At 66.0% G+C, this 57,671-nt stretch carries 51 protein-coding genes and 1 riboswitch (1 of these 52 only partly in view); of the genes, 7 read left to right on the top strand and 44 right to left on the bottom strand.

Translation table 11 applies throughout. The annotated features are described in order from the left end of the window. The 22 genes from FYJ68_RS08150 to FYJ68_RS08045 all read right to left on the bottom strand — a co-directional run. On the bottom strand, positions 1-500 hold the 5' portion of the coding sequence (locus FYJ68_RS08150; protein WP_154435720.1) for a TlyA family RNA methyltransferase. 298 nt of this gene lie to the left of the window's left edge; only the first 500 of its 798 coding nucleotides appear in the window; it begins with the start codon at positions 498-500; its stop codon lies beyond the left edge, outside the window. 1 nt (position 501) lies between these two features. After that, entirely contained in the window at positions 502-765 is a 264-nt protein-coding gene (locus tag FYJ68_RS08145) for an exodeoxyribonuclease VII small subunit (protein ID WP_326832283.1), read from the bottom strand. 3 nt (positions 766-768) lie between these two features. Beyond that, the gene (gene nusB, locus FYJ68_RS08140; protein ID WP_229772136.1) at positions 769-1,392 is read right to left on the bottom strand and encodes a transcription antitermination factor NusB; all 624 of its coding nucleotides are present in this window, start codon (positions 1,390-1,392) and stop codon (positions 769-771) included. Between the two features lie 5 nt (positions 1,393-1,397). Further along, positions 1,398-1,760: an Asp23/Gls24 family envelope stress response protein gene (locus FYJ68_RS08135; RefSeq protein ID WP_154435718.1), complete on the bottom strand. Its 363-nt coding sequence runs from the start codon at positions 1,758-1,760 to the stop codon at positions 1,398-1,400. A 155-nt stretch (positions 1,761-1,915) separates the two neighbouring features. Further along, on the bottom strand, positions 1,916-2,479 hold the full coding sequence (efp, locus tag FYJ68_RS08130) for an elongation factor P (protein WP_326832282.1): 564 nt from the start codon (positions 2,477-2,479) through the stop codon (positions 1,916-1,918). Positions 2,480-2,616: 137 nt separating this feature from the next. Next, the gene (locus FYJ68_RS08125) at positions 2,617-3,018 is read right to left on the bottom strand and encodes a DUF956 family protein (RefSeq protein ID WP_154435716.1); all 402 of its coding nucleotides are present in this window, start codon (positions 3,016-3,018) and stop codon (positions 2,617-2,619) included. A 126-nt stretch (positions 3,019-3,144) separates the two neighbouring features. Beyond that, on the bottom strand, positions 3,145-4,089 hold the full coding sequence (locus tag FYJ68_RS08120) for a PTS system mannose/fructose/sorbose family transporter subunit IID (RefSeq protein WP_154435715.1): 945 nt from the start codon (positions 4,087-4,089) through the stop codon (positions 3,145-3,147). Between the two features lie 18 nt (positions 4,090-4,107). Continuing rightward, positions 4,108-4,923: a PTS mannose/fructose/sorbose transporter subunit IIC gene (locus FYJ68_RS08115; protein WP_154435714.1), complete on the bottom strand. Its 816-nt coding sequence runs from the start codon at positions 4,921-4,923 to the stop codon at positions 4,108-4,110. Between the two features lie 29 nt (positions 4,924-4,952). After that, entirely contained in the window at positions 4,953-5,939 is a 987-nt protein-coding gene (locus tag FYJ68_RS08110; protein WP_154435713.1) for a PTS sugar transporter subunit IIB, read from the bottom strand. A 388-nt stretch (positions 5,940-6,327) separates the two neighbouring features. Continuing rightward, a complete protein-coding gene (locus tag FYJ68_RS08105) occupies positions 6,328-7,452 on the bottom strand; it encodes a M24 family metallopeptidase (protein WP_154435712.1) in 1,125 nt (374 codons plus the stop codon). 46 nt (positions 7,453-7,498) lie between these two features. After that, positions 7,499-8,632: a 3-dehydroquinate synthase gene (locus FYJ68_RS08100; protein WP_154435711.1), complete on the bottom strand. Its 1,134-nt coding sequence runs from the start codon at positions 8,630-8,632 to the stop codon at positions 7,499-7,501. After that, the gene (locus tag FYJ68_RS08095) at positions 8,629-9,186 is read right to left on the bottom strand and encodes a shikimate kinase (protein WP_154435710.1); all 558 of its coding nucleotides are present in this window, start codon (positions 9,184-9,186) and stop codon (positions 8,629-8,631) included. Before FYJ68_RS08095 ends, FYJ68_RS08100 begins: the two co-directional genes overlap by 4 nt. A 111-nt stretch (positions 9,187-9,297) precedes the next feature. Then, the gene (locus tag FYJ68_RS08090; RefSeq protein ID WP_154435709.1) at positions 9,298-9,843 is read right to left on the bottom strand and encodes a YqeG family HAD IIIA-type phosphatase; all 546 of its coding nucleotides are present in this window, start codon (positions 9,841-9,843) and stop codon (positions 9,298-9,300) included. Then, positions 9,830-11,110: an endolytic transglycosylase MltG gene (gene mltG / locus FYJ68_RS08085; protein WP_154435708.1), complete on the bottom strand. Its 1,281-nt coding sequence runs from the start codon at positions 11,108-11,110 to the stop codon at positions 9,830-9,832. Before mltG ends, FYJ68_RS08090 begins: the two co-directional genes overlap by 14 nt. 11 nt (positions 11,111-11,121) lie before the next feature. After that, positions 11,122-11,538 carry a Holliday junction resolvase RuvX gene (gene ruvX, locus FYJ68_RS08080; protein ID WP_154435707.1) on the bottom strand — a complete coding sequence of 139 codons (417 nt, stop codon included), beginning with the start codon at positions 11,536-11,538 and terminating at the stop codon, positions 11,122-11,124. Between the two features lie 4 nt (positions 11,539-11,542). Beyond that, the gene (alaS, locus tag FYJ68_RS08075) at positions 11,543-14,194 is read right to left on the bottom strand and encodes an alanine--tRNA ligase (protein ID WP_154435706.1); all 2,652 of its coding nucleotides are present in this window, start codon (positions 14,192-14,194) and stop codon (positions 11,543-11,545) included. Between the two features lie 120 nt (positions 14,195-14,314). After that, a complete protein-coding gene (locus FYJ68_RS08070) occupies positions 14,315-15,574 on the bottom strand; it encodes an AI-2E family transporter (protein ID WP_195837770.1) in 1,260 nt (419 codons plus the stop codon). A gap of 73 nt (positions 15,575-15,647) precedes the next feature. After that, positions 15,648-16,481: an RNA polymerase sigma factor SigF gene (locus FYJ68_RS08065; protein ID WP_154435704.1), complete on the bottom strand. Its 834-nt coding sequence runs from the start codon at positions 16,479-16,481 to the stop codon at positions 15,648-15,650. Further along, complete coding sequence (locus tag FYJ68_RS08060; RefSeq protein WP_154435703.1) at positions 16,474-16,845, bottom strand: ATP-binding protein; 372 nt, start codon at positions 16,843-16,845, stop codon at positions 16,474-16,476. Before FYJ68_RS08060 ends, FYJ68_RS08065 begins: the two co-directional genes overlap by 8 nt. 46 nt (positions 16,846-16,891) lie before the next feature. Next, positions 16,892-17,428 carry a DUF948 domain-containing protein gene (locus tag FYJ68_RS08055; protein ID WP_195837769.1) on the bottom strand — a complete coding sequence of 179 codons (537 nt, stop codon included), beginning with the start codon at positions 17,426-17,428 and terminating at the stop codon, positions 16,892-16,894. Between the two features lie 185 nt (positions 17,429-17,613). After that, positions 17,614-18,342, bottom strand: a complete 729-nt coding sequence (locus tag FYJ68_RS08050; RefSeq protein WP_154435701.1) for a prepilin peptidase — start codon at positions 18,340-18,342, stop codon at positions 17,614-17,616. Positions 18,343-18,395: 53 nt separating this feature from the next. Beyond that, positions 18,396-19,808, bottom strand: coding sequence for a replication-associated recombination protein A (locus tag FYJ68_RS08045; protein WP_154435700.1), 1,413 nt, complete (start codon positions 19,806-19,808; stop codon positions 18,396-18,398). Positions 19,809-20,125: 317 nt separating this feature from the next. Here FYJ68_RS08045 and FYJ68_RS08040 point away from each other — a divergent pair, with 317 nt between their 5' ends. The 3 genes from FYJ68_RS08040 (at position 20,126) to FYJ68_RS10505 (ending at position 25,417) form a co-directional block, all read left to right on the top strand. Beyond that, positions 20,126-20,653, top strand: coding sequence for a DUF2798 domain-containing protein (locus FYJ68_RS08040; protein WP_154435699.1), 528 nt, complete (start codon positions 20,126-20,128; stop codon positions 20,651-20,653). A gap of 357 nt (positions 20,654-21,010) precedes the next feature. Continuing rightward, positions 21,011-23,836 carry a bifunctional diguanylate cyclase/phosphodiesterase gene (locus FYJ68_RS08035; RefSeq protein WP_195837768.1) on the top strand — a complete coding sequence of 942 codons (2,826 nt, stop codon included), beginning with the start codon at positions 21,011-21,013 and terminating at the stop codon, positions 23,834-23,836. A 417-nt stretch (positions 23,837-24,253) separates the two neighbouring features. Further along, a complete protein-coding gene (locus FYJ68_RS10505) occupies positions 24,254-25,417 on the top strand; it encodes a GGDEF domain-containing protein (RefSeq protein WP_326832281.1) in 1,164 nt (387 codons plus the stop codon). Positions 25,418-25,457: 40 nt separating this feature from the next. On the opposite strand, the gene FYJ68_RS08025 is transcribed toward FYJ68_RS10505, so the two are convergent. The 8 genes from FYJ68_RS08025 to FYJ68_RS07990 form a co-directional block, all read right to left on the bottom strand. Further along, positions 25,458-26,705, bottom strand: a complete 1,248-nt coding sequence (locus FYJ68_RS08025) for a deoxyguanosinetriphosphate triphosphohydrolase family protein (RefSeq protein ID WP_154435696.1) — start codon at positions 26,703-26,705, stop codon at positions 25,458-25,460. Then, positions 26,698-28,170: a hypothetical protein gene (locus FYJ68_RS08020; protein WP_154435695.1), complete on the bottom strand. Its 1,473-nt coding sequence runs from the start codon at positions 28,168-28,170 to the stop codon at positions 26,698-26,700. Before FYJ68_RS08020 ends, FYJ68_RS08025 begins: the two co-directional genes overlap by 8 nt. 150 nt (positions 28,171-28,320) lie before the next feature. Continuing rightward, positions 28,321-30,438, bottom strand: a complete 2,118-nt coding sequence (locus FYJ68_RS08015) for a GNAT family N-acetyltransferase (RefSeq protein WP_154435694.1) — start codon at positions 30,436-30,438, stop codon at positions 28,321-28,323. Positions 30,439-30,560: 122 nt separating this feature from the next. Further along, positions 30,561-31,376, bottom strand: a complete 816-nt coding sequence (locus FYJ68_RS08010) for a Cof-type HAD-IIB family hydrolase (protein WP_326832280.1) — start codon at positions 31,374-31,376, stop codon at positions 30,561-30,563. A 19-nt stretch (positions 31,377-31,395) separates the two neighbouring features. Then, on the bottom strand, positions 31,396-31,926 hold the full coding sequence (locus FYJ68_RS08005; RefSeq protein WP_326832279.1) for a DNA-deoxyinosine glycosylase: 531 nt from the start codon (positions 31,924-31,926) through the stop codon (positions 31,396-31,398). 1 nt (position 31,927) lies between these two features. Beyond that, positions 31,928-32,728, bottom strand: coding sequence for a metallophosphoesterase family protein (locus tag FYJ68_RS08000; protein WP_154435691.1), 801 nt, complete (start codon positions 32,726-32,728; stop codon positions 31,928-31,930). Between the two features lie 97 nt (positions 32,729-32,825). Then, positions 32,826-33,332, bottom strand: a complete 507-nt coding sequence (locus FYJ68_RS07995; protein ID WP_154435690.1) for a very short patch repair endonuclease — start codon at positions 33,330-33,332, stop codon at positions 32,826-32,828. A 4-nt stretch (positions 33,333-33,336) separates the two neighbouring features. After that, entirely contained in the window at positions 33,337-34,329 is a 993-nt protein-coding gene (locus FYJ68_RS07990) for a hypothetical protein (protein ID WP_154435689.1), read from the bottom strand. 277 nt (positions 34,330-34,606) lie between these two features. On the opposite strand from FYJ68_RS07990, the gene FYJ68_RS07985 reads away from it, so the two are divergent. Further along, positions 34,607-35,797, top strand: coding sequence for an MFS transporter (locus FYJ68_RS07985; protein ID WP_154435761.1), 1,191 nt, complete (start codon positions 34,607-34,609; stop codon positions 35,795-35,797). Positions 35,798-36,039: 242 nt separating this feature from the next. Here FYJ68_RS07985 and FYJ68_RS07980 read toward each other — a convergent pair whose 3' ends face one another. Next, a complete protein-coding gene (locus FYJ68_RS07980; RefSeq protein WP_195837767.1) occupies positions 36,040-36,906 on the bottom strand; it encodes an HAD family hydrolase in 867 nt (288 codons plus the stop codon). 167 nt (positions 36,907-37,073) lie between these two features. Between FYJ68_RS07980 and FYJ68_RS07975 the strand changes: the two genes are divergently transcribed. From FYJ68_RS07975 to FYJ68_RS07965, 3 genes are read left to right on the top strand one after another with little or no spacing between them, the layout of a single operon-like run. Next, on the top strand, positions 37,074-39,860 hold the full coding sequence (locus FYJ68_RS07975; RefSeq protein ID WP_154435687.1) for a VWA-like domain-containing protein: 2,787 nt from the start codon (positions 37,074-37,076) through the stop codon (positions 39,858-39,860). 45 nt (positions 39,861-39,905) lie between these two features. After that, a complete protein-coding gene (locus tag FYJ68_RS07970) occupies positions 39,906-41,423 on the top strand; it encodes an ATP-binding protein (RefSeq protein ID WP_154435686.1) in 1,518 nt (505 codons plus the stop codon). Between the two features lie 52 nt (positions 41,424-41,475). Next, positions 41,476-42,819: a nickel-dependent lactate racemase family protein gene (locus tag FYJ68_RS07965; protein ID WP_229772135.1), complete on the top strand. Its 1,344-nt coding sequence runs from the start codon at positions 41,476-41,478 to the stop codon at positions 42,817-42,819. 47 nt (positions 42,820-42,866) lie between these two features. Here the strand turns inward: FYJ68_RS07965 and FYJ68_RS07960 are convergent, their stop codons facing one another. The 13 genes from FYJ68_RS07960 to FYJ68_RS07900 form a co-directional block, all read right to left on the bottom strand. Further along, positions 42,867-43,157, bottom strand: coding sequence for a hypothetical protein (locus tag FYJ68_RS07960; protein WP_154435685.1), 291 nt, complete (start codon positions 43,155-43,157; stop codon positions 42,867-42,869). Between the two features lie 167 nt (positions 43,158-43,324). Continuing rightward, positions 43,325-44,488: a lactaldehyde reductase gene (gene fucO, locus FYJ68_RS07955; protein ID WP_154435684.1), complete on the bottom strand. Its 1,164-nt coding sequence runs from the start codon at positions 44,486-44,488 to the stop codon at positions 43,325-43,327. Positions 44,489-44,814: 326 nt separating this feature from the next. After that, positions 44,815-45,519, bottom strand: coding sequence for a 2,3,4,5-tetrahydropyridine-2,6-dicarboxylate N-acetyltransferase (dapD, locus tag FYJ68_RS07950; RefSeq protein ID WP_154435683.1), 705 nt, complete (start codon positions 45,517-45,519; stop codon positions 44,815-44,817). Between the two features lie 12 nt (positions 45,520-45,531). Further along, complete coding sequence (dapB, locus tag FYJ68_RS07945) at positions 45,532-46,254, bottom strand: 4-hydroxy-tetrahydrodipicolinate reductase (protein WP_154435682.1); 723 nt, start codon at positions 46,252-46,254, stop codon at positions 45,532-45,534. Next, positions 46,247-47,137 (bottom strand): 4-hydroxy-tetrahydrodipicolinate synthase, encoded by an 891-nt coding sequence (dapA, locus tag FYJ68_RS07940; protein ID WP_154435681.1) that lies wholly within the window; start codon positions 47,135-47,137, stop codon positions 46,247-46,249. The genes dapB and dapA overlap by 8 nt, the downstream gene beginning before the upstream one ends. A gap of 90 nt (positions 47,138-47,227) precedes the next feature. Continuing rightward, positions 47,228-48,529 carry a diaminopimelate decarboxylase family protein gene (locus FYJ68_RS07935; RefSeq protein WP_326832277.1) on the bottom strand — a complete coding sequence of 434 codons (1,302 nt, stop codon included), beginning with the start codon at positions 48,527-48,529 and terminating at the stop codon, positions 47,228-47,230. A gap of 66 nt (positions 48,530-48,595) precedes the next feature. Then, a riboswitch (Lysine riboswitch) is annotated at positions 48,596-48,764 on the bottom strand. Between the two features lie 109 nt (positions 48,765-48,873). Further along, positions 48,874-49,998: an amidohydrolase gene (locus FYJ68_RS07930; RefSeq protein ID WP_154435680.1), complete on the bottom strand. Its 1,125-nt coding sequence runs from the start codon at positions 49,996-49,998 to the stop codon at positions 48,874-48,876. After that, a complete protein-coding gene (locus FYJ68_RS07925; protein ID WP_154435679.1) occupies positions 49,985-51,160 on the bottom strand; it encodes a pyridoxal phosphate-dependent aminotransferase in 1,176 nt (391 codons plus the stop codon). The genes FYJ68_RS07930 and FYJ68_RS07925 overlap by 14 nt, the downstream gene beginning before the upstream one ends. Before the next feature lie 93 nt (positions 51,161-51,253). Beyond that, positions 51,254-52,813, bottom strand: a complete 1,560-nt coding sequence (gatB, locus tag FYJ68_RS07920) for an Asp-tRNA(Asn)/Glu-tRNA(Gln) amidotransferase subunit GatB (protein ID WP_154435678.1) — start codon at positions 52,811-52,813, stop codon at positions 51,254-51,256. Beyond that, entirely contained in the window at positions 52,810-54,306 is a 1,497-nt protein-coding gene (gene gatA, locus FYJ68_RS07915; RefSeq protein WP_154435677.1) for an Asp-tRNA(Asn)/Glu-tRNA(Gln) amidotransferase subunit GatA, read from the bottom strand. The genes gatB and gatA overlap by 4 nt, the downstream gene beginning before the upstream one ends. Continuing rightward, on the bottom strand, positions 54,306-54,623 hold the full coding sequence (locus FYJ68_RS07910) for an Asp-tRNA(Asn)/Glu-tRNA(Gln) amidotransferase subunit GatC (RefSeq protein ID WP_154435676.1): 318 nt from the start codon (positions 54,621-54,623) through the stop codon (positions 54,306-54,308). The genes gatA and FYJ68_RS07910 overlap by 1 nt, the downstream gene beginning before the upstream one ends. Before the next feature lie 497 nt (positions 54,624-55,120). Next, complete coding sequence (locus tag FYJ68_RS07905; protein WP_154435675.1) at positions 55,121-56,374, bottom strand: MFS transporter; 1,254 nt, start codon at positions 56,372-56,374, stop codon at positions 55,121-55,123. 236 nt (positions 56,375-56,610) lie between these two features. After that, the gene (locus FYJ68_RS07900) at positions 56,611-57,627 is read right to left on the bottom strand and encodes a bile acid:sodium symporter family protein (protein ID WP_154435674.1); all 1,017 of its coding nucleotides are present in this window, start codon (positions 57,625-57,627) and stop codon (positions 56,611-56,613) included. Positions 57,628-57,671: the final 44 nt, after the last annotated feature.

Below are 57,671 nucleotides of genomic sequence, written 5' to 3'. Positions count from 1 at the left end.
AGGCTCAGCACCGCAGGCAGCACCGTCTCGACCGACGTGAACGAGACGTCGCAGACGGCAAGCTGGATGGTGCCGTCGCGCCCCGTCCCAGGCAGGTCGACGACGTTGGTTCGCTCGAGCAGGGTCACCCGTGGGTCCTGCCTGAGAGACCAGTCGAACTGCGCGTACCCCACGTCCACCGAGAGGACACTTGCCGCCCCACGCTTGAGGAGGCAGTCCGTGAACCCGCCCGACGAGCATCCCACGTCGAGGCAGGCAAGGCCTGCCGGGTCAACGCCAAATGCGTCGAGCCCCCTCTCCAGCTTGAGGCCTCCGCGGCTGACGTAGGGGATGTGTCCCCTCACGTGAAGGGGTATGCCTGGCTTGACCTGCTCGCCGGGGGAAGTGAGCCTGCGATCCGAGGTCGAGACCTCGCCGGCGAGGACAGCACGGAGCGCATCCTCCCGACTGGAGAACAATCCCTGCGCCACGAGCTCCGCGTCGAGGCGCCTGCGCGCCATGCTAGGCCCCCTCGCCCGCCTGGGCAGAGTCCCCCTTGCCAGAGGACTTGCCCGAGACCTCGCGAAGCTTGTCCCTCTCCTCCGCGGAGAAGTCGGTGGAGTCGACGAGGTCGACTGCCTTGGAACCCAACGCTATGGCCTCGTCGAAGAGATCGAGCGAGCGCTCGAGCGACGTGTCCTTGTCGCGCACCTGGTCCACGATCTGGTCCAGGCGCCCCGTGATCTGGTCAAAGGTCTTGTAGGCAGAGGTGTCTGGCTTTGCCACGGACTACTCCAGACCCGCCTGGGCGTCGTCGGCCCCTGCGTCGCCTTCGGGAGCCACGTCCTCATCCGGAGAGGGCTCGTCCCTCTGGGGGACGTCGTCCCACGAGCCTGCCTGGTACTCCTCGAACCCGTCATCGGTCTGATCCACCTGGTTCGCGGGATGACGGCGTTCCTCCTCCGCGACGGCATCGGCGACGACGTCGTTGCCGGCCTCGATGTTGCTCGCGACCCTGCCAAGCAGGCCATTGACGAAGCGGGAGGACTCGTCGGTGCCATACGCCTTCGCAAGCTCCACCGACTCGTCGATGGTCACGGCAACGGCGACCTCGTCGACCTCGAGCATCTCGTAGAGCGCGACCCTAAGCAGATTGCGGTCGACCGCAGGCATGCGACGGAGGCTCCAGTTGGTCGACGTGGTGTCGATGATCGCGTCGAGCTCGTCCCTCATGCCGTCCGCACCGCGTGCGAGCCTCTCGCCAAACGGGTCGAGCGGACCGTCGCTGAGGCTGTACTCCCCGCCCTCAAGGACCTGGTCGACGGTGCGGTCGGTTGCCTCGGCCTGAAAGAGGAGTTGCAGCGCCTGGCTGCGGGCGTTGGTGCGAGGGCCAAAGTGAGTGTGCTGAGACAAGAGGACTACTCCTTGGGGAAGACGAGGCTGTCGATGCATACGTCCACGGCTGCGACGTCGACGCCCACCTGCTCGTTGATGGCAGAGGCAACGGCCTCGCGAACCGAGGCGGCAAGCTGAGTGAAGGGGTAGCCGTAGAAGACCGCCAGGTGGACGGTCACCTTGAGCTGCCCGTCCTCCACGCGGGACTCCACGGCGGCGTCAGACGAGACGGAGCGGCGGGTGAAGACCGAGACGAGGTTGGATGCGATGTCGTTGCCGCCCACGTGGGCAACGCCCTCGACCTTCTCCGCCGCGGCGGAGACGATGGCCGAGACGACGCTCTTGGATATTCCGATGCCAGAGATGAAGAGTTCGGGTTCTGCCATTGCGGTTTCCTTTCGAGACGGACGAGACGCGCTTCGCTGCTCGGCATTTTCTACTCAAGTATAGACGTAACCGGCGTCTCGGTCCGCCTCCCGAAAAACGACGGAAGCCCGGCGGCGTCTGCCGCTCGGGCTCCCCTGACATGCTGTGGATGCGCCTAGACGCGGGAGACGAACTTTCCGTCGCGGGTGTCGACCTTGATGACCTCGCCCTGGTTGAGATACATGGGAACCTGGATGGTGGCGCCGGTCTCGATCTCGGCGGGCTTGGTGCCTCCCTGGACGGTGTCGCCCTTGAAGCCGGGGTCGGTCTTGGTGATCTCGACCTCGATGAACATGGGCGGGTTCACGCCCAGCAGCTCGTCGTCGGCATACAGGAGGTTGCAGTTGTCGTTCTCCTTGAGCCACTTGGCGTTGTCGCCAATGAAGTCGGGAGAGACGGGAATCTGCTCGTAGGTATCGTTGTCCATGAAGTAGTACGCGGCGCCATCGTTGTAGAGGTACTGCATCTCGCGCGTAATGAGCTGCACGTTCTCGAACTTGGTGCCGGCGTTGCAGGTCTGGTCGATGGTGCGGCCGCTCTTGAGGTCCTTGATCTTGAAGCGCACGAAGGCACCGCCCTTGCCGGGCTTGACGTGCTGGAACTCCACGATGGTGTAGTACTTGCCGTTGATCTTGAGGCCCATGCCGTTCTTGAAATCGGCGGTGCTGATCGTTGCCACTTCGAACTCTCCTCTCACGCGCCACGCGGCGCGTGCCGCGGACATAAAGACGTAGAACCTTGCGTATTATAGGCGCGCGAGCAGCTCATTGCGAGGGGCCGCCATACCACTTCACGAAGGCAACAGCCAGGGGGCGGCTACTCTCCCCCGCCGTGAGCGCGATGGCCCGAGACCGCCTTGGGAATGGAGAGAATCCCCCTCTTCATCACTTCTATCGCGTTGGGGGAGCGCAGCATCTTCTCCTCGGGGAAGTGCTCCCTCACGGCACGGAGGGTCTTGATGTTGTCACGCGTCGAGAACTTGTAGGTGCCGTTCCTCTTGGTGAAGACAGCGAAGCGGGCGATCCTTCGGTTGAAGAGGACCTCGGCCGCGATGTGGTCGATCTCGCCCCACGGGATCTGGATGAAGTCGTTGGGGTTGCTCTCGTTGTAGTACTCGAGGGCGCAGTCGCCGACCATCATATTGCCCACGGAGGTGAGCCCCATTAATGACGTCGCCTTGATGGTGAGGTCCACGACGTGGTTCATGGATTGGACCATGGCATTTCTCCCTTTGCGGTCATGCGGAGGGGGCCGCACCCCACGCCGCCAGGCCTTGCGACCAGATTAGCGTAACGGGTGCGACCCCCTGGGTCCAGCCCTGCAAGAGGGGCTGCGATACCGTCTTTACATGAAGTTGAGGAGACGGCCGATGATGCCGATGGCGAAGAGGCCAAGGATGATGGCAATCGGCGAGACCTTCTTCTTGAGCAGGTGGCAGATGAGCAGGGTCAGGCCAACAGCCGCGAGACCCGGGATGAGGGAGTCGAGGTTTTGCTGAAGGGTGGTGACCTTGGTGTTGCTCAGAGCGAGCCCCTGATTGAAGTACTGGTCAAACGCGGACTGGACGCCCTTGTAGCCAGCGGGGAGCTTGTCCCAGTGGATGTAGGCGGCGGAGTCGAGCTTGACCGAGGAGACCACCGGGGTGAAGCTGATGGAGACCCAACGCTGGACCAGCGCGCCGATGATGAACATGCCGAGGATGGAAGCGCCCTCGGTCACCCTGCCGAGCAGGCCTCCGGAGAGGTCCTTGGAGATGTCCGTTCCGACCTTGTAGCCGAACTCCTGCGAGTACCACAGGAAGGCAATACGGATGATGTTCCAGGCGATGAAGAACAGGAGCGGGCCGACGATGCTACCGCTGAGGGCGAGTGACGCACCGAGGGCGCCGAGGATCGGTCGAACCGTGTACCAGAACACAGGATCGCCGACGCCGGCGAGAGGGCCCATCATGCCGACCTTGACGCCCTGGATCGCCTGGTCGTCGATGGGCGCACCGTTTGCGCGCTCCTCCTCCATCGCGAGGACAACGCCCATGACCGGTGCGGAGACGTACGGATGGGTGTTGTAGAACTCCAGGTGACGCTTGAGCGCAGCTGCCTGGTCCTCCTTATTGGGATAGAGCTTCTTGATGGCCGGGATCATTGCGTAGCACCAGCCGCCGTTCTGCATACGCTCGTAGTTCCACGAGCCCTGCAGGTACTGGTGACGGTTGCAGACGGCACGACGGTCAGCGACGGTCAGGTGGATGCCGTTGGTCTGGGCCTCAGCGTTCTTGATGTCTTCTGCCATGTCTATTCACTCCCCTTCCTACTCGTAGTCGTCCAGGATGTCACCGAGGGGATCGCCAGAGCCAGCGGCTCCGGCACCCTCCTTGGCAAGATCCTTGAGGCCAAGGTAGAGGATGGCCAGGCAGCCACCGATGAGGCCAAGGGCGATGAGCGTGAGCTCGCTCAGGGTTGCCAGGACGAAGCCGAGGACGAAGAACGGCCAGGTCTCCTTTGTGGCCATCATGTTGATGACCATGGCGTAGCCGACTGCGGCGACCATGCCGCCGCCGACGGTCATGCCGCCGGAGAGCCAGGCGGGCATCGCGTTCAGGACCGAGGTGACAGCAGCCGCGGGAATGAAGCACAGGGCGGCGGCGGGAATGGCGATACGTGCACCCTGCATGCAGATGGCACCGATCTGGAGTCGATCGATGGCCCCGAAGTCGGCCTTCTCCGCCGCGGCGTCCATTGCATGGACGATGGGGATGGCGAGCGTACGGCAGATCATGGTGAGGAACAGGCCTGCGACGGACAGCGCGGTTGCGGCGCCGATTGCCGTGTTGATGGCACCGGTGACGTCGGTGGTTCCGCCGTTAAGCGCCAGCATCAGGATGATGCCGGAGGCGACGGAGGCGAGCGCCGCGTCGGGCGCGACGGCTGCGCCGATGTTGGCCCAGCCCAGTGCCATGAGCTGCAGGCTGCCACCCAGGATGATGCCCTCGGTGGGGTGCCCGCAAACGAGCCCGATCAGCGTGCAGGCAACGATCGGCTGGTGGAACTCCCACTCGTCCAGGATGCCTTCCATACCTGCCAGGAATGCCACTATGACGACAAGCACGGTCGAAATAGGATTCATGAACTTCCTCCTTCTCCCTATCGGGGCCCTTAGGCCATGTTCTTCTCTTTGAGAAGAGCCCAGATGTCATCAACGTGATCAGAGGGGACCTTTTGGACGTAGAAGTGCGTCCCGTTGTCGCGAATCGCCTTCAGCGTCTTGACGTCGTCTTCGTCGCAGGCTATCGCCTGGTTGATGACAGTCTTCTCCGCGGTAGCGGCCATGGAGCCGATGCACACCTCGGGGAACTTGACGCCGCCCTCCTCGGCACGCAGCAGGTCCTGCGGCGTCTCGAAGAGCACCATCGCCTTGGTGGCACCAAAGCGCGGGTCCTTGTCGACCTCGATGAGCTTTGAGATGGGGATGACGTGGACGTGGACTCCGGGAGGGGCCGCTTGGATGATCATGTTCTTGCGGAGGTCGTCGTGCGAGACGGCGTCCGAGACAACCAGGATTCGGTCGGGCTGGACCTGCTTGGTCCATGCCGTGGCAACCTGACCGTGAAGCAGGCGGGTATCGATGCGAACGTACGCGTAGTGGATGTGACCGTCGCCGAGAACCGTGCCCTCGGGAATGGCGCTGACGGCCGCTGCTGCGGGAGCGGGGGCTGCGGGAGCCGCTGCACTGGCAGGCTGAAGCTCCTCGGGCTTGACCTTGATTCCGTCCCTCGCCTCGGGATAGATCTCCTTCATCACATCGACCGCGGTTTCGGCGCCCATGCGGGAACCGTACGCGGAAACGAGCATGGGCAGGTTGAGACCGGTTATGGCAACCCAGTCCTCATGCCCCTCCTCGCTGATGAGACGGGAAACCTGGTTGAAGGGCGTCCCTCCCCACAGGTCGACCAGGAACAGCACATGCTCCTGGTCGTTGAAGGTGGAGATCGCGTCAAGCAGCTTCTGGTGCATGTCGTCGGGACCCATGTCGGGCGTCAGAACGACGGCAGCCACATCTTCCTGGGGGCCGAAGATCATACTGCCCGACTCCTTGATGCCCTCGGCGAACTTGCCGTGGCTGGCTAGAACAATACCGACCATCCAACTTCCTCCTTACTTTGCTTCCCTTGCACCGTTAGGACACGCAGAGGAGGCATCAGACTCATTCACAGTACTTGAACAAGTCCTTCACCTTTCATCCACAAAAGCTAGTATAGCGAGCGTTTTCAGGATTTGGGCGAACGCGCGTAAAATTGTTCAAACATGTGGGAGCTTTCGGTTTGAACGGTCGCGTTTTAACCGTAAGCGGTATCTCTCCCCCCACTCATTGGCTTGACCCTCACGCAGTGTCAAGCGCATCTTGCACGTCATACGCTCTTGCCTTCGGCATTTCATCCCACTCCCGACGGACGGAAAGGCCCCCGACACTTGACAGTGACGGAGGCCTCGTTTAGCGACCGATTGAGGGGAGAGACGCGCCAGCCTCCGGCTAGCAGGGAATCTCGACCAGGTCATGCGGGATCTTGGAGAAGGGATGGTAACCGTCATCCGCCACCACGCCGCAGTCCTCGACACGCACGCCAAACTTGCCGGGAAGATAGATGCCCGGCTCGATGGTGACGATGGAGCCAGAAGGGACCACGCGGTCGTAGTGCCTGCTGAAGCCGGGGTTCTCGTGGATCTGGAGTCCCACGCCATGCCCCAGCCCGTGGCCGAAGTACTCGCCATACCCGGCGTCGGAGATGATCTTGACCGCGAGGTTCTGCATGTCGAGGCCGTTGACGCCACCGTGCGCGGCAGCCTGGCACTCCTCGTTGGTCCTGCGCACGACGTCGTAGACGCGGCGCTGCTCCTCCCCCGCCTTGCCCACGCACACCGTGCGGGTCATGTCGGCGTGGTAGTCGTGGTACAGGGCGCCGTAGTCCATCACGACCATGTCGCCCTCGCGCAGCACGTACTCACTTGGGCGAGCATGCGGGTTGGCGCCGTTGGGGCCGGCGGCGATGATCGTCTCGAACGAGACGTTGTCCGCCCCGTGCGTGAGCATGTAGTTGTCCAGCTCCGCGCGCACCTCCTGCTCGGTGAGACCGGGCTTGATGTACTCGACGATGTGGCGGAACGCGTCGTCGGTGATGTCCTGCGCCCTCTGGAGCAGCGAGAGCTCCTCGTCGTCCTTGACCATGCGGAGGTCGGCAATGAACCCGTGCATGCGAGGGGTCAGGCACTCGACGCCGTCGGCACGGCACGCAGCCCCAAAGGCGTCAAAGAACGCGAGGTCACAGGTGTCCTCGACTGCGACGACCCTGGAGCGGGAGTCGCGGGTGTGATCCGCCGCCCACTGGGCGGGGTCAATCACGTCCTCGTCGATCTGCCAGGGCGTATCACTCCCCATGCGATCGAGGAAGATTCCGTAATAGCGAGAATCGGTGTGCAGCCAGAGGCCATCCGCCGTGACGAACGCCGTATGTGCCACCTCGTCGTCGAAAGTCCTCGCAGACCCCGTGAGCCACCTCAGGTCCGCGTTGTTCCTCACGATGGCCGCGTCGTAACCCATGCGGGCCATGAGATCGCGGAAGCGGGCGACTCTGCCCGCGCATGCCTGTGCTTCTGCCATAGTTCCTCCCAATGACGTGTTACCAATAATTCCGTTGCCGGTGGCCTCAGGCTTCGGCGCCCTCCTGCGGCGCGTGCGTCTGGCACCAGGCGGTGACGTGCTCCAGCAGCAGGTCGTCGTCGACCGACGACAGCCTCACGCGCCCCAGCTTCTGGGGGATGGCGAGGAGGAACCTGCCGCTCCTCTGGAACCGCTCCCTTCTCAGCGCCTCCACCATGCGCGCCGGCTCCATCCTGCAGGAGAGGTACGGGAGCCCCAGGCGCTCCAGGAGCTCATCCTGGGCAAGCATGTCGTCGACCGAGATCTTCTCCTGTGCCACCGAGAGGCGACCGGCAAAGCGCATGCCCTCCGCCACGAGCGTGGAGAGCGGGACGTCGGGCAGCTCCGCGGACATCGCCCATGCGAAGTCGAAGGCATAGGTCGATGACTGACGCGTTGCCAACGAGGTCGACGACACCATGTATCCACGCGTCTTGAGCGACGCCAGCGCCTGGGCGAGAATCGCGTCACCAGCGCCCTCACCGCCGCCCATGTACTGCGGCGTACCGTCCCACAGCTCCTCAAACGCCTTGTCAGACTCGGCGACCGCCGAGGCGGCGAAGATCGCACGGGCGAGCAGGGAAGGCTCGGATCCCAGGTCGAGGTCCATCTCCTCCGGGTCGCACAGCAGGTAGCGCATGCTCGGCCTGAGCGAGACCATGCGATCCCTCCCGCCCACGGCAATGGACCGCGGGGAGCAGGGGGACTCGACCATCGCGTCGAGGTCAAGGGGAAGCCCCGCCAACGGCACTCCCCCGCACCAGCAGGAGGCTGCCGAGCTCCCCAGCGAGAGCATGTCGACATCACCAGCGACCAGCAACAGGTCGTCGCAGGTAACCCCAGCCTCGCCAAGGCTCTTGAGGAGAGATCCAAGGGCATCCCAGTCGCGCGCGCCACGCCCGGAGGGCACGTGGATCTGACTCACGGCGAAGCCCCCGTCGGTGAGCTGCCTTCTGAGCCTCTCCTCAAGGCGGGCGTCTCCCCCCTCCGCGGTCACGAGCGCGCAGGCATGCGGGGTCCCGACCGCAGAGCGGAGGAGCGACCCCAGCCCCTCCACGAGGCCGGCCCCAATGCGCACGTCGCACGAGCCGCCGGGCATGGACACCCACTGCCTCACGACCTGGCTCTTCTCTTCGCTCATAGTAGGCCCTTCTCCCAGAGCAGCTGGCCCGCCTCGGAGCACACCTGCTCGAACGTCTTGTTCCTGATGTTGAGCACGAGGTCGGCCTCGCGTTCGTAGAGCGGCCGGCGAAGCCGGTACAAGCGGCGCGCGCCTTCCAACGTCGCGAAGTCGGGGCGGATCTCGGGGTGTTGGATCTGTCTGAGCGAGTCCTCGAAGGAGCCGTCCAGGTACACCACCGTGCCCATGGCGTGCATCAGCCGGCAGCTCTCCCCGCCCTCGACGATCCCACCGCCGCAGCTCACGAGCAGCGACTTGCGTCCGGCGAGGCACCTCAGGGCCGCCGCCTCCCGAGCGCGCAGGGCAGGGGCGCCCTCCTCGGCGAAGACTGCGCACACGCTCTTGCCCGCCATGCGCTCCACGAGGCGGTCGGTGTCCACGTAGTCGCGATGGAAGAGGCAGCCCAGGTTGCGGGCGAGCGTGGACTTGCCGGCGCCGTGGAAGCCCACGAAGAAGATGTGGTCGCACCCCTGGTGCACCACATAGCCCCTCTCGCCCTGTCCGCACTGCGCCATTGCGTCCCAACGAAGTCAGCCGACTTTGCCGCAGACGATTCTAGCATCTGGCGACGCGCTTCCCACCGGGGCACGCGGATGGGCCGGGACGGTCGCGGGAGATCGAGGGACTCAGCGCTGGTCCGGACGACCCTCGCCCTCGAAGTGGCGGTCGCCCAGCACCAGTCGTTCAAAGCGCCTGAGTATGAGCGTGTACCACAGGTCCCGGGTGGACTGCGGCCTCACGAGGATAGTCCTGACCCCGGCGAGGTTACCTGCCGCCATATCGGTGTAGAGCTGGTCTCCCACGAGAACCGCCTCCTCCGGGGTCGCGCCCTCCCTCCTGAGCGCCGCCCACACGGCGAACGGCAGGGGCTTCATGGCGTGATGGACCGCGTCGCTGCCCAGCGCCCTCGCAGAGCGCTCGACGTCCGAGCCGTGGAAGTTGTTGGAGACCAGACAGGTGGAGATGCCCGCGGCGTGCACCCGATCGAGCCACTCCAGGATGGCGGGAGGGGTGACCCAGCTGTCGCGCGGTACGCAGGTGTTATCGCGGTCGAGGAGGACGCAGCGTACCCCCTCGTCGAGGAGCCACCCCACGTCGATGAGGTCGACGGACGCAACGTAGCGGTCCGCCGAGAGGAGGCCCCTCGGGGTAAGCCGCCTACTGCGTCGCATTGGCGATGGCCTTCTGGTGCTCCTCGTACGTCTCGGAGAACACGTGCTCGCTCTCGGTGATCCAGAAGTAGTAGTAGTTGGTGTCCGCCGGCGCGAGAGCCGCCTTAATCGAGGCGAGGCTGGGGCTACAGATGGGCGTGGGCGGCAGCCCCTTGTTGAGGTAGGTGTTGTAGGGGCTCTCGGTCTTGAGGTCGTCCGCCGTGACGGAGCCGCCCGTCACATATCCCATGGTTGCGTCGCTCTGGAGCGCCATCCCCGCCTTGAGGCGGTTGTACAGCACCGAGGCGATCTTGGCGCGGTCGTCGTCGGTGAGCGCCTCCCTCTCGATGATCGAGGCGATGGTGAGGATGTCGTAGTCGCTCACCGTGACCCCATACTTCTCCTTGATGCTCGCCTCGGCGGTGGCGAAGTCAAGCGACGCCACGTTCGCCTGATACTGGTCGAGCATGGCCCGAATCACGGCATCGGCGGAAATTTCGGTGTCGCCAAAGTCGTAGGTGCTCCCGTAGAGGAAACCCTCAAGAGAGTCGTTACCCGCCCCGGAGAGGAAGGCATAGTCGCCCACGTAGTTGGACGCCTTGGCCTGGTTGGTGAAGTCGTCGGACGAGATGCCCAGGGTGCCCTCGACCTTTGACGCGGTCTGAGTAACCGTGAGCCCCTCGGCAAGCGTGATCCGCTTGGAGGTGGAGTTGGGGCCGGCGACGAGCTGGCGTACGAGCTCCGAGAGGTTGGCGCCGGTCATGAGGTCGTACGAGCCGCTCTTCATGCTCGACTCGGCCTGCTGCGACTGCACCTCCTTGAAGAACGCGGAGGAGTCGGAGATGACGCCGGCGTCCATCAAGATCTTGGCGATGCTCGACGCGTCCGAGCCCTCGGGGATGGTCACCGAAACCTGCTGACCGCTCTGCACCTGCTGCGTGTCATCCTGGCGGGAGCCGAAGAAGTGACGGTAGGCGAGAAGCCCTACCCCACCCACGGCCACGAGCGCGACAACCACGAGCACCACCCCCACCCAGCGGTGGCGGGTGCGGCGCTCGTGGCTCTCGCCCGGCGTCCTGTGGTGGGCGCTCTGGGTCGCGCGAGCCGTGCGCTCCGAGACCCTGCCCTGGTAGCGAGCGCGCTTAGGCTGTCCCTGCGCTTCGCCCCGCACCGAGGTGCGCCCCGACGATGTCGGACGGGGACGCTCCCGTCGGAAGGGCTCGCTCCCCCGCCGAGGCTGCGCCTGACCGGAGAAGTGGGAACCTTGCCTGCGTGCGTTGTCTGCCATGTGAAACCTAACTAGTCGTTCCGCCTGGAGTCGAGCCACGCCTGGAGGAAGAGCGAGGCCGCAACCATGTCGACCCTCCCGCGCATGGACCGCTCGTTGTATCCCTGCTCACGAAGGATACGCTTGGCTTCCTGAGAGGAGAGCCTCTCGTCCGCAAACTCCAGCGGAAGCCCGCAGGCTGCGGCGATGCTCTTGGCCTGAACCTCAATCCTCTTCGCCTGCGGCCCCTCCTCACCCGAGAGGGTCATGGGCCGCCCACACACCAGAACCTCCGGCTCGTAGTCCTCGAGGACGAGACGGAAGCTCCGCGCGTGCGAGAGCACCTCCTGCGCGGGGAGAACCTTCACAGGCGAGGCGACGGTGCCGGAGAGGTCGCTCGCGGCGATGCCGATCCTGACCTCCCCGATGTCGAGCGCGAGGGCACGCATGCGGCTAGGCGCCGAGAAGCTCGCGGGCCGCCTGGAGCGCCCTGTCGATCCCGGAGGCGTCAGAACCGCCGGCCTGCGCCATGTTGGGACGCCCACCGCCGCGACCACCCACGTACTGGGCGATCGCGCGCACCACGTCACCGGCCTTGAACCCGGCGGCGACGGCAGGGTCGGTCGCCGCCGCGATGAGGGCCACCTTGCCGTCGGGGGTCGCCGAGGCAAGCACGCACGCAACCGAGTCAGCGCCGACGCCCTCACGGACGCTGTCCCACGCCTGGCGCATCTCCTTGCCGGTAAGCCCGTCAAGCCGTGCGATCACGCAGGAGTACCCGTCCAGGCTCACGGCACCCTTGATGGCGTCGGAGATCTGGTCGCTGGAGGAGCCAAAGCGAGCGTCCTCGAGCGCCTTGCGGGCATCCCTCAGGTCGGACTCGAGGGAGGCGATGCGGTCGACGAGCTCGGAGGGGCGGCACTTCAGGGCCTGCGAGGCCTCCTGAAGGGTCTGCAGGCGCTCGTCCACGTACTCGATGGCGCCTGCGGACGTCACGGCCTCGAGCCTGCGGGCGTTGGAGCCCACGGAGCTCTCGGAGACGATCTTGAAGAAGCCGAGCTCGGCGGTGTTGCGCGCATGGGTACCGCCACACAGCTCACTGGAGAAGGGCTCTGCGGAGTCACCGGTGGAGACCACGCGCACGGTGTCTCCGTACTTCTCGCCAAAGAGCGCAACCGCGCCGGAGGCCTTGGCCTCCTCGAGTCCCATGACCTTGGTGACAATGGGCTCGGCGGCAAAGATCTCTGCGTTGACCATGCCCTCAACGCGCTCGATCTGGTCGGCGGTCAGCGCCTCGAAGTGAGTGAAGTCAAAGCGCAGGCGGTCGGGTGCGACGAGGGAGCCGGCCTGGCTCACGTGGTCGCCCAGCACACGCTTGAGGGCGCTGTCGAGCAGGTGGGTCGCGGTGTGGTTGCGACGGATGAGCTCGCGGCGGCCGTGGTCGATCGCGGCGGTCACGGTGTCACCGACGCGAATGGTACCTGCGGTGACCTCGCACTCATGCGAGACGAGCCCGCCCTCGCGGTGCTTCGCGTCGTCCACCACCAGGCTCGCGCTGTCGGACGTGAGCTTGCCGGTGTCGCCCACCTGGCCGCCCATCTCGCCATAGAAGGTGGTCTTGTCGAGGACGACCTCGACCTTCTCGCCCACGCCGGCCTCCTGCACCTCGTTGCCGTCCCTCACCAGGGCAAGCACACGGCAGCCGTCAATGGAGTCAAGGTCGTAGCCCAGGAACTCGGTGGCGGCGAGCCTGTCGGAGAGGGACGCCCACACGTTGTTGGAGGTGCTCCAGGCGTCGCGGTTCGCCGTCGCGCGGGCGCGTTCCTTCTGGGCCTCCATAGCGGCGTCGAAGGCGTCCATGTCGACGCCGTGGCCGTCGTTGGCGCAGATCTCGCGCGTGAGGTCGATGGGGAACCCGTAGGTGTCGTGCAGCTTGAAGGCGACCTCACCGGAGAGGGGCTCGCCCTCGCCAAGCACATCGAGCTCGCGTGCCAGCATGGCCTCGCCGGCATCCAGCGTGGCGCCAAAGCGCTCCTCCTCCGCGCTGATAATGCCGTCGATCAGGGCCTTGTTCTGGGTGAGCTCGGGATAGACGTCGGCCATGAGGCGCATGACCTCGTGGCTGTAGGTGGTGAGGAACTGGCCCTTGATGCCCATCAGGCGACCGTGGTAGACGGCGCGACGGAGCAGGCGGCGCAGCACGTAGCCGCGGCCCTCGTTGCTGGGCAGGATGCCGTCGCCAATCATGAACGTCACCGCACGGCTGTGGTCGGCGAGGATGCGGAGGCTCTTGTCGGTGCGCGGGTCCTGCTTGTAGGTCACGCCGGCAAGGCGCTCGCCCACGCCGATGAGCGAGCGGAGTACGTCGCCCTCGTAGTTGGAACCCTGGTGCTGCATGATCGCGGCAATGCGCTCCAGGCCCATGCCGGTGTCGATGTTGCGGTGCGGGAGCTCCGGCATCGAGCCGTCCTCCTGGCGGTCGTACTGGGTGAACACGAGGTTCCAGAACTCCAGGTAGCGGTCGCCGTCGTCGCCGGGCTTCTCGCCCTCGAACTCAGGACCCTGGTCAAAGTAGATCTCGGAGCACGGACCGCAGGGGCCGGTGGGACCGGCGGCCCAGAAGTTGTCCTCCTCGCCCAGGCGGCTGATGTGGTCGTACGCCACGCCCTGGGCGTGCCAGAGCTCAATGGCCTCCTCGTCGTTCTCGAAAACGGTCATGTACAGGCGGTCCTTGGGGAGGCCAAGGTGCTCGGGAGAGGTGATGAACTCGTAGGCCCAGGCGATCGCGTCGGCCTTGGTGTAGCCGCCAAACGAGAAGTTGCCGAGCATCTCGAAGAAGGAGAGGTGCCGTGCGTCGCCGATGTTGTCGATGTCGTTGGTGCGCAGGCACTTCTGGCAGGAGCACGCGCCGATCTCGCGCATGGTCTTGGTGCCCTGGTAGTACTCCTTGAACTGGTTCATGCCCGCGTTGGCGAGGAGAAGCGACGGGTCCTCGGGAACCAGGGATGAGGACGGATAGAGCTTGCACCCCTTGCCCTCGAAGAACGTGAGGAAGTCCTCGCGGATCTGTGCCGTGGTCATGGTCTTGAAGTCAGCGGTGCTCATGCTTCTCCTTGCGTTTTGGTTGCGCGCGCCAGCGGCGCCCGTTGTCATGCCGTTCAATGATACGTGCTTGCGTCCCAAGCGAGACGGACAAATGCTCCTCGGCGTGATGGCGAGGGGAGGTCAGTCCCCTCTCCCCCCGGGGTCCCCGGGCGGCACCAGGCGGCTGCCCTTGAGAAAGTCATCGTTGTCCAGGGCGTCGGAGGCGGGCTTGGGCGACCCGTCGTCATATGCGAAGCGATCCCCCTTGAAGAGCCTTCCGTTCTCGGAGACGAGCTGCCTCCCCGTCCTCTTTTCGAAGTAGAACACGAAGATACCGCGCGCCGCCGCGGTGAGCGGGATGGCGAGCGCCATGCCGAGGACGCCGCCCAGGGCGTTGCCGATGATGATCCCCGTGAGCGAGAGGATCGGGTGGACCCTGACCGCGGACTGCATGACCAGGGGCGAGACCAGGTTGTCCGTGACGTTCTGTGCCACGACCGAGACGATGATCGACTCGAGGGCGAGCATGGGGCTCACCGAGAGGGCGAGAAGCGCCGCGATGGCAGCGGCGAGCCAGGGGCCGATGACGGGGACAAAGTGGAAGATGCCCACCACAATGCCCATGAGCCCCGCAAAGGGGTGCCCGATGAGAGAGAACCCGAGGAACGAGAGAAACCCACCCACGGTGGACGTGATCACGATGCCTCGCATGTAGCCACCCATCGACTTGCTGAGGATGGACAGGAGCACGAGGAGGTTATCGCGGTGGCGGGGCCCGGCGATGACCGTTGCCTCGCGGACGATGCCCGGGTAGTCCTTGGCGAGCCAGTAGGCCACGACGAGCCCCAGGAAGATGGTGAAGACGTTGTTTACCGTGGAGACGACATTGCTGATGAGGCCGTTCGAGAGCTTGGCCGTGGCATCCGATGCCATTTTGACGCCCAGGTTGGAGAGCGAGGCGACCGTCTGGTCCAGGCTCTCCTTCACGTCGGCGGTCTCAGAGGTGCCGTACTGGGTCCAAAATTCAGCGATCGCGGAGCGAACCTGCTCAACGTAGTACGGAACGCGCTGGAGGACCTGCATGAGCTGGCTCACGAACGGCGGGGCAAGCAGAACGACGACCAGGACGAAGACCGCGAGCACGAACACGAGGGCGAGGAACGCGGCGAGCGCCCTGGGAACATTGCGGTCCTCGAGCCAGTTGGTAACGGGACTGCAGATGAAGCCGAGGATGACGCCGACGAGAAGTAGCTCGAGGGCTTGCGAGACGAGCCCGGCGACCTGGGCCAGGAGCACCACGGCGACGAGAACGCCGATGAGTGCCCACGCATGGGCACCCACGTGCAGCGCCTTGCGATAGCTCGTTTCCGACTCGCCTGAGTCCCGTGACGTATGAACCAATAGAAGCACTCCCCCGCTGTTTGACGGGAAGTCATTGTAGCAGCAGGGGAGTGCCGGGCGGTTTTTGCACGCCCTAGTGCATAAGACCTTCAGGGTCAATCTTCTCTTGGATCTTCTTGAGGGTTCTGCGGAGAAGACGCGAGACCTGGACCTGAGAGATGCCGAGCTTCTTGGCGATCTCGACCTGGGTCATGCCCTCGATGAAACGCATACGGATGATGTCCTGCTCACGAGGGGAGAAGTCCCGGATGGCGTCCTCGATGACCATGCGGTCGTCCGACGACGCCAGGTTCTCGTCCTCGGTGATGTAGTGGTCGATCACCGACGGCGCGTCGTCGTCCGAGTTGGAGCCCGTCCCCTCGAGCGGGACGGAGCTGTAGGCGCTCGACGATTCCATGGCCTCCAGGACCTCATCCACCGAGGTCCCCAGGGCGTTGGCGATCTCCTCGACCGAGGGACTGCGCTGGAGCTCCTTGGTGAGCTCGTCCGTGACCTGGTTGACCTTGGCGGAGAGCTCCTGGAGCCTGCGCGGGACCCTCACCGACCACCCCTTGTCGCGGAAGTGGCGCTTGATTTCGCCCAGGATCGTGGGCGTGGCGAAGGTCGTGAACTCCAGGCCGCGCGAGGGATCAAAGCGGTCGATCGCCTTGATAAGACCGATGGTCCCCACCTGGATGAGGTCGTCCAGTGGCTCTCCCCTGTTCTTGAACTTGGAGGCAAGGAACCTGACGAGGTTGAGGTGGCTCACGATGAGCTGCTCCCTGGCCTCCTCGTCACCTTCCTCCTTGTAGCGACGGAACAGCTCACGCGTGCGCTCCTTGTCCCACGCGAGCTTCCCCTTGGGGGCGCGTGCCGACAGGCGGCGGCGAGCTGCCCTCCGCTCCTCCGTGCCCTCCGCGTTAGGCATGCGCACCGCCGTTCCGCTTCACGAGGTGAAGGGCTCCGCCCGCTACCTCGCATTCGTCGCAGACCGCCTGGAGCAGCAGCTCCACCAGACCGAGGTCCTCCGTGGGCTCCGCCTCCTCGATGTCACGCTCGCCAAGCGAGAAGTCCATGGAGAAGGCGCCATCACCCATCGAGAAGCTCACGTCACACGCCTTGGGGGCGGTGGCGCAGCTGTAGACGAAGCCCTCCTCCGCCGCCATGCGGACGTCTTCCACGTCGTCGACGCTCATGTCGCACATGACCGCGAGGTTTGCCGCCATCATGCGGACGGCGCGCGCATATCCCGCCTCAGCCGGAACGCTGAGGCTCACGTTGCTCTCTGACATCTCTCTCCCGGGTTCCTCGTTCCGTCCCACACGGCCGTGGGGACGCCTACCTGTCCTGCTCGTCCTCTGCCTCGGCGAGCGCGTCAGCCGCCGCCTCGCCATAGGTGACATAGCCACGATTACGCGGGGCGTCGTCCTCATGCTCCGTCCCAGGAGCGGGCTCGAGGTGCTTTGCCTCGCCCTGCGCGGGCTTCCCCGCGATCCTCGAGACCACGGCGCCGACCGAGTTTGCCGCCTCTCCCGCCACCTTGTTCACGGCCTCCGTGACGCCCGCGGCGGTTCCGGACACGGTGGAGACGTCGCCCAGGATGCCGTTCACACGGCGGAGGCTCTCGTTTGCCTGGTCGACGGCAACGCCGGCCTTCTCCACCAGGGGGTCCACCTGCTTGATGCTGGGCTGGAGGTCGTCCATGGCGCCGTCAAGCTTGGCGATGACGGGCTGGACCTGCTCGATGGTCTCGTTCGCCGCCTTGGTGACCTCGTCGACCGAGGCGCGTGCGCGGCGGATGGTGAGCGCAAGCTCCACGACGGCCCAGATTGCGACGGCTACGAGCGCGATGAGGAGCAGATCGAGAGGACTCATGGGTTTCCCTCCAACGTGGGTGCATGGGTGGCGCATGCCGATGGCAAGACCAGTCGGCACGGGGCGAACCGAGCCTCCGCGCCGCTTGCCACCCCTCGGCAGACGGGGCGGTGACGAGACGCCCTAGGCTGATTCTATCCGTTTTGCAATCGCTTAGACCCGCAGCGACGGGGACGGCGCAACCCTCAGACGAGGAGCGAGAGGTACCACGCCACCGCTTGGTCGCCCCAAAGCGCCGAGAGCCAGGAGGCGACCGCGATGGACGGCCCCCAGGCAAAGGTCCCGTCCCCCCTCCCCTCGCTGCCACGCACGCGCCTCGACACTGACCACGACGCGATCCCCAGGGCGCACGCGACGAGCACGGCGACGATCGCCTTCGCGAGACCCAGGTGCAGGGCCACGACCGAAACCAACTTCACGTCTCCCCCGCCGACGCTTGCGCCTTCCAGGATGCGGTCCATCACGAGCGCGAGAAAGGAGAGCAGGGCGAAGGCGGCACACGCGGAGATGGCCGAACGGGCAAGGAGTCGCGCTAGGTCACCTAGCGCAAGCGCCCCAGATGCGCCCGCGAACGCGAGGGAGAGGAGGCGGGCTGCGATGCCAGCGAGGATGCACCCGTTGGGAATGAGGCGACAGTCGAGGTCGACGAGGGATGCCACGACGAGGGACGCGGCGAGGAGCGAGAGCCCCAGGAAGCTCGGGGAAGGCCCGAGGCGGACGGCGAGCGACGAGAACGCGACGGCAAGGGCAGCACCCGAGGCAAGCGACCTCGCCGGAGAGGGGCGAGAGGGAAAGAGCCCGCGGCGTGACTCCATCCATGCTGCGGCACGGCATACGGGCCTCCCAAGCGCGAGGCCGACAGGGACGCAGAAGATGACGGCGAGAGGAACGTTGCCGACGACTGCCTGATGCACCGGTCACCCCCACAAGTCGAATAGCCTACGCAGGAGCGGGGGTATCGCCCAGGCTACCCCTCTCCCGGCGTGACGCCATCCCCACCGCCGGCAGTGCCGCCCCTCTCGCCCGCATCCGTGCCCTGCCTGGGACCGCGACCGATGCCGCGATCGCGCGCGGTTGCCTCGATGCGCCAGGCCTCCCAGCCGCGAGGCCCAGGATGGTACAGGGAACCGGGCTCGAGTCCGTCGGGCAGATACTGCTGCTGAACCCATCCCTGCGGGTAGTCGTGGGGGTACAGGTAGGCACCATACGTCTCCGAGCCCGGACGATGCCGGTCTCGCAGGTGGTTGGGCACCTCGCGTCGGGGGCCCTTCCTCACCTCGGCGAGGGCGCGGTCGATGGATGCCTCGCAGGCGTTGGACTTGGGTGCCAGCGCGTTGTAGATCGCCGCCTGGGCAAGGTTGATGCGACACTCTGGGTACCCAATGACCTCCGCCGCCCTGAAGGCCGCCTCCGCCACCAGAAGGGCGGTGGGGTCGGCGTTTCCTATGTCCTCGCTCGCGCAGATCATGATGCGGCGGGCGATGAACTTGGGATCCTCTCCCCCGTCGATCATGCGCGCGAGCCAGTAGAGGGCAGCGTCGGGGTCGCTGCCACGCATCGACTTAATGAACGCCGAGATGATGTCGTAGTGCATGTCACCCGACTTGTCATACGGGAGCCCGTGCCTGGGGTTTGCCTCCAGTACGTTCTGGACGGTGATGGCGAGGGGGTGCTCCGGGTCCGCCTCGGATGGGTCCCCCGTAGGGAGGGCCATTTGACTGGCGAGCTCGAGCGAGGTGAGGGCGGCCCGCCCGTCTCCCCCGGCGAGCGTCACGATCTCTCGCAGCGCATCGTCCTCGATGGTGAAGGCACCCCGCAATCCCTCCTCTGCGATGAGGGCGCGTCGCACGAGCGCCCCGATGTCATCGTCGGCGAGGGGATGGAGCTCCACGACGCGGGAGCGGCTGATGAGCGCGCCGTTGACTTCGAAGTAGGGATTCTCGGTGGTTGCCCCCACCAGGACCACGATGCGATCCTCGACTGCATGGAGAAGGGCGTCCTGCTGCGTGCGGCTGAAGCGGTGGATCTCGTCCACAAACAGGATGGTGCGCCTGCCCTGGGCGAGGAGCCGCGAGTTGGCGTTGTCGATCTCTCGTCTGAGGTCCTTGACCGTGCCCGTGACGGCAGAGACCTCCACGAACTCTGCGTGCGTGGTGTTGGCGATGATCCTGGCGAGCGTGGTCTTGCCCGTCCCCGCCGGCCCGTAGAGGATGACCGACGAGAGGGTGTCGTGCTCGATGGCGCGACGAAGCCACGACCCCTCGCCCACCGCCTCCTCCTGGCCAACGTACTGGTCGAGGGTCTGGGGACGCATGCGGACGGCGAGAGGGGCGTTTGCCCTGCGCTTGGAGCGCTCGATGTTGCTGAAGAGTGTATCCATGCCCCGATTGTACTATGCGGCAGCAGGGCGGCGCCCCCGTGGGGACTCGTTGCGGTCGTCGCCAGGGGGACTGCCTGTCGGAAACCGTGCCGTCCGCTGTCAGGTAGCTGGGGCGGCGGGCGCGAGAGGCCCCTCCCCCGCATGCCGACACGATTGCACACGATGAATGTGTAGTTCGCATCGCCATGCGACGTGTGTGGTAATGTTCCCAAGGCTCACGCAGCCATCAATCGAATACTGGTCTCGAATTGGAAACGCACACTAGCCCCTAGTGATAACGAACAACACAGTCGTCACTCAGAGAAGGAGCGCGTTTTATGCCCAGAACCAGGTTCGAGAACTTCATCTTCACTGTGATCATGGTGTTCATCATGGTCTACGCGATGATCTGCTATAACATTTCCCTCGCCATCGGCGGCATGACCGATCGGGTGTTTCTCATGGCGTTTGGCGAGCTGCGCATCATGTGGCCGGTTGCAATCGTGCTCGAGATGTTCGTGATGGAGCGCGCCGTGATCCATCTCACGAACCGTGTCGTCACCCGGGACATGCCCCTCATTTGGATGCTGCTCATCCGCTGCTCCCTGACGGTATGCCTGATGTGCCCCGCCATGAGCCTGTTTGCCACCTTCCTCTTCAAGGAGTATTCGTCTGCCGGTCTGGTTGGAACCTGGCTGCAGACCGCGGCACTGAACTTTCCCATGGCCCTGGCATGGCAGATCTTCTTCGGAGGTCCCCTGGGCAGGCTGCTGTTCCGCCTTGCCTTCAGGAGGGGCGAGGAGGTTCACGTGGAGTCCGCCGCCAACATCGAAGCGGCGGGGGCGTCCGCAGCCAGGGAGGCATAGAGGGCTCGGCACCCGACACGCGGCATCTGCGCAGATCGGAGCCGTAACAACAACCAGCCGCGCAGGGGCAGGGGGACACGGAGAGCGCCGCCGTGCCCCCCGTTTTGGCTCCTGGCGTGGGGGTTTGCCCCCGATGCCGCCCGAAGCCCGCTTGGACGAATCACGCCCCTTCTCGATGATGCCCATGGCCCGAACCCTCGTTTCGGCCCCATGCAGCTTGCCATCCCCCGGCCAAGCGGACGGTGATGCCCCCACGAAGGCTGCCATCCATGGACCGCTCGCGCATCGGCTATGCAGAATGGGACTACACTTATCACAAAATTAAAAGCCATTTCTGGCAGTGGAAGCCGGGGTCTCATGGCACAGCGAGTTCGTCCAAATGAGTCATACGTTCTCGATCGTCTGAGCCAGGCGCTCGAAGAGGGGTGGATACGGCCATACTTTCAGCCGGTGCAGCGCACCCTCACGGGACGCATCTGCGGCATGGAGGCACTTGCCAGATGGGATGACCCCACCTATGGCCTGCTCTCCCCCGCCGCCTTCGTTCCCGTGCTCGAGCGCAGGAATCTCATATGGCGCATGGACCTGAAGATCGTCTCCCAGGTTGCCCATTTGCTCGGCACCTTGCTTGCCGAGGACAGGCCGGTCGTCCCCGTTTCGGTGAACCTCTCGCGCATAGACTTCCATGCGTGTGACATGCTGGAGAAGATCGACGGGGTCCTACAGCGCGAGGGCGTGCCTCGCGTGCTCCTCAACATCGAGCTCACGGAGAGCGCGTTGGCAGATGACGAGGTGATTCTGCGCGAGTCTGCCCGCTTCCGGAAGAGGGGCTACGAGCTGTGGCTGGACGACTTCGGAAGCGGCTACTCCTCGCTCAACACGCTCAAGGACACGCATTTCGATGTCCTCAAGATAGACATGGAGTTCCTCCGCGAGTTCGACTCGATGCCACAGAGCCGCGTGATCATCTCGTCCATAGTCAACATGGCAAAGTACCTGCACATAGGAACGCTATGCGAGGGGGTCGAGACCGAGGAGCAGCGCAACTTCCTGCTCTCGGTTGGCTGCGAGCAATTGCAGGGGTACCTCATCAGCAAGCCGCGTCCCCTTGAGGGGGTCATCCATGACCTGCAGTCCGGGAGCATCGAGCTGGAAACCTCGAACGTGCTGGGGTACTACACGCGCATCGGCAAGGTAAACACGCTCGCCGCAAACCCCCTCCAGCTCGAGGACGCGTACGACCCGCTCTCGATCGGGCACAGCGGCAGCCTCTGCATAATCGAACTCCAGCAAGGTGATGCCCACGTCCTGTTCGAGTCGCAGGTGTTCGCGAACCTTCTCGCCATGATGGGCGTGATGGACAAGGAGTCGCTCGAGAACCTGCTCAACGACCCGGACGACCGCGTCGGTCGCGAGGCACTGAACATTATGCGGACCTCCGCAAGGACAGACTTGGTGGAGACCGCCCAATTGGTCGTGGGAGAGCGCGAGTACGCCTTCTCCATACGTCACATCGTGTCGCAGCAGAGGAGCTCCGCCTTTGCCGTTAGCGCCAGCGACATCACTGACACCGCGCGGCTGAAGGGCCCCATTCGAACGAGGACGGTAACCAACTACCTCATGCTGCTGTTCGAGCAGATTGACATATTCGACCTTGACAGCGACACGGCAACGTACATCTATCGTTCCACCAGCAACTTCCCCCATCATTTCAAAGGTAGGACACCACAGGCGGTACTTCGCGACATCGGGGCGCGCTTCGTCCATCCCCTGGACAAGGAGAGGTTCGGAGACTTCACGGACCTAAGCACCATTGATGGACGCCTGGACAGGGCGAAGGGAAGGCATCTCTCCGATGCGTTCCGCATCCTGGAGCGCGAGACCGGGCGCTACGCCTGGAAGACCTTCACGTTTGCCCCGGCGCACAACGTGGGGCACCGCTTCCTGGTCTTCACCGCACGACCCACCAACCAGGAGGTCGTGAGCCACGTGTCCAAGCCTGGCGAGCTCGTCTCGTCCAGGCTGCTATGGGACACGCTCGTGCGCGATGCCCCCCTCGGGCTCTTCTGGAAGGATGCCGAACGGCGCTTCATAGGCGCCAGCCAAGAGTTCCTCGACTTCTACGGTTTCGAGTCCGAGGACGCCGTCGTGGGCAAGACCGACGAGGACATGGGGTGGCATCCCGACCCTGGCCCATTCGAGCGAGACGAGGAAGCCATCATCACCAGGGGTGCCCGGACAAGAAACGTCGCAGGAACCTGCATGGTCAACGGCGAGGTCCACCACATTCGAGCCTCCAAGATGCCACTGATCTCAAACGGCACGATCAAAGGCCTCGTGGGTTACTTCATCGACCTGGACAGCGACACCTTAAAGCTCTCGGGAGAGAGGAGCCTGCTCCTCGGGGCGCGCGGATCCACGAAGCTCACCGGTGCGGCGGCGGCCTATCAGGACGCCTGGCGCCACGACCAGATACCCTTTGCCCTCATCGTCATGAGCATTGACTCGGTGGCAGACTTCAACCTGACCTTTGGACCTGTGCTCCTCGACCACCTCGTGAAGAAGGTTGGCTCGTGCGTAGCCCAAGTCGTGGACGTGCACGGAGCCTGGGACCAGATTGGCAGGGGCAAGTTCTGCGTCCTGGTTCAGTGCGCGAACAAGGAGCAGGCGGACCGGGTCGCAGCTCAGCTTCGCCAGGCCGTCGCATCAATTTCGCAGGTTGACGGAATTCAGGTGAGCGTACGGTGCACCACGGGCATCGCCCGAAGCCAGGAAAGCGACGACCTGGAGCAGATGGAGCGCATCGCCGACAGGCGCCTGCGCGAGGCAATCTCCGACCGTGTCGTAACGACGCGGGGCCTCTCCCGGGAGGACGTCATCCGTCGAATGACCGTGCTCGGCTCATACTTTGATGCCGTCCGTCTGGTGGATCCCTCGGTCTACAAGGCGTCGAGCCCAAATAGCGTGAGCTCAATGGGGGTAAGCTCCGACTGCTTTGACATCTGGGGCCAGGATCGCTGCTGCAAGGACTGCGTCTCGCAGCGTGCGGTGGACACTGGCGCCATTCAGCAAAAGTACATGGCGCATGACGGAAAGCGCTATCTCGTGCGCGCCTTCCCCGTGGTCGTGGATGACAAGTCCTGTGCCATCGAGGTCATGGTACAGCTACCCGAAGGGGAGTGAGGGAGGACGGAGCGATTCGGGCCGCCGCGAGGTGGACGGCCGGCGCGTGACGTGATTCCCTCCCCTGCGCTGCGCAATCTAGCACGTCTCTCGGACGCACGCCGTCGGAGGAACGAAACAGGGGCGATGTCTTTGCCCGACGTCGACCCATCCTCCACGAGGGCGACGGCGGTCCCAATGTGCGGCGCTGTCTTGAGTCGTCGCTTCTATATTCGTGTTTTTATGACTTACTATTCACATATATTGAGCTTTCGATTGAAAGGACCCCACAAGTCGACCACGCCTAGCAATTATTTTGCATCAGACGCCTGCGAAGGTTGGAGCTACGACGGGACACTAGGGTTCCTCTCGTAGGTTGGCGAAGAATTGCGTTAGCTTTATACATTTTATGAGGTTTTATATATGGACGATACGTCAGTGATCGAACAACGTCTTGACCACATCGAGCCGCACGAGCTACTTGAGAACCCTCTGGTTATCGAAAGCCTGGTCAGCGAGAACCTGGGGTTCTGCTCGTCTGCGGCGCTTTGCGCATCCCTGATGTGCTCAATCGGCTTGGCTGGCACGTTCTCGCCGTTTAGCTCGGGGCAGGTTCTCCCCCAAATCAACGCGACGATGGCGTACTTGACGCTCGGCCTCGTGAACATCGTGTTCATGCAGCTCTTTCGCAAGGCATCGAAGCTCTTCCCGCTTCACAAGATGAAGGCTGAGACATGCCGGGGAATCATCGTGACCTTTCAATGCGCGGACATGATTCTGGCAAGCGTGACCTTCTTTACGACGCAGATGGGAAGCAGCTTCTTCTTTGAGTACATCCTCGTTACGGTGATTGCGTTTCTCATGCCACTAAACAGGCCGAGCAATGCCATTTGCTATGCCTTGGTCAATGGCCTCTCCGCGGTCTTTGTCATGACCGTGGTTCTCTCTGATTCGCCGCGGTCTGCCGTTGCCTGGCAGGATTGGGTGGACCTGGCAATCCTTCTTCTCATCTGCCTTGCGGTGTCTTGGCTCAGGTGGCGCTCCTTCCTGCGGTACCAGGCGCTTCGCATAAGCCTCCTGAAGAGGGAGGATGATGCCCTTCAGAAGGCGAGGAGGGACGAGCTCACTCAGTTGCTCAATCGCACCGCGCTGCGGGACGACTTTCCGTCGTTGTGCTCTGGCAGGGCAAACGTCGCGCTGATGGATATCGACTCCTTCAAGCGCATCAACGATGTGACGGGCCACCAACAGGGTGACAGGGTGCTCTCGCTGGTGGGCGAATCGATTCGCAGCATGTTCGACCACGCGGGGGACCACTGCTACCGCTACGGTGGCGACGAGTTTCTCATCATCACGGTAGGTGAGGGAAGGGCAGAGTTCGTCAAGCGTCTCGAGGCGCTGCAGAGCCTCTGCAACGAACGCGGCGGGGCGGATCGCGCGAACCTGAGCATTGGATACGTCAGCGCTTCCCCCCACAGCAGCGAGCAGCTGCGCGACTGCATCAAAAGGGCCGACAATTGGATGTACGTGGCAAAGCGATCGGACAAGACCGAGGTCAGGGGCGAGGAGCTGCTCTCCTTTCACAAGCTGCGGATCGCATAGGGCCCTCCGACGGGTGGGGGCAGGGCCCAGCGGGCGCTGCCTAGGGGCGCACTCCGTCGAAGTAGCTCCGACGGGGGAACAGCTCGCGCGCCTGGGGGAAGAGCGCCTGGCACGTTGCCACGAAGTAGTCGTCGGTCATCGCGCTGATGAAGTCGACCACCGTCTGGTCGGGGTCCGCCTCCCAGTCGTACGCGCCGTCGTAGTGCGATAGCTGCCGCTCCAGCGGCCTGATGTGGTGAGAGAAGATCGCGCTCGTCTCGTCGCCCGCCGCAAGGGCATCGAGCTCATGCTGGTACAGCAGGCCAAAGAGCTCTCCGACCCTGGAGGGGAAGTCGCCGTTGACCTCGCTCGACCCGTAGATTCTCTCGTAGTTCTCCCGCTTGGCGCGGCGCATCTCGGCAAAGCCCTCCTCGCTCAGGGCAATGTGGTCGGTGCCGACGCTGTTCTCGACGACGTCCGCAACGAAGGCCGAGAGCGCCCAGGCGTTGTAGGCACCACCAAGCCCGTCGTCGAAGCTTCCCTCGTCCGCAAGCCCCGCCCGGATCGCGTCCTGGCGGTCCTTGCCCACGTAGGCGATGATGTCCGACACCCGGACCACGCACCCCTCCAGGGTCATGGGCCGAAGCCTGCCTATCGCCTCGTCGCCCGACTCCCAGCAGCCGTGCACCACGCGGTCGAAGGTGTCGAAGCTCGTGAGCCCACTGGTGTGGAACTCCTGCTGCTCGAACTCCCCGTTGTGGCAGATGACCCCGTCGAGCGTCTGGAGCGACAGGTTGCGCCCGTAGAGCACGTCGAGCACGCGCACGCTCTGGACGTTATGGAAGAACCAGCGCCCGGTGCGCTCGTGGAACACCTGGTTGAGGAACCTCTCCCCCGCATGGCCGAACGGCGTGTGGCCGATGTCGTGGCCCAGCGCGATGGCCTCGATGAGGTCGAGGTTGAGCCCCAGAGCGCGGCCGATGTCGCGTGCCACACGGCCCACAAGCTGCTCGTGCAACCCACGCCTGCAGAGGTCGTCGTCCGGCCTGAAGGAGAACACCTGCGTCTTGCCGTTGAGACGGTTGTACGCTTGGGTGTGCACGATCTTCTCGGCATCGCGCACGAACGCGGGGCGCAGGACCGTGTCGCGGTCGCGCTCGTCGTCGCGCCTGATGACGGAGGCGTTGGCGCAGGCGTAGTGCGAGAGCCCTCCCCGCTTGAGCTGCTGCATCACAAGTTCCTCGGCCCGGGGGGTGAGCTCCCCCGTGAGGTCGGGAGCCAGCCTATTGGTGAGCCTCACGCTACTCATCTCCCCTCGCGACGGGCGCTACCCCTGCATCGTCGTGGACCACGAAGGCACCCATGTTGAGCCTACCCGTGAACTCGCCGATCGTGCTGTTGCGACCGCATCGGGTGTAGACGCCGCAGAACCGCCCGTTGAAGAGGTACAGGCCCTCCATGTTGTTGGCCGGGTCCGCCTCCATCGGGTCGTCGCCGTCGTCCAGGATGCCCGCCATCGCCGGAGTCGCGTACTGGGGCGCGTATTCCTGTATCACGTCGTGGTCCCTCACGCCGGCGCGCAGGCGCTCCTCCCACTCCCCCGCGGCCACGTCCATGCCGGCGGTGACGCCTACCGAGTTGTATCCCCCCGAGGGCTTCACGATCCAGCGCTCCCTCTGGGAGAAGCGAGAAAGGTCTGTGGCGCCGGGGCCGCCCAGTATCAGGGTGAGAGGGACGTGCCTCTCCACGAACTCGTTCTGCTCGGGCGTGAGGATGGCGCGGCACTCGGGCGTGCGCAGCACCGCGAACACGGTCTTGGTGGCGCAGGGCCAGGTCCTGAAGCCGCCCACGGTGCACACGAGCCCCCGCTGGGTCGCGTCAACCAGCGCGTCCGCCCCGTCGCAGCGCCTCTGCGCGAGCTCGCTGGTGACGGCGCGCCTCCAAACGCACGCGATGGGCCCCTCGTCATCGAGGAGCAGCTCGTCGCCGCCCCACTCCCCCACCCTGAGGTCGCGGACGTCCGAGAAGCGCGCGTCTACCCCCAGGTCTCGCATGCGCCCCAGGAAGTCGTCCACCTCGTCTGCCGAGACGGAGTCGGCGTAGTCGACCACGGCGAGCGAGGGGTATGCCAGGCATGGCGCGCCCTGGTGGCCGCGCGCCCACTCCGCGTAGGTGTCAAGCAGCGCGAACAGACAGGCCGACGTGACGTCGAACGCCTCGTACCGGGGATGGCGGCGGGTGAACTCGCGCCAGGTCGCGCTCCGCTCGATCGCACGGGTGATCTCGACCGTGTTGGTCATCCCTGCCGACCCGTCGGTGTTGAGCTCGCAGAACTGGAAGTCGCCCGTCTCCTCGTTGAGGAAGACGTCCACGCGGGCCAGGGGGATCATCCGCGAGTAGCCGGTGGGCACCTGACAGATGCGGTCGAGGTAGGGCGGGAGGGCAAAGAGCGACCTGAAGTGCGGGTCCTCCACAAACCGGGCGGTGACCGCCTCCATGATCCGCCCCATCTGCTCCGCGGCGTCGCGCAGCACCGCAGCCTCGCGGTCGTCGAAGATCTTGGGCGTGAACGCCCAGGGCGAGGGCCCGCCGTGATAGAGGGCGTGGGTCTGCCGCAGGTAGGCACTGCCCCCGCGGCGACCGTCCTCGTCGCCGCCGAGCGTCCGTGCAATGGAGACAAACTCGTCCTCCATCTCGCGGCCGGTCATGGAGCCGCCTGAGGCGCTCCTCCCCTCGCCGCACATGCCGTCTATGCCCGCAGAAACCACAGCCACGGAGACCTCCCCCGCAGGCGGCGCATCGCTCAGCCGCCGCCCCTCAAAATGTTGCCTCGGGGCCAACAGTATAGGACGAGGGCGAGACGTACGTTCGCCAGTAGCCCGACCGGGCGACGCGACGGCAGGCAGGGGGAGCGTGCGAGAGGGTCAGTCCGTCTCGCCCGTCGAAGCGTCCTCCGCGGCAGGCGAGCCGACCGGCTCCGATGCTTTGAGCGCGGCATCCTTCTTCGGAACGTCGGCGCTCACCTGCTCGCGTTCCTGTGCGGGGGCCGTCTCGCCACCCTCGCGGAGCAAGCCCTCGAGCGGCGAGCGCTGCACCGGGCGAGAGACCCAGCAGACCTCGTTGGAGGGAAGGACCTTGAGGTGCAACCTGCGCTGGATGGCGAGGGACGCCTTGTTCCCCGCCCACACCTCGGCCCAGGGCACCTGCCCCCGGGACAGCACGTCGGCAATCTTGGCGGCCTCCAGAACGGTCCCCCAACCGTCCCCCTGGTGCTCGGGAAGCACCTCGAGCATCCCCATGGCGCCGCTGTCCTGCTCGCCCACAAAGCCCACCAGCTCCCCGTCCTCAAACCCACCGAGGACCCTCCCGTCACGGAGAAGCCCCAACAGCTCGACGTCGGTTACGTAGGACGGGTGGGAGTAGCGCTCGCGCACCGTGCGCAGCCACGAGGGGTCGAGCGGCCTCACATCTCTCCCCTGCAGCGACTTGGGAAGCTTGGGCGCCTCCCTCCCCTCGTACACGCACACGTGCTCGGGCTCCACCACGGTGAGGCCATGGAGCAGCTCCAGGTCCCTGACGCAGGAGGGTTCCAGGCAGCAGACCAGGTTGGACGTCACGAGCATGGCGATGACGTCACGGGCGAGGTCACGGTCGCTCGCCCAGACCTCCTGCCACCTCCCCACCCGCACGAGGACGCAGCCCTCCTCAGCGTAGGTAACCTCCCCTATGCCGCGCCTGAGCATCTCGGCCATGGGAAGGCAGCGACGCGGACCCTTGGCGAGCAGGTCGAGGGCACGGCGGCGGCGCTCGTCGTCCGTCCCCCTAAGGGCGTCCATCGCCACGCGCATCCTGCGCGCGATCTGGGCGTTCCCCTCCCGTCCGGGATGTCCGTAGGGGTCGGTCATGAGCGAGACGCGATGGTCCATCAGGTCCGAGCCCTCCACATAGGTCATCTGACCGTGGGACTCCGACTGAGCGCGAACGAGCGGGTCCACCTCCCGCCAGCAGCTGAGTGGATGAGAGTGCCAGTCGTCCTCGCTGTGCCAGGTGCTCGTGGTGACCCAGGTGGGGACGTCGGGCCAGAGCCTCGAGACCTCAGAGAGGAAGCCATAGATGTCGCGTGCCACAAGGCGCTCGCGACAGGGCTCAAAGCGGTAGTTGGCCCCCAGCTCCACAACGATGCGCGCCACGTCGACGGAGCCAGCGAGGCCCGACAGCGTCCCGGGCTGAAACACCTGGCCCCCGATGCCCTGGTTGACCACATCGAGCCCCAGCCCCATGGCGAGGACGGACGGCCAGGCGAGGGCGGGATCACCCACCGTGAACCCCTGCGCCAGCGAGTCCCCCAGCACCAGGAGCGCCTTCCTCTGCGGCACGGGGTCGATGTGCGTGCCGTTGCCCACGACCGAGCGGAGCGTGCAGCCGCGCAGGCAGGGTAGCCAGATCCGCACGTGGTGCGTCTCCCCCATGCCGGGAAGCTGCATGATGCCGTCTGCGGGCGCGGAGTCGGGGTCGTCGATGGAGAAGGTGACGAAGTCGTCGCCGACGGCGGGAAGCCGGACCGAGAGGTGGCGCCCGTCCACGTCGCACGAGAGGCCGTCGAACGCGGGGCGGTCGTCGTCCCCCTCCCCAGGCGAGACGACCGACTCCCCGTCGACGGCGGCAAACTCCGTGGCCTCACCCTCCCTGGCGTCACGCGAGGGAGTGCGCAGGTCCGCCGGGGCCTCGTAGGCGTGGTCCAGCATCGCCGACGTACCGGAGGGCTCGGGGTCAAGCGTGACCTCGATGGCGACCTCGGACGAGTCCGTCTCAAACTCCAGGCAGATGCCGGCGGTGGTGCGGCCCATCTGCCGGTAGAGGCCAGGGTGCCAGGCCATGCAGCTGCCGAGCGCGCGCATCTGGGCGTCCGTAACGCGCCAGGGCCTAAACCAGCCCTCACGCTCGCCGCTGACGCGCACCGAGCCGTGCAGCAGCTTGCGGGCGTCCGCCTGGGCGAGCATGCCCTGCCCGGCGGGGCCCCTTGTCATGTCTCGAAGCCTCATCGACGTCTTCTCCGTTTATGCTTCGTGTGTCGTTGGGCACCTGACATTCTGGCAGAGTTGCGCCATCGCAGGGGAGAGAATCCACACGTTCCACCCCCTACCCGCTCCGCCGGCAGCGCGGGCTACTCGGAGAAGAGCCCCTCGAGGACCTGCAGCACCCCATCCTCCTCGCACGGGGGAGCAACATGGCCGGCGACTGCCTTGACGTCGTCGGGGGCGCCCGCCATGGCGTACGAGCGGCCCGCCATCTCGAGCATCTCGACGTCGTTGTGCGAGTCCCCAAAGGCGGCGACCTCCGAGGGGGAGATGCCCCACCTGTCCATGAGCATGCGCAGTCCGGAAGCCTTGTGCACCCCCGGCGTCACGACGTCGAAGTAGCCGTCGCCACTGGAGACGGGCTCCATGGAGCCACCCAGCGCGTCTCTCACCCTCAAGATCTGGACCATGGCCTCGTCCACCCCGTCAACAACGGACGAGAACATGAACACCTGGTCGTCCACGTCACGGAAGTCGTCCACCCAGAAGAGCCGGTGGCAGTACACTGCGGTGTCGTCGAAGAACCATTGGGAGCTGCCTCGCTCCACGTAGGCACCACGGACCCCAAGCATGGAGAAGGGCACCTCCGGGTTTGCGTGGGCGTAGTCGATCATCGCCTCGACCGCCTCGCGCGGGGCACGTGCGGCAAACACCTCCTCGCTGCCGTCGAGGACGTAGGCCCCGTTTGCGCTCACAAAACCCATCTCGTGGGCGTGCGCGGGAAAGAGGTCGCGAATCTGGTAGTACTGGTTGCCGCTCGCGACCACGAACCTGCAGCCACGCTTGGCCATCTGCCCCCAGATGCGCTCGAACCGCTCGACATCGTAGCCCTGGTGGTCGCGGAGGAAGGTTCCGTCCTCGTCCACTGCCACCAGTCGGATCCCGCAACCCTTGGAAGCCACGTCCCTCTCCCCTCCCGAGTCATCCCTCGTCCGTTTTGTCCGCAACCCGTCTTACCGCCTGGTACGCCTCCACGAGCCGCTCAAAGCTCCACGATGCGTTGGCGGGGCTCGTGGACGGGAGCCTGGTGCAGGGAATGCCCAGGTCGGGCTCAATGTAGCGATGGTAGAGACGGGCAGATGCGGAGCCCGTGCAGAAGATGCCCCTGATGGGTGCCACACGCAGGATGGGCCTAAGGTCGTTGGGCACGGGGTTCTCGATGGTTGCGTCGCTCGCACCCACGATGTCGCAGCTGGCCAGCACGTCGTGAAGCGCGATGTGGTGGCGCGAGAGGAGCGAGAGGCGCTGCCCCGTGGTCTGCGGAGCGTCCTCGCCCCAGAGCGCCGCGATCACGCGCCAGAACCTGTTCTGCGGGTTGCCATAGTGAAAGCCGTTCTCGCGCGACTTGGGGCTGGGCATGGACCCCAGCAGCAAAACGCGAGAGGATTGGTCAAAGACCGCGGGGAGAGGTGACTCCACGTGCGTCGGGACGGCATCCCTGCGGGTCGTCACGCTACTCTCCCTCGCCGATGGGCTCGTAGAACTCCGCGCCGTCGTCCAGGCGCACCATGCCCACCTGGCCAAAGCCGTGCCCGCCAGCCGCCCCGCAGTCGATGTCCCAGCGGTCGGCGACACCGCCGGTCTGGTCGCAGGCGCCCACGCGGACGACGCGGCACAGGCCGTCCTCCCCAACGCCGGAGCGGTCGGGACGGTCTGCCATCTCGTCCAGATAGGCCGTGGGCGTGTGGCCGGCGACCACGATGGGTCCCCTGCCGTCCTTGTCCACAAGGCCCGTTGGACGCCCCCAGAACTCCTCGCGAATCCAGATGAGGTCGTCCACGAGCTGGCTCCCGAGCATCTTCTCGATGGAGTCGTCGTCCCAGGTGTCGCGCGGTTCCACCGCGGAGGACCGAATGCCCGCATGCGCGAAGACGTAGTCATGCTCCCCCACCCTCGCATGGGCGCAGACGGGAAGCTGGGCGACCCACTCCACCAGGTCGGTCATCCCCGCGTCCCCGAGCTCGGAGAGCCCGCGGACGGTGGTCTGGCTCCCGTTGATCTCCCAGTTGTACGACGCCATGTCGTCCCGGGGGTCACGGAAGAAGTCGAGCATCAGGTCCTCGTGGTTGCCCATGAGCACGGTTGCACCCGGAAGGTCGCGGCAGAGCTGCATGACCCCCACGGGGTCCGGCCCACGGTCGATCATGTCACCCAGCATAAAGATGCTGTCGGAGTCCGAGGGGGACACGCGCTCGAGCAGGCGGTCGAGCGGGGCCTTGTGTCCGTGCACGTCAGAGAACGCATAGGTTGCCATAGCGCCCCTCCTCCCGTCCTGTGGGCGTTTTCGCAAGCACAGTGTAGCCCGAGCCCGCCCGCGACGCCAATCGCCCTCGTAGGACACGGGGCTTGTGTCACCTTCTGATGCGCCTCAGGCGCTCGTGGTAGGTGACGAGCTTCCATGGCTCGGGTGCACCCGCCTCCACGAGCCTCCCGCCGGAGCGCGAGCCGTCGCCCGCGCGCTCCACCTCGCGGACCACCTGACGCATGGTCCCCTCAAACCGGTCCCTGCCAAGGCGGCACTCCCACACCACGACCACCGTCCAGCCATCCTGGAGGAGCAGGAGGTGGTCGCGCTCGTCCCTCTCCCTGTTGCGCCTGAACTTGGCCTCCCAAAACTCCACGTTGGACTTGGGGAGCGGGAGGTCGCAGTGGGGACAGCGGTGCCAGAAGCAGCCGTTGACGAAGATGGCAACCTTGCGTCCGGGGTAGCAGATGTCAGGCTTGCCGGAAGCCTTCTTCCAGTGCAGGCGGTAGCCGGGAAGACCTGCCTCGCGCAGCGCCCTCCTCACCTTGAGCTCGGGCTTGGTGTCCTTGCTCTTGTTGGCCTGCATCACGTGGTGCGTGGCGAGGCTGACCATACGGCTACAGGGCCACCCCCACCGGCGGCTCGGGAGGCTCCTCGGTGTCGTCCGGATCGGTCGGCTGGCCCGAGAAGTTGAGGTTGCCCGTTACCTCCTCGGCGTCCTCCAGGTCGAAGTCGCGCTCGAAGAACCGGGCGTGCAGCGAGGTGACACCCTCGAGGGCGTCCTCGTAGATGTCCCAGAAGCTCGTGGTGGACTCCTCCCCAGTGAACGGGTTCCTCCACGTCTGGTGCTCGTGGTTGTCGAAGTCCGATGTGAGCTCCGCCCTGTCTCGATGCGCCATCGCATGGTAGAGGGAGTACCGGTTGTGGGTGAAGGCGCGCTCGAGCGGCGAGAGCACCGCGGCCTTCCTCTGGCCAGGAGAGTAGAACAGATGCTGGACCAGACGGAACGCCTTCACGGCATGCGTGTAGCAGTCGAGGTCGAGGGTACGGCTGTACGTCCACAGCGCCATGTAGAAGAACAGCTTGTCAATAACGGCAAGCGTGGCGTCGTCGGCGGCCAGGATCTCCTTGTACGGCTTGTAGTCCGCCACCGTCTTGTGGAGCTTGGTGTAAAGCACCATCTCGTCGAAGTCACGCTCGACCTCCGCGTGCACCAACCCCCCATCGCGGCGGTCCAATCCCTCTACGCCCGCGTCGCAGATGGCGTACTCGTTGAAGTACACGAGGGGGTGCATGGCGCTGTCGAGGGCATAGTGGCACAGGAAGCCCGCAGCGTACGCACGCCCCACCGATGACTCGGAGCGCGACAGCATGCTCAGCGCGTCGTGGAGCGAGACGAGCAGGCGCGCCGGACGCACGGAGTGCATGAGGCCGCCAATGCGGTTGGATGCGGGGACCTGCGGGTCCGCGAGAAGGTAGAAGAGGGGGTCCGGCCCCTGGTTGCCCAGGAGGAACGCGTCGTGCTCGGCAAGGGAGAGGAGCCCCAGCTGAGTCGAGGCGCTGGAGTACGCGTCCTTCCCAAAGAAGTCATGGGTCATGATCGCAGGCAAGGTGTCTCCCTTCACAGTCCTCGTCCTAGATGTTCGAGCTTATTCCCCCAAGATGCAAGGTGCAAATGGCACCAGACAAATCCCTTAAACGTCACGCGAGCGGAAGGTGACGACACACGGGCGGCGACAGGAATGCGTCCATCCCGTCGGGCGGCACCGCTTACGAGACCCTTACCTTCCCAAAGAATTCGCAACCATACAATCTGTGTGCGTTCTGTCCAAAGTGAGAGGGGATGCCGTGCGTACCAAGTTCACCAAGGCCGAGAAGAGCTGGATCATGTACGACGTGGGAAACTCCGCGCTCGTCCTCCTTGCGACGAGCGTCATCCCCATCTACTTCAAGTCGCTCGCCGACGGGCCTGCCCTCGTGGCGTGGAGCTATGCCGAGACGGTCGCATCGCTCGTGATCGCGCTGCTCATGCCCATCCTCGGCTCCATCGCCGACATGCAGGGGATGAAGAAGAAGTTCATCGTGGGTACCGTGGGCACGGGCGTGGTCGCCACCGTCGCGATGGGCTTCCCCACCAGCGCGATGGCGTTTCTCGTCATCTACGTGGTGAGCTCCATCATGCTCAACTCGTCGATGGTCTTCTATGACGCGCTCCTGATCGACGCCACGACCGACGACCGCATGGACGAGGTCTCGAGCCAGGGGTATGCCTGGGGCTATGTGGGCAGCTGCGTGCCGTTCATCGCGTGCCTTGCCGTCGTGCTCAACACCAAGTCGCTTGGCATCTCTCTTCAGACGGCAATGCAGGTTTCGTTTGCCATCACCGCGGCATGGTGGGTCGCGTTTACGATCCCCATGCTCAGAAACGTGCAGCAGACCCACTACAAGCCCCTCCAGGCGCATGCGCTTCGCAACGCCACCCGAGGGATCGGCACCACGTTGAGGAAGATCTGGGCCGACCGCGGCCTCAGAACCTACATCCTCTCGTACTTCTTCTACATCGACGGTGTGCACACCATCATCAAGCTCAGCACGAGCTATGGCTCCGACCTGGGAATCGACGGCACGCAGCTCGTGCTTGCCCTGCTCGTGACGCAGTTCGTCGCCTTCCCCTCCGCCATCGCCTACGGCAAGCTGGGGACCAAGGTGGGGACCAAGAAGATGCTGCTCGTGGGCATCGCCGGCTACACCTTCATCACCCTGTTCGCGGCGTTCTTCCTGCGTACCGCCCGTGAGTTCTGGATCCTGGCGCTTCTCGTCGGCCTGTTCCAGGGAGGGCTCCAGGCGCTGTCCCGCTCGGAGTTTGGCAAGCTCTGCCCAAAGGAGCACGCCAACGAGTACTTTGGCTTCTTCGACATCTTTGGCAAGTACGCCGCCATCATGGGAACCTTCATCGTGGGGACCATGACCGCCCTCACCGGAAACGGCTCCCTGGGCGTCCTCTCCATCGTGGTGCTCTTCGTGATCGGCTTCGTCCTCATGCTCAAGACGCCCGACTCGCGCGAGCGCGCCTCGTAGCAATTGCGTGAATGCGAGTGCGGCAGTGAAGGCACGACCTTCCAAGGGGGTCTCGCGGATACCGCGGGACCCCTCCGTGTGCACCCCTTCTTTGCCTTGGCGCGAGGAGCCGCAACGACCCAGTCGCACCACGGGCCATGCGAAAGAAACTGCCAGCTCAGGGACTCCCCATCCCGGCGGGAGCCCTCCCCAGCCCGGCGTCGAGTGCCCCTCTCGCCCGGGCAATCCACCAGGAAGGTCGTCTAGTCCCGCGAGGTCTCCGGAGGCACCACGATCCTCCCGTGGTTCTTGGCCAGGGACTCCATCACTATGGCGACGGAGTCGTCCGCGGAGTCACCTATGTGGTAGCGGGCGGCACGCTGGGCGTCCTCCGTGCCGTTGCCCACGCAGAACGAGTTGGGGACGCGCGCCATGAGGGCGAGGTCGTTCTCGGAGTCGCCAAAGAAGGCAATCTGCTCAACGTCGACGCCCATGGCGTCGGAGAGGACCTCCACCGCGGTCCCCTTGTTCCAGCCGTGGGGAAGCACGTCGAGGCAGCCCGGGCCGGGGGAGACGAAGTCGAACTGGGGCAGCTCCGCCTCGACCTCGTCACGCACCTTCGCAAACCGAGCCGGGTCTCGCGAGAGGCAGATGAGGTCGACCGTGAGGATGTCCTCGGCGGGAAGCTCCTCCCCCACCGTCATGGGGATGCTGAGGGTTTCGGGGTCGTCCGCGTACTTGGCGAAGCGTTCGCGCGTGGCGCCAAACACCTGGAACGCAGGAAGGCCGCGCCTCGCCTGCTCCCTGCTGCAGACGAGCGTGGCGAGGTCGTCGCGGCGCGCGCTGAAGTCCACAAGTGCCTGGACGCCGGCGCGTTCGAGCGGGAGCCTGAAGATGTCCTTGCCGTCCAGGCGCACCAGCTTGCCGTTGGCGAAGATGCCCGTGTCGCCCATGGTCTGGTCGTTGTCGAAGTAGCCCATGAGGTCAAACGGCTCGCGGCCGCTAGCGGGGCCAAACTCGATGCCGGCATCGCGGAGCTCCGCTATGGCGGAGAGGGTTCGTCTCGAGACCGAGGAATGCCCAAAGGGCACCAGGGTCCCGTCCATGTCGCTGAGCACGAGCTTGATCATCCTTCTCCCTTCGCTTGGGACCGATTCAGGATACCCCCACTCCACATACGCCATGCTCAGCCCATAAAAATCGCCATACCGCCCATCCACGGGATGACCCCGCGGCCGACGGAGGAGATGCGCACGGAGCGGAGAGTCTCGTGTACGATTGCCAAAAGGAGGCTGCCATGGGCGAGAGGGACGGCATCGACGTTGCGGAGGGTCTCGTCGCAGGGGCGCGCGACGCGCTGGACGCCGGGGACAGCGGCTCGTTCCGCTCGCTCGTGGCACAGCTCTCCCCCCGACGCGACCTGGTGACCGCCACGCAGGCGGTCGACCTCCTCGAGCGCGCGGCCTGTCTTGGAGGTGCGAGCGACCTTGACGCCCTGTGGGATGCGTTCGACGGCGACTTTGCGTACCCCTCCTTCGCACTGTGCCTCGCACTGCGACACGCGCGCGAGGACGTTGCCCGCGACCTTCTCAACCGCGGGGTCGACCTGCTGGGCGAGGTGCGCGTTCCGCACCACTGCAGGGGACTCCTCCCGCCCGAGGGCCGCCTCACGCGCTTCGCCCTCACCCGCAGGAGCCCCACCTTGTTCCTGAACAACATGGACCCCACGCTGTCGACCGACGTGTTTGGGAAGGCGCGCGAGGGGGAGCAGCTCGAGGGCGCGCCGTTTGGGGGCAAGACGGACCTTGGCTCAGCCTGCGATTTGGTGGGGAGACTCGCGGGCGAGGGCCTGTTTGACCCCGTGGCGTTCGACGACCTCTTTCGCGCCGCCGCCGTGAGGGCATGGCACGCGCTCCGCCACGCGGGCGAGATCGACGAGGACGTTGCGAACACCTGCCTGGGACTCTGCTCGCACATGGTGGACCTGCGCCTCTCGCGCGGGATGGGAGACGACCGCTTCGAGCGCATCATGTCCAACCTTGTTGTGCCGCGGGCGAGCAGGCGGATGGTCGAGTTCGTGTGCCGGCAGGAGCCGGAGGTCTTCTTCCGCTGCCTGGACGAGCGCCCCTGGTTGAGGGACGACCCCGCCCTGGTGTCGTCGCTGGTGTCGGCGCTCCGTCCGTCTGCCGACGAGCGCCTCAACGGGAGGCTGCTCGGCATCCTCGCGGCAGAGGGCGACATGGATGGCCTGCGCGCCGTCTCCGCGTGGCCGCGGACCATGGGGAGGCAGAACGTCACCCGCGCCATGGGGCTCGCAAGCGAGGCGGGCCACGCCGAGGCAGCCGCCTGGCTCCTGGGAATGCTGCGGAGAGACGAGCCAGACGCCCCAACCACAGGAGAGACGGGCCGCGCCGAACACCCGACGGCAGCCATGGGAGGGGGCGAAAACCGAGTGGCCGCACCCCTCTCCCCCACGGCGACGCTGAGCCGCGCGGGCGAGGCAGACGTTGCGCGGGACCCATCGCAGGGGACGGAGGCGGCTGGCGGGCGCCCCTCCGTCGGTAGCGAGGAACGGGACGCCCTAGCCCTCCAGGTGCTCGACCTCGCGCGCAGCGAGGTCATCGCGAGCCATCCCTTCCTCGCGGGTGCCGTGGGACTCTCCCCCACCACGCTCGCCGCCATCGGGCTCCCCTTTCGCACCGACGGGACGTCCCTCCTGACAGACCCCGACGTGCTCCTCCGCGACTTCGCCCGGAGCAGGATGGCACCCTCGCACGACTACGCGCACGTGCTGGCCCACTGTCTGCTGCTCCACCCCTTCGTGGGGCGCGGCGTCGACCCGGCGTGCTGGGACCTCTCCTGCGACCTGGTGGCCGAGGACATGGCGCGCGAGCTCATGGGCCAGCGTCCCGGGGAGCGGGGTCAGGCAGTCGACGAGGCGCTGGACGAGCTCGCGAGCGAGCTGGGCCCCTCGCCGAGCGCGGAGCGAATCTACCGCCGGCTCGTCGAGGGCGGCTTCGCAGGGAGCCGGGAGCGCTGGGCGCGCGTACTCCTGGTGGATGACCACTCGGCATGGCACCGAGCGGGAGACCGCGACCAGGATGCCAACGGGAGCGGTCAGGGCGAGAGGGAAGGCGCCTCTCCCCAAACCGGCCCCCATGGTCAGGGCGAGGGTCGCGAATCCGAGGGCGGACGCGACGGCAAGGGCCAGCCCAACGGAACGGGTGCGGGGCAGGGCGCCTCTGGCGAGGGCGATGCCGGTAGCAAGACGGGCGGGGAGCAGCCACCGGACGGTAGCCCGGCGGCGTCGACCCCAACCGAGTCCGAGCTCCGGGCGGCACGCGAGCGCTGGGAGCGCGCGGGCAGGTCCGTTCGCGTGGACCTTCAGACACTCTCACGCAAACAGGGCACGCGGCTGGGCGGGCTCGTCCACCAGCTCGAGGTCTCGGACCACGAGCTGGTGGACTACCGCGAGTTCCTCCGGCAGTTTGCCACCAGCAGCGAGGAACTACACGTCTCGGACGACGAGTTTGACTACGTCTTCTACACCTACGGGCTCTCGCTGTACGGGGACACGCCGCTCATCGAGCCGCTGGAGTACCGGGACGAGCGGAGAATCCGCGACTTCGTGATCGTAATCGACACCTCCAGCTCGGTCACGCACGAGGTGGTCCAGGCCTTCGTCGACGCGACCTACGACGTCCTGGCAAGCGAGTCGAGCTTCTCGCAGCGGGTGAACGTGCACATCGTCCAGGCGGACCAGCGCGTGCAGAGCGACACCAAGATCACCTCGCTCGCCGACCTCGACCGCTGGAGGCGGCAGGTCAAGCTCCGCGGTCTGGGTGGCACTGACTTTCGCCCCGCGTTCCGCTACGTGAGCGAGCTCGCGGGCGGGGGCGAGTTCTCGGACCTCGCGGGCCTCATCTACTTCACGGACGGCTGGGGGATCTATCCCACCAGGATGCCGCCCTACAAGACGGCCTTCGTCTTCTACGACGAGGACCACAGGCCGGAGCTCGTGCCACCCTGGGCCATACAGCTCACCCTGAGGCCGGGTGAGTTCCGCTCGATGTCGGTCTACTGACGCACGCGCCCGCCATCCGTGCGGACGCCATCCAAGGAGGACGCAATGAACATTCGCTCGGCAACGGAGCAGATCGAGGGCGCGGTGCGCGCCTACCTTGCCCGGGACGCCCATGGCCTGTACCTGGTCCCGCCCATGATGCAGCGCCCCATCATCCTCATGGGGCCTCCCGGCATCGGCAAGACCGCCATCGCAAGCCAGATCGCCGAGCGCCTGGGCATCAACTTCGTGAGCTACTCCATCACGCACCACACCCGCCAGAGCGCGCTCGGACTCCCCTACATCGCCGAGGCGACCTACGGCGGCAGGGACGTGCGCGTGAGCCGCTACACCATGAGCGAGATCATCGCCGCCGTCTACGACGAGGAGGAGCGCACCGGCTTGAGCGAGGGGATCCTCTTCCTGGACGAGATAAACTGCGCGAGCGAGACGCTCATGCCCTCCATGCTGCAGTTCCTGCAGTACAAGACGTTCGGCCAGCACCGGCTTCCCGAGGGCTGGGTCATCGTGTGCGCCGGCAACCCGCCCGAGTACAACCGTGCCGCCCGCGAGTTTGACCCCGCGATGATGGATCGCCTCAAGCGCATCGACGTGGAGCCCGACCTCGACGTGTGGATGGATTACGCCGTGACCCATGGGGTGCACCCCGCGATCACCACGTACCTCTCCAGCAAGCCAAAGAACTTCTACCGCGTGCGCGCGAGCGTCAACGGGTCCAAGATCGTCACTGCCCGCGGCTGGGAGGACCTCTCGCGCATGCTCGTGGCATACCGGCAGGAGGGACTCCGCGTGGGGACGGAGCTCGTGTCCCAGTACCTCCAGGACCGCGAGGTCGCCGAGGATTTCTCCCTGTACCTCGAGCTGTTCGAGAAGTACCAGGACGACTACAAGGTCGATGGCATACTCCAGGGCGAGGCGGGCGACGAAATCGCGCTGCGGGCGCGCGAGGCCCCGTTCGACGAGCGCGTCGCCCTGGTCAACCTCCTGCTCGATGCGCTCCTCTCGCAGGCGCATTCGCTCTGTGCCAGGCGAGACGCCCTCTCCTGGGTGCGCAAGCGCGTCTCCTCCATGGACGGAGGCCCCTCCCGCGAGGGGTCCGAGGATCCGCTCGATGCCCTCGCGCGCGAGGCGCGGTCGAAGCTGGACGAGGCCCGGGGCTCGGGTTCCGCCTCTGCCTCTCGCCAGCTGCGCCTCGCGATGCGGGCGGAGCTGGCAGACGACCTCCACGCCGACGTCGCCCGCGCCATGCTCTCGGGTGGCTCCCCCGAAGGGGAGGAGGGTCTCGCCCTCTTGTTGCTGGGACAATGGGACCGGCAGGCGGACGACGAGGCGCGCGGGCTCGCCTCCCGCCTGGACAACGCCCTGGGCTTTTTGGACGCCTGTTTTGGGGACGGGCGCGAGATGCTGGTGTTTGTCACGCACCTAGCCGTCGACCCCGAGTTCATGGCCTTCGCCGCAGATTGGGCGGGCGAGAGCCTCTCGCGCCACGCCCACGCCCTCATGCTCCACGAGCGCGGGCAGGAGCTGCTCGAGCGCGTCAACAGGCTTGGGGGGATATCCTAGGGGCGACCATCCAAGAGGCGGTGCCGCCGTTGCGGCCTGAAGGGAGCCTTGCATGCCATCCAGGGTTGGAGCGATGAGGACCATCGGGGACGAGGGTAGGGGGCATTCCTCCGCCCAGACCGTCGAGGTCGACCTCGGCATTGGGGAGAGGACCCAGCACCTCTCGCTCCCCGCGGCCAGCGTGATCGAGGTGATGCACGCGAACGACGTCACGTTTGGGGCAACGGGCCGCACGGTCGTGGAGGAGTCCCTGCGCAATCCCATCGGAACGCCACGGCTGCGCGACGTGGCGCGCGGGTCCGGGAGCGTCTGCGTCATCACGAGCGACGTCACGAGGCCGCTTCCCACGGCAACGCTCCTTCCACCCGTGATGGACGAGCTCCACGCCGCGGGAGTACGGGACGACCAGGTGCTTCTCGCCATCGCCCTGGGGAGCCACCGCCCCCAGACCGAGGACGAGCTCCGACGCATCATGGGCGAGTACTACGGCCGCCTGAGGGTGCTCAATGGCGACTCCAAGGGGCTCGTCCACTACGGGACCACCTCGCACGGCACCCCCGTCGACATCCTGGAGGAGGTGGCCCATGCCGACGTGCGCGTCGCGCTGGGCAACGTGGAGTACCACTACTTCGCGGGCTACTCCGGAGGCGCAAAGGCGATCATGCCCGGTGTGAGCACCTTCGAGGCGATACAGGCCAACCACTCCATGATGGTGGACCCTGCGGCCCACTCGGGCAACATGGAGAGTCCCGTCCGCCTGGACCTGGAGGAGGCCTGCCGCATGGTCGGCCTCGATTTCATCGTCAACGTGGTGCTGGACGAGGAGAGAAACGTGGTCTACTGCGCGAGCGGCGACTTCGTGCGGGCGCAGAGGGACGCCTGCCGCCAGCTCGACCGCCTGTACGGGTGCGAGCTCCACGAGCGGGCGGACGTGGTCGTGGTGAGCCAGGGCGGCGCGCCCAAGGACCTCAACCTGTACCAGCTCCAGAAGGCGCTGGACAACGCAAAGCACCCCGTGCGGGACGGCGGCGTCATCGTGCTGGTGGGCTCGTGCGCGGAGGGCCTGGGGCAGCAGACGTTCGAGCGCTGGATGCTCGAGGCAAACACGCCGCAGGACGTGGTCGACCACCTTCGTCGAGAGTTCAAGCTGGGAGGGCACAAGGCCGCCGCGGTAGCGCAGATCCTTCTGCGAGCGAGCATCTACCTGGTGAGTGACCTGCCTGACGACCTTGTGCGAAGCTGCTTCATGACGCCCTTCCCCACCGTGCAGAATGCGGTGGACACCGCGATGCGGGAGCAACGTAAGAGGCTGGGACGCGAGCCCAGGGTTCTGGTTATGCCCCACGGCGGGAGCACGCTCCCCCTCATGCGCGTCCCGGGCGACGAGCCAAAGTAGCGGAGGGGCGTCAGAGCGTCCTCGCGCAGATCCTGAGATTGGAAAGGCTAGCGGCGCCGGCGCTCGTCCTCCCAGGGGTCCGAGGTCTCCTGGTGGCGCAGCGTCGCCTTGCGGGCGTCGCGGCGAAGCGACGTGCCAACGTAGAGCAGCGCGACCCCCGCGAGCAACGCGACCACGAGCAGCGTCGTGAACACGAGGCTCTCGCTGGGTCCCGAGAACAGGCCCACGAGCGCAACGGCCATCAGCACCAGGCCAAGAAGGGCGAGCAGCCCCCCACCGCGGGCGTTCTCCTGGACGTCGCGATAGTCCCTCTCGTCCTCGTTCCAATGCCGTGCCAAGGCCTCTCCCCTTTCGACTCCGTCGCATGCGGTGCCCCACGATTATCTCCCCCTCCGCCGCCAGCCAGCCGACAGCTCGGCCATTTGCGCAGGAAGCCCATGGGAGAGGAGAGGGGTCCCGGGCGAACCCGAGACCCCTCCCGACGGCGCGTGATGTGAGGCGATTGCTACGCCATGATCATGCGGAACATGTCCTTGACCTGCTCGGGGGTAGCCTCGCGGGGGTTGCCGGGGTAGCAGGCGTCGGCGAGTGCGTCCTTGGCGAGCTGGTCGAGGTCCTCCTCCACCAGGCCCTTGCAGGTCGTGGGGATCTCGACGTCGTGGGACAGCTGGCGCACGGCGGCGATGGCGGCGTCAGCGGCCTCCTCGGTGCTCATGCCCGTGGTGTCGACGCCCATGGCCGTGGCGATCTTGGCCTGGCGCTCGGCGACGACCGGCTTGTTGAACTCCATCGAGATGGGCAGCAGCATGGCGCAGGCAACGCCGTGCGGGGTGTCGTAGTGCGCCGAGAGCGTGTGCGCCATGGAGTGGTCGATGCCCAGGCCCACGTTGGAGAAGCCCATGCCGGCGATGTACTGGCCCAGCGCCATGCCCTCGCGGCCCGAGGCGGGCTTGCCAGACTTAGCCTCGGCGTAGGCGTCGCGCAGGTGCGTGCTGATGAGGCTGATCGCCTCGTAGTGGAACATGTCGGACAGCTCCCAGGCGCCCTTGGTAGTGTAGCCCTCGATTGCGTGGGTGAGGGCGTCCATGCCGGTGGCAGCGGTGAGGCCAGCGGGCATCGAGGCCATCATGTCGGGGTCGACCACGGCGACCTCGGGGATGTCGTTGGTGTCAACGCACACGAACTTGCGAACGCGCTCGGGGTCGGTGATCACGTAGTTGATCGTGACCTCGGCGGCAGTTCCCGCCGTCGTGGGAACGGCGATGGTGAAGGTCGCGTGCTTCTTGGTGGGAGCCACGCCCTCGAGCGAGCGCACGTCGGCGAACTCGGGGTTCTCCTTGATGACGCCGATGGCCTTGGCGGTGTCCATGGACGAGCCGCCACCGATGGCAACGATGCAGTCCGCGCCGCTGTCGTTAATTGCCTTCACGCCATCCTGCACATTCTGGATGGTGGGGTTGGGCTTAATCTCGGAGTAGAGCTCCCATGCGATGCCAGCCTCGTCGAGCAGGTCGGTGACCTTGGAGGTGACACCAAACTTTACGAGGTCGGGGTCGGAGCACACGAAGGCCTTCTTGTAGCCGCGGCGCTTGATCTCGCCGGGAATCTCCTTGATGGCGCCGGCACCGTGGTACGAGACGGTGTTGAGGACGAAGCGATTGACACCCATGTGAAAACCCTTCCTGTTGATCCTCGGGGCCTTTCGGTCCCTCTTCCAAACATTTATTTTTCCACGTTTAAATGTTCACATGCGTGTTCAGGTAAAAAGTTTGGCGAACGGGGCAACATATGTCCCCTGAGCGGCGCAAAGGACGGGGAACGCTCTTTTTTCATTCGCCCCCTCGGCCTGTCCCCCGGCACAGCCGGGCGCACCCGCATCGCCCCCAGACAACTCGACCCCAACGATGCGCATAACGAGGACGATGCCCCGACCGGGGCTTCCGGCCAGGGCACCTACGGGCAACGTTGAGCGCGAGCTACGGATTATGGGCGGGCCTAGAGCGACCGCAGCGCGTCGACCAGCGCCGTCTTGGCCTGGGTTCCCGAGTCCTTCTGCTTGATGACTCGCGCGGGGCAGCCCGCCACCACAACGTCCGCAGGCACGTCGCGCGTGACGACCGCGCCGGCGGCGACCACGGACCCGCGCCCCACGCGGCAGCCCTCGATCACCACGGCGTTGGCGCCTATCATCACGTCGTCCTCGATCACGACGGGCGTGGCGCTCGCGGGCTCCACGACCCCGGCGAGCACGGTGCCCGCACCAATGTGGCAGTGCCTGCCCACAATGGCACGGCCCCCCAGGACGGCCCCCATGTCGATCATGGTGCCCTCGCCCACCACGGCGCCGATGTTGATGATCGCGCCCATCATGACCACGGCGTTGTCGCCTATCTCCACCCGCTCCCGGATGATTGCGCCGGGCTCGATGCGGGCGTTGACGCCCCTGAGGTCGAGCATGGGGACGCCGGAGTTGCGACGGTCGCACTCCACCACCAGGTCCTCAACGGCGTCGCCGGCGGCCTCAAGCGCGGGGCCGAGCTCGGCCCAGTCGGCGAACACCACCTTGCTGCGGCCGTCACCAAACACGTGCGCATCCGCGGGATAGGCGACGCGTGCGCCCTCCGCCTCCCTCACGTACGCCTTGACCGGCGTGCGCTTGGGCGAGGTCGCGATGTAGTCGATGATCTGCTGTGCCTCCAACGTGCATCCTCCCTACGAGAACATGAGGTCGTCAAAGTCATAGCTGCCGGGCTTGCTGCCCAGGAGCTTTCGCGCCGCCGCAACGGCACCGTTCACGAAGATCTGCCTGCTCGTTGCGCGATGGGTGAGACAGACCTCCTCGTCGTCGCCGAAGAAGTGCACCTCGTGGGTTCCGGCGACGGTGCCGCCGCGCAGCGAGTGCATGCCCACCTGGCCCTTGGGGCGCGGTCCCACGATGCCCTCGCGACCGTACGCCACGTCTGCAGTGCCCTCGGGGTCGACCTCCGCGAGGAGCATCTTCGCCGTCCCGGAGGGGGCGTCCGCCTTGCCGCCGTGGTGGCACTCCACGATCTCCACGTCCCAGCCAGGGAGCGCCTCCACCGCCATGCGCGTGGCATGTCGCAGCACCGCGACACCCAGCGAGTAGTTGCCCGACCAGATGACCCGGCTCCTCTCGCCCCGCTCGCGGATGCTCGCGAGCTGGTCCTGGTCCAGCCCCGTGGTCCCACTCAGCAGCGCGCTACCCGTCCTGTCCACGTACGCGAGCACGTGGGGGAGCGCCTTGGGCGAGCTGAAGTCGACCAGCAGGTCCGCCGTAGGCGCCTCCTGGTCAAGCTCGCCCACGTCCTGCGCGTCGTAGCCTCCGACCAGCTCGAAGTCGTCCGCCTCGTCGAACGCCCTGCAGAGCAGCGTGCCCATGCGACCTCGCGCGCCGACCACGATGACGCTAGCCAATCAGACCAGCTCCCCTCATGGCAGCGGAGAGGCGCTCGCGTGCCGGGTCGCTAAGCGGCCACAGCGGCTGGCGGTAGCTCTCGCTGATCATGCCCATCATCGAGAGCGCAGCCTTCACCGGAATGGGGTTGACCTCGCAGAAGAGGGAGTGCACCAGCTCGAGGCCGTCGAGCTGCGCCCGGCGCGCCGCCCTCACGTCGCCGTCCAGGTAGCTGCACACCATGTCGTGCACCACGCGCGGCTGGACGTCGGCCCACACCGAGATCACGCCCGAGGCGCCCAGCGACAGCAGGGGCACGACCATGTCGTCGTTCCCGCTGTACATGCGGAAGTCGTCCGAGAGGTACTGGGCCACGGTCGTTGCGTACGAGATGCTGCCCGAGGCCTCCTTGATGCCCATGACGTTGGGGTGCGTGCACAGGCGCTCGACGTTCCTCTCGCTGATGGAGCACCCGGTGCGCCCGGGGATGTTGTAGAGGATCGCAGGCCTGTCAACCTGGTCGAGAACCGCGGTGAAGTGGTGGTAGATGCCGTCCTCGTTGGACTTGTTGTAGTAGGGGGTGATAAGGAGCAGGGCGTCGACCCCCAGCTCGGCGAGGCCACGCGACTTGGCGAGCGACTCGGCGGTGGAGTTTGAGCCGGAGCCGCCGATGACGGGGATGCGGCCGGCGACGTCGTCCACCACGCGCTTGGCGACCGCGTAGTCCTCCGCGTCGGTCATGGTCGCCGACTCGCCAGTGGTGCCCAGCACCAGGATGCCGTCGGTGTGATTTTGGATGTGGAAGTCGACCAGCCGATCGATTGCAGGGAAGTCGATCTGGCCGTTCTCGTCAAAGGGGGTGACAAGGGCGACGATGGAGCCCTCGGTGTCACGTACGTCCATGGGTGGTTCCTTCCTGGTGGTGGCGCGCGTCTGCGCGCCGATGCATGTCTCCTCTACTCCTTGGGTGCCGCGGGGGAACTGGCCCCGCGGCTACGGCTTTCGCCGCACCTCCGAGAGGAGAGCCGCACCCTCGGGCGTCACGTCCAGGGTCGCGAAGTAGTCGGCGGGCGTCTCTGCGCGCCGAATCAGGCGAACGTCGCCGTCGCTCTGGAGCAGGAGCTCCGCAGAGCGCAGCCGGCCGTTGTAGTTGTAGCCCATGGAGTGCCCGTGGGCGCCGCAGTCGTGGACAAAGAGCAGGTCGCCCACCTCGGTGCGAGGGAGGGGCCGCTCACGGGCGAGCTGGTCGGAGTTCTCGCACAGGCCACCCACCACGTTGTAGGTGCCCCCCATGGGCTCGTCCTCCCTGCCCATGACCGTGATGTGGTGGTAGGCACCGTACATCGCCGGGCGCATGAGGTTTGCGGAGCAGGCGTCGACCCCCAGGTAGTCGTGGTAGGTGACCTTGTGGTGGATCACGCGGGTCACGAGCGCGCCAGCGGGTGCGGCGATCCAGCGACCGAGCTCGGAGCGGATGGAGACGTCCCCCATCCCGACGGGGACCAGGACCTCCTCGTAGGCCCGCCTGACGCCCTCGCCGATGGCGCGGATGTCGTTCTCCCTCTGGCCAGGCTCGTACGCGACGCCTATGCCGCCAGACAGGTCCACAAACGCCAGGTGGACGCAGAGCTCGCGGGAGAGGTCCGCGGCGAGGCGGAACAGACGCCGCGCCAGACGGGGGTAGTAGTCGTCCCCCAGCGTGTTGCTCGCGAGGAACGCATGGATGCCAAACTCCTGGACCCCAGCGTCGCGGAGGGTGCGAAACGCCTCGCGCAGCTGCGGGACGGTCATGCCGAACTTGGAGTCCTGCGGCGTGCCGATGATGCCGTTTGCCGCCTCAAAGTCGCCGCCAGGGTTGACCCGGCAGCACACCGTCCGCGGGAACTCGCCCACGTTGTCGCGCCAGAACCCCAGCTGGTCGAGGGAATCGAAGTTGATGGTCGCACCAAGGTCACGCGCCAAGCGGTAGTCGGCAAGCGGCGTGTCGCTCGAGGTGAACATGGCCGCCTCGCCACGGATTCCACAGGCGTCCGAGAGCATGAGCTCGGTGAGCGAGGCACAGTCGGTTCCGCAGCCCTCCTCCGCCAGGATGCGGATGATGGCGGGGTTGGGGGTCGCCTTGACGGCAAAGTGCTCGCGGAAGCCGGGATTCCAGGCGAACGCCTCGTTAAGGGCACGGACGCGGGAGCGCAGCAGGTCCTCGCTGTACAGGTAGAACGGCGTGGGATACTGCGACGCTATCGCTTCGAGCTGCTCCTTCGTCGCGAAGGGCCTCTTGGCTGCGGTCGAGCTCACGTGGAATCATCTCCCGGGTCGTGTCGGCGAGTTTGCGACCTTACGGAAGAGGCGAGCCTGGCACCCCGGTAAGATAGCTCACCCGCGCGGTGGTGCGCGGACAGTCGCACGGGTGTTTCCCGTACGCCCACCGGGGAAGGGTGCCCCCACCCCCAGTTCGGCGGACCTCGCCTCGCGCGGTTTCGCAGCCTGCCAGCTCCACCGCGCCCTTCGTGTCCGCTCCTCTATCAGTGGGGTGAGAGTAGCACCGGCGAATGGCGGACCGCCGGGCGGACGGCGGTCACGTAACACGATGGGAACACGTCCCCCCGAGATGGGAGGGTGACGGCACCGGGGGGCCTTGGCTACGGCAGGCGGACCAGGCGCTCGTACGCCTGGAGCCCTCGCATGAGCACGGACTCGTCGAAGTCGAAGGCATCCGAGTGCAGGGGGATCCCCGTGCCGGTGCCCAGCAGCAGGAAGACCCCGGGAAGGCTCCTTTGGTACCAGGCAAAGTCCTCGGCGATCAGCAGCGGTTCGGGGACGTCGCGCAGGTCAGGGAGCGCACCACGCACGAGCGAGAACAGATCGTCGTCGTTCACGACCGGGGGATAGCCGTCGGAGAAGTGCGTCCGCGCCTCGCAGCCCAGGGAACCTGCGATGCCATTGGCAAGGGTGGCGAGCTCGGCGCGGCACCTCTCCCCCATCCCCACGGAGAAGGTCCTGAGGCTTCCCTCCAGGTGCGCGTGGTCGGCGATCTGGTTGCGAACCGATCCCGCCTCCATGCGCCCGAACTTGAGGAGGCACGGCTCCTCCGCCTCCCTCTCCCCCATATAGGAATACGAGGACAGGAGGAAGCGGGAGCACGCCTCGAGCGCATCACGACCGTCCGATGCCTTCGCAATGTGGCTGGCACGGCCGAGGAAGTCGAAGGTGGCCTCGTTGCTGGCGGCGAGGAGGGGGCCGGGCCTGCTTGCGATGACCCCCGCCGGGAGGTCCGGCCACAGGTGAAAGCCAAAGATGCGGTCGGCGTGAAGCCTGTTGAACAGGCCCGTCTGACACACGACGCGGGCACCTCCCGTGGTCTCCTCGGCGGGCTGGAACACCAGCAGGACGTTTCGCGGGAGCTCGTCCATATGAAGCGCGAGGTTCCGCGCCAGGCCCAGGACCATGGCCATGTGCCCGTCGTGCCCGCAGGCATGCATGCGTCCGGGGGTGCGGCTGGCGTAGGGGGCGTCCGTGCGCTCGGTGATGGGAAGCGCATCCATGTCAGAGCGTATGGCGGTGGTGGCCTCTGCGCCCATGTTCGCGAGCAGGCAGACCGTGGACTCGCAGGGCTCGAACACGCTCAGGCGGTCGTCGGAGGAGGCAAGGGGATCAAGTACGGAGTGCACGTAGGCACAGGTGTTGGGAAGGTCGAAGTCGACCTCGGAAATCTGATGGAGGTCGCGGCGGTAGCGTCGCAGCAGCTCCAGGTCAGGCTCGCGCATGGCTCGCCTCCCCCTCCCTCAGCTCGTTCACAAAGCATTCGAGACGGGCGAGCCCCTCATCCAGCGTGTGGTCGTCGCAAGCGTAGCTCAGGCGCACGTGCCCCTCTCCCCCAAAGAACGCGCCGGGCACCAGCGCAACGCCCGCCTCGCGGATGGCGCGCTCGCAGAACTCCTCGCTCGTAAGGCCAAACTCGCGGACGTCGGGGAACGCATAGAAGGCGCCTCGAGGCCTGGGGGTGGGAAGGCCCATCTGTCCCAGCGCCACGACCACGCGGTCGCGACGGCGGCGGTAGCTCTCGCGCATCTGGCCGACGTCCGTCCCCAGCGCCTCCACGCCCGCGTGCTGCACGAAGGCGGGGATGCTGCTCACGGCGAACTGGTGGACCTTTGCGGCCTGTCCCATGATCCAGGACGGCCCTAGGAGCCACCCCATGCGCCAGCCGGTCATTGCCCAGGGCTTTGAGAAGCTGCCAACCACCAGGGTGCGGTCGGCGAGCTCTGGGTGTGCGGGCGCGAACGAGGGCGCCTCCCCGTCATACGAGAGGAGCCGGTACACGTCGTCGCACACCACGAACAGGTCGTGGTCGCGCGCTGTGTCCGACACAGCGGAGAGGCTCGCGGCATCCAGTACGCAGCCCGTGGGGTTGTTGGGGGAGCAGAGCACGACCGCCTTGGTGCGGGGCGTGACGGCGCGCCCCAGGGCGGCGGAATCAACCTGGTAGCCGGCAGGCTCGGTGTCGAGCTCGACCACGCGCGCCCCCAGGAGCGAGGCGATGGACCCGTAGAGCGAGAACGCCGGTGTGGGGACGATGACCTCGTCACCGGGCTCGAGGATGGTGGAAAGGGCCACGAACAGCGCCTCCGTGGCACCCACGGTGGCAATCACGTTGTCGGGTGTCGCGACCTCGGGAGAGACGCCACGGGCCGCCTCTGACGACGCGATGGCCTCGCGCAGCCAGGAAAAGCCGTTGTTAGGCGGGTAGTGCGTGAGACCCGCCGCGAGGTCCTCCCCCACCCGGTCGCGGATGGCGGGCGGCGTGCCCTCGCCCGGCTCGCCCAGCGTGAGCGAGACGCAGCCGGGCGTTTTCGCGGCAAGCGCCGAGAAGCGCCTGATGCCCGAGGGTGCGAGCCCCCGCAGGCGCGGGTTGATCGTGAGTGCCATGGGTACCTCCCGGGTCCCACGCCCGCTGCGACACCGGTGCCCCGACTGCCGTCGGGAGGCGCCGCGGGCGGGACGGAGGCCCCTCTCCCCTGCCTAGGCTTCGAGCTTCTGCCTGAGCAGCTGGTTGAACAGCTTGGGGTTGCCCTTGCCCTTGCTCGCCTTCATGCACTGGCCCACCAGGTAGCCAACGACCTTCTTGTTGCCGTCGTGGTACTGCTGGACCTGGTCCTGGCACCTGTCCAGGACCTCGTCCACGATGGGCTCGAGCGCACCGGTGTCGGTGACCTGGCGCATGCCGCGCTCGTCCACCACGCGCTCCGGGTCGTCCTGGGTGCCGTTGACGGCCTCGAGCACCTCGCGGGCCTGGGCAAAGGTGATGGCGTCACTGGCGAGGAGCGTGGAGATGGAGCGGACCTGGGCAGGGGTGAGGGCGTCGAAGGCGGGGACCAGGTTGACCATAACGTTCGCGATGGTGGGGACCACGCGAGCGTCGACACCGTCGGCCGCCTCCTCAAAGAAGCCCGCCGTGACGGGGTCGCCGGCGATCTGGGCAGCGTCGGCACGCTTGAGGCCGTAGGACGCGATGTAGCGGTCGCGCTTGGCGTCGGGCAGCTCGGGGATGCGGGCGCGGCAGTCGTCGATGAACTCGTCGGAGAGGTCGAAGGGCGCGAGGTCGGGGTCAGGGAACAGGCGGTAGTCGTCCGCCGTCTCCTTCACGCGCATGACCACGGTGCGCTTGCGGCTGGGCTCCCAGTGGCGGGTCTCCTGGTAGATGATCCCGCCCTCCTCGAGCACCTCCGCCTGGCGGCGGATCTCGTACTCAAGGCCGTCGTGCAGGCTCTTGAACGAGTTGATGTTCTTAAGCTCGGTCTTGGTGCCCAGCTCGCGGGTCCCGCGGCGACGCAGGCTCACGTTGCCGTCGCAGCGCATGGAGCCGCTCTCGAGCGAGCAGTCGCTGATGCCCAGCGTGCGGAAGGTCTGCTGGAGCTTCTCCATGAAGAGGCGCGCCTCCTCCGGAGTGCGGAGGTCGGGCTCGGTCACAAGCTCGATGAGTGGGGTGCCGCAGCGGTTGTAGTCGATGAGGGACTCGGTGGCGTCGGCGATGCGGCCCTCCTCGCCGCCCACGTGCACCATCTTGGCGGCGTCTTCCTCCATGTGGATACGCAGGATGCGGATGGGGACCGTGTAGGAGCCGTCCTCTGCCTTGCGCACGGTCACCGGCGCGGCGACGTCGTGGGCGGCCACGGTGTCGGTGCCGGTCTCGACCCCGTCGGGGCGCTCGGAGGCACCCTCGCCGGACACCTCGAGGTCCAGGTGACCGTACATGCAGAAGGCGACCGGCCCCTGCGTGGTCTGGAAGTTCTTGGCCATGTCGGGATAGAAGTAGTGCTTGCGGTAGAACATCGAGTGCTTCTGGATCTGGCAGTTGGTCGCCAGGCCAGCCATCACGATGGACTGGATCGCCTTCTTGTTGGGGACGGGCAGCGCCCCGGGCATGCCCAGGCACACCGGGCATACGTTGGTGTTGGGCTCGTCGTCGTGGCTCAGCTTGCAGTTGCAGAACATCTTGGTCTCGAGCGTGGTGAGCTCGGTGTGGACCTCCAGGCCGATGACGGCCTCCCAGTCCTGGAGCACCTCCTGGAGGCTCCTCATGCGAGGTCACCCCCCTTCCCGGCAAAGTCGGGCGCGACGATGCCGCTCGCGTCGTAGGCGCGCTCGATGGAGCGGGCAAACTGCAGGAGCATGCGGTCCCTGAACGCGGGGCCCTGGAGCTGGGCCGACACGGGCAGCCCCGAGTCGCGCCCGAGTCCCAGGGGGACACTGACGCCACCGTTGCCCACGATGTTGTTCGAGATTGTGAACATGTCCGACGCGTACATCTGGGTGGGGTCGGACAGCTCGCCAAACTTGAACGCCGTGCGAGGGGCCGCCGGCATGAGGATGACGTCGCACTTCTCGTATGCGCGCTCGTAGTCCTGCGTGATGAGGGTCCTCACCTGCTGCGCGGGATAGTAGTAGGTGTCGTAGACCCCACTCGAGAGCAGGTAGGCGCCGAGCATCTGGCGGCGCTTGGCCTCCTCGCCAAAGCCGTGGGCGCGCGAGAGCGAGGTCTGCTCTGCCAGCGTGGCGCAGCCCTGCTCCTGGTACCCGTAGCGGACGCCGTCAAAGCGGGCGAGGTTGCTGAAGGCCTCGCAGGGCGCGATCACGTAGTAGGCCGAGATGGCGCTTGCGATGTTGGGGAGGTCGACCTCCACCACCTGGGCGCCCTGATCCTCGAGGGCGCGGGCGGCGCCGTTCACTGCATCCCTGACCTCGTCGGTGAGGCCCTGGACCTCCATGAGCTGGGGAACGATGCCCACGCGCTTGCCCGCTATGGGGTCTTCCAGGTGCTCCAGGAAGTCGATCGGGCAGTCCTGGCTGGTTGAGTCGAAGGGGTCGCGGCCAGGCGAGACGAGCGCGTTCATGGCGAGCGCGACGTCCTCAACCCGGCGGCCGAACGGCCCCACCTGGTCGAGCGACGAGCCAAAGGCGACCACGCCGTAGCGGCTCACGGCACCGTACGTTGGCTTCATCCCCACGACGCCGCAGAGGCTTGCCGGCTGGCGGATGGAGCCGCCCGTGTCCGATCCCAGCGAGACCGTGACCTCGCCCGACGCGACCGCGGCAGCCGAGCCGCCCGACGAGCCGCCAGGCACGCGCGTGGTGTCCCACGGGTTGTTGGTGCGGTGGAACGCGCTGGACTCCGTGGACGAGCCAAACGCGAACTCGTCCATGTTGGCCTTCCCGATGGGCGTGGCACCGGCGTCGAGCATGCGCTGAACGCAGGTCGCGGTGAACGTGGACTCGTAGTTCTCGAGCATTCGGGAGGCGCAGGTGGTGTGCGTGCCCACAAGGTGCATGTTGTCCTTGAACGCGCAGGGCACTCCGGCGAGGGGTCCAAGCTCCTCTCCCCTGGCCCTTGCCTGGTCGGTCCTCTCGGCCGCCTTGAGGGCGAGGTCCGCGGAGACCTCCAGGAACGCCTGGACCTGCGGCTCGCGTGCGTCGACGGCGTCGAGGGACGCGCGCGCGACCTCAGTGGCGGAGAAGTCACCCGCCCTCACGCCGGCGGCAATCTGGGCGGCGGAAAGCTGGTCGAAGTTCGCCATCAGCGGTCACCCTCCTCGGTTCCCAGGATGGACGGGACGCGGAAGTAGCGACCCTCGGAGGATCCCGCGTTCTTGAGTGCGACGTCGATGGGGAGCGCGCGGACTGAGGCGTCCACCACGTCCCCGCCCATCACGTTCGAGAGGTCGCCGATGGGGTGGAACGTGGGCTCCACCCCATCGAGGTCGTACTCGGTGATGGGCTTGAGCAGCTCGACCGCCTCGTTCATGTAGGCGGTCATCTCTTGGAGCTCGTCGCCCGTCAGGGCGATGCGGGCGTAGTCGGCGATGCCGGCGACGTCTTTCTGGCTCAGGGGCATGCGTTCCTCCCAGCCTTCCTTGCGCTGCGGGCGAGACGTAAGATTGCCCGTCCGCATCTGTCGTCTGTCTTGCGTGAACATTCTAGGCGAAGGCCCACCGCCCGCGCGAAGGCGCAACCCTTCGGAAAACTTTGATGGGGGCTGAATCCTCGCCGTCAGAAGATTCGTCCCATAGAAGATTCGTCCCATGCGTACACATGGGGGGCGATTACCGACAGCTGTGGGGCCGCGAGGGCCCCTCCGCAAGGTACCAATCTAAGGTTCCGGGCAACGACGACCACGGTGAGGAATCGCTGGGCTAGGAATGGAGCAGGCCGCTCGCCACTACATACGCAAGCGGGCACGTCACTCTCCCACCAGTTGAATCGAGAGGGCACGGCCGGGCCTCTCTCTTCCCCTTCTTTGACTCTTTTCCAACCCCGCGGGCAACCAATCGGCCCTCGGCAGGGCTCCGACGACGCAACGGAAGCCCTCTCTCCGCCGCCCCTCTCACGCGGCTATCTGCGCCGAAGCGAAGCAAGAAGAAACGCAACCGCGACCAGGGCGACCATCGTACTTGCACCAAACAGAACCGTCTGAACGCCAAGAGCATCCGCCAGGAACGGGGCAAAGAACAGGGGAATGATGCCGGCGCTGTTGAGGCCAGCCTGCATAACGGAGGTGACCCTCCCCACGTAGCTCGGGTCGCAGCGCTGCTGCGTGAGGGTCGTGCGGACCGGCCCCATGGCCCCAAACCCTAGCCCGGCAATGGCCTGCCCAACCGCCGCGCCCGCGACCGAGCCCGTGCCCACGTACACCATGGAGCCAACGCCCGTCACCAGGAGCAGCGCCGAGAGCAGCGTGGGGGTGAGCCTGCGCTCGGGAACGCGCATGACAAGGAGGGAGCCGAGGGTCCCGCCCACGCCCGCAATGGCCGAGAGCCAACCCATCCAGTCCGAGCTGGCGTGGAGCGTGTAGCGGTAGAAGAGCGACTCGAGCGAGTCGAACGCACCGTAGCAGAAGAAGCCCAGGAACCCCAGGAAGAACAGGAACGCAAGGTCACCGCGCGTGAAGACGATCCTGACGCCTTCCCAGAGCTCATGGAGAAACGCGCCGCGACCACTGTCGCGACCCGTCCCGTCGGGTTTACCCGTCTCCCCCGTCCCCGGCTTGCACAAGGCAGCACGGGGCATGCCCATCACCACTGCCTCCGCGGAGAGGGGCGCGAAGGCGAGGACCGAGAACACGCACTGCTGAGGGGCGACCATGCTGATAGCGCCGCCAAGCAGGGGCCCCACGATGACCGCGACGCTCGTCGCAGTGTTGCACAGGCTGTTCATGCGCAGCAGCTCGCGCGGGCTGTCGGTCAGGTAGCGCGGGAACGCGTTGACCGCGGTGCCCGCAACGGCCCAAAGTGCCCCGAGGAGGGTGGCGGTGACGAACAGGCTCCCCATGCTCAGCGGGAAGAGCCAGCCAAACAGTCCCAGCAGCGACATGGCGGGGAACGCGAGCACCAGCGCCCTGCGGGGTCCAACCCTATCGACGAACGGGCCACAGGCGACCCCACCCGCCACGAGGACGAGATTGAACGTGAGAACCAGGTACGAGACCTGGAACGCATTCGCCCCAAGCACATAGGTGGCGCATCCCACGACGCCCACGAAGTACGTCGCCTGAAGGCCCAACTGATAGAGAAGGTCCACCACGGCGAGACGAGATGCAAGACTGGGGAGGAGGCCATCCTCTCCCCTGGCTGATAATGCTCTCTGCATGGATGGCTCCTGCACCGCTGTGGCATTGCCCTACGGGTGGGTGCGCACCTTTCCGCGGGGCCCTATGGAGAAGACGTTAGCGCATTTGCCGGATTGCTGAAAGCCAGCCGAATGCCAGGCACCAGGAACGCGACGACACGATGCACGGGTGGCTCTCATCTTCCCGCCTTCCTGGCGGAGCTTGTGCTGGCGAACGCAAGACGAGGCCAGCGCATTCCGCCCCGGCGCCCGAGTCCTCAGCGCGTCCGCGCCGCCACGGCAACTTCGTCTGGTGCGGCCTTCTCGTCCGCCAAGGCCGAGGGGACCTCTCCCGTCCCCAGCACGCGGCTCACCACGATCTCGCAGATCGCCGCGAGGATCTGCTGAAAGAGCGTCCCCGCGACCACCGGGAACATGACCTCCGCGGGAAAGAACTGCTGCGCGAGCACCGCTCCGGCGGAGATGTTGCGCATGCCCACTTGGAAGGTCGAGGTCACCACGTCCTCGCGCCTCTCGCCCAGCAGCCTCGCCACGACAAAGCCCACCAGGTACCCCAGGCTCGCGTAGGCGCAGATGAACAGCGCGACCATCACCAGAGTTGGGGTGAGGTTTCGCATGTAGGCCGAGATCCCCGTCGAGTTTGACGCGATGACCAGCATGATGGTGATGCGTGCGGCGGGCATGAGGGCGGGGGAGAGGGTCCTCTTCCCCCAACCGTGCGTGAGGTCGTTGATCGCGACCCCGGCGAGCGCGGGGATGGCAATCTCGACGAGCATGTCAAACATCATGCCGGCGAAGTCGACCCGGACGGTCTCACCCAGCAGGAGCTTGAGCGTGAGCGGGATGGTGACGGGCGAGACGACCGTCGACACCAGCAGGGTTCCCAGGCCCAGCGCCATGTTCCCGGAGCTCATGCCGATCCACATGGTCGAGACCACGGCGACGGGGACGCAGTACTCGAGCACGATGCCGGTCACGAGGTTGCCATCCGAGCCAAACAGCAGCTGGGCGAGCACGCACGAGAATGCGGGCATCACGACCGCGGAGAGGCCCAGGATCACGAACATGGGCAGCGGGTGACGAGCCGTCTGTGCCAGGTTGGAGAAGCGGTTGGAGAGCGAGCCCTGAAAGGTCATGAACGCGAACAGCGCCACGACGAGGGGGTTGAGCACGCCCACCTCGCGAGGGAACAGCACGCCGGCTGCGACGCAGAGCGGCGAGACCGCCCACATGTGAGACCCGATGAACTCTCCGATTGCGCTCCACCTCTGCATGCGCCATCCCCCTTCGCTGCTCCACGCGCCATTGTAGGGCCGCG

It is taken from the genome of Olsenella porci (genome assembly GCF_009695875.1).
In the GTDB taxonomy this organism is placed as follows: Bacteria; Actinomycetota; Coriobacteriia; order Coriobacteriales; family Atopobiaceae; genus Olsenella_H; species Olsenella_H porci.
The sequence above is the reverse complement of the archived record's forward strand: the minus strand, read 5'-3'. Positions and strand labels throughout refer to the sequence as shown.

Coding starts and splice junctions, on each gene's coding strand:
- FYJ68_RS08135 (WP_154435718.1), bottom strand. CDS start 1,760: ATGGCAGAACCCGAACTCTTCATCTCTGGCATCGGAATATCCAAGAGC.
- FYJ68_RS08125 (WP_154435716.1), bottom strand. CDS start 3,018: ATGGTCCAATCCATGAACCACGTCGTGGACCTCACCATCAAGGCGACG.
- FYJ68_RS08120 (WP_154435715.1), bottom strand. CDS start 4,089: ATGGCAGAAGACATCAAGAACGCTGAGGCCCAGACCAACGGCATCCAC.
- FYJ68_RS08115 (WP_154435714.1), bottom strand. CDS start 4,923: ATGAATCCTATTTCGACCGTGCTTGTCGTCATAGTGGCATTCCTGGCA.
- FYJ68_RS08110 (WP_154435713.1), bottom strand. CDS start 5,939: ATGGTCGGTATTGTTCTAGCCAGCCACGGCAAGTTCGCCGAGGGCATC.
- FYJ68_RS08105 (WP_154435712.1), bottom strand. CDS start 7,452: ATGGCAGAAGCACAGGCATGCGCGGGCAGAGTCGCCCGCTTCCGCGAT.
- FYJ68_RS08100 (WP_154435711.1), bottom strand. CDS start 8,632: ATGAGCGAAGAGAAGAGCCAGGTCGTGAGGCAGTGGGTGTCCATGCCC.
- FYJ68_RS08095 (WP_154435710.1), bottom strand. CDS start 9,186: ATGGCGCAGTGCGGACAGGGCGAGAGGGGCTATGTGGTGCACCAGGGG.
- FYJ68_RS08090 (WP_154435709.1), bottom strand. CDS start 9,843: ATGCGACGCAGTAGGCGGCTTACCCCGAGGGGCCTCCTCTCGGCGGAC.
- mltG (WP_154435708.1), bottom strand. CDS start 11,110: ATGGCAGACAACGCACGCAGGCAAGGTTCCCACTTCTCCGGTCAGGCG.
- ruvX (WP_154435707.1), bottom strand. CDS start 11,538: ATGCGTGCCCTCGCGCTCGACATCGGGGAGGTCAGGATCGGCATCGCC.
- alaS (WP_154435706.1), bottom strand. CDS start 14,194: ATGAGCACCGCTGACTTCAAGACCATGACCACGGCACAGATCCGCGAG.
- FYJ68_RS08065 (WP_154435704.1), bottom strand. CDS start 16,481: ATGCCTAACGCGGAGGGCACGGAGGAGCGGAGGGCAGCTCGCCGCCGC.
- FYJ68_RS08060 (WP_154435703.1), bottom strand. CDS start 16,845: ATGTCAGAGAGCAACGTGAGCCTCAGCGTTCCGGCTGAGGCGGGATAT.
- FYJ68_RS08055 (WP_195837769.1), bottom strand. CDS start 17,428: ATGAGTCCTCTCGATCTGCTCCTCATCGCGCTCGTAGCCGTCGCAATC.
- FYJ68_RS08045 (WP_154435700.1), bottom strand. CDS start 19,808: ATGGATACACTCTTCAGCAACATCGAGCGCTCCAAGCGCAGGGCAAAC.
- FYJ68_RS08040 (WP_154435699.1), top strand. CDS start 20,126: ATGCCCAGAACCAGGTTCGAGAACTTCATCTTCACTGTGATCATGGTG.
- FYJ68_RS08035 (WP_195837768.1), top strand. CDS start 21,011: ATGGCACAGCGAGTTCGTCCAAATGAGTCATACGTTCTCGATCGTCTG.
- FYJ68_RS08025 (WP_154435696.1), bottom strand. CDS start 26,705: ATGAGTAGCGTGAGGCTCACCAATAGGCTGGCTCCCGACCTCACGGGG.
- FYJ68_RS08015 (WP_154435694.1), bottom strand. CDS start 30,438: ATGAGGCTTCGAGACATGACAAGGGGCCCCGCCGGGCAGGGCATGCTC.
- FYJ68_RS08000 (WP_154435691.1), bottom strand. CDS start 32,728: ATGGCAACCTATGCGTTCTCTGACGTGCACGGACACAAGGCCCCGCTC.
- FYJ68_RS07995 (WP_154435690.1), bottom strand. CDS start 33,332: ATGGTCAGCCTCGCCACGCACCACGTGATGCAGGCCAACAAGAGCAAG.
- FYJ68_RS07985 (WP_154435761.1), top strand. CDS start 34,607: ATGTACGACGTGGGAAACTCCGCGCTCGTCCTCCTTGCGACGAGCGTC.
- FYJ68_RS07980 (WP_195837767.1), bottom strand. CDS start 36,906: ATGATCAAGCTCGTGCTCAGCGACATGGACGGGACCCTGGTGCCCTTT.
- FYJ68_RS07975 (WP_154435687.1), top strand. CDS start 37,074: ATGGGCGAGAGGGACGGCATCGACGTTGCGGAGGGTCTCGTCGCAGGG.
- FYJ68_RS07970 (WP_154435686.1), top strand. CDS start 39,906: ATGAACATTCGCTCGGCAACGGAGCAGATCGAGGGCGCGGTGCGCGCC.
- FYJ68_RS07965 (WP_229772135.1), top strand. CDS start 41,476: ATGCCATCCAGGGTTGGAGCGATGAGGACCATCGGGGACGAGGGTAGG.
- fucO (WP_154435684.1), bottom strand. CDS start 44,488: ATGGGTGTCAATCGCTTCGTCCTCAACACCGTCTCGTACCACGGTGCC.
- dapA (WP_154435681.1), bottom strand. CDS start 47,137: ATGGACGTACGTGACACCGAGGGCTCCATCGTCGCCCTTGTCACCCCC.
- FYJ68_RS07930 (WP_154435680.1), bottom strand. CDS start 49,998: ATGCGCGAGCCTGACCTGGAGCTGCTGCGACGCTACCGCCGCGACCTC.
- FYJ68_RS07925 (WP_154435679.1), bottom strand. CDS start 51,160: ATGGCACTCACGATCAACCCGCGCCTGCGGGGGCTCGCACCCTCGGGC.
- gatB (WP_154435678.1), bottom strand. CDS start 52,813: ATGAGGAGCCTCCAGGAGGTGCTCCAGGACTGGGAGGCCGTCATCGGC.
- gatA (WP_154435677.1), bottom strand. CDS start 54,306: ATGGCGAACTTCGACCAGCTTTCCGCCGCCCAGATTGCCGCCGGCGTG.
- FYJ68_RS07910 (WP_154435676.1), bottom strand. CDS start 54,623: ATGCCCCTGAGCCAGAAAGACGTCGCCGGCATCGCCGACTACGCCCGC.
- FYJ68_RS07905 (WP_154435675.1), bottom strand. CDS start 56,374: ATGCAGAGAGCATTATCAGCCAGGGGAGAGGATGGCCTCCTCCCCAGT.
- FYJ68_RS07900 (WP_154435674.1), bottom strand. CDS start 57,627: ATGCAGAGGTGGAGCGCAATCGGAGAGTTCATCGGGTCTCACATGTGG.